Annotated in this window: 45 protein-coding genes, 1 tRNA gene and 1 pseudogene (1 of these 47 only partly in view); 20 read left to right on the plus strand and 27 right to left on the minus strand. The window is 71.2% G+C overall.

The window, feature by feature from the left end; genetic code table 11:
* Positions 1–265: 265 nt before the first annotated feature.
* From ACFWVV_RS01435 to ACFWVV_RS01450, 4 genes are all read right to left on the minus strand, one after another.
* Positions 266–1012: an HNH endonuclease family protein gene (locus ACFWVV_RS01435; protein ID WP_384342817.1), complete on the minus strand. Its 747-nt coding sequence runs from the start codon at positions 1010–1012 to the stop codon at positions 266–268.
* A gap of 557 nt (positions 1013–1569) precedes the next feature.
* Positions 1570–5100 carry a transcription-repair coupling factor gene (gene mfd / locus ACFWVV_RS01440; RefSeq protein WP_384342815.1) on the minus strand — a complete coding sequence of 1177 codons (3531 nt, stop codon included), beginning with the start codon at positions 5098–5100 and terminating at the stop codon, positions 1570–1572.
* A gap of 189 nt (positions 5101–5289) precedes the next feature.
* Positions 5290–7890, minus strand: a complete 2601-nt coding sequence (locus tag ACFWVV_RS01445) for an ABC transporter permease (protein WP_384342813.1) — start codon at positions 7888–7890, stop codon at positions 5290–5292.
* Positions 7887–8705, minus strand: coding sequence for an ABC transporter ATP-binding protein (locus ACFWVV_RS01450; RefSeq protein WP_384342812.1), 819 nt, complete (start codon positions 8703–8705; stop codon positions 7887–7889). The genes ACFWVV_RS01445 and ACFWVV_RS01450 overlap by 4 nt, the downstream gene beginning before the upstream one ends.
* A gap of 284 nt (positions 8706–8989) precedes the next feature.
* Between ACFWVV_RS01450 and ACFWVV_RS01455 the strand changes: the two genes are divergently transcribed.
* Positions 8990–10681, plus strand: coding sequence for an MDR family MFS transporter (locus tag ACFWVV_RS01455; protein ID WP_384342898.1), 1692 nt, complete (start codon positions 8990–8992; stop codon positions 10679–10681).
* 274 nt (positions 10682–10955) lie between these two features.
* On the opposite strand, the gene ACFWVV_RS01460 is transcribed toward ACFWVV_RS01455, so the two are convergent.
* The 3 genes from ACFWVV_RS01460 to ACFWVV_RS01470 form a co-directional block, all read right to left on the minus strand.
* Positions 10956–11843 (minus strand): cellulose-binding protein, encoded by an 888-nt coding sequence (locus ACFWVV_RS01460; RefSeq protein ID WP_384342810.1) that lies wholly within the window; start codon positions 11841–11843, stop codon positions 10956–10958.
* A 191-nt stretch (positions 11844–12034) separates the two neighbouring features.
* Complete coding sequence (locus ACFWVV_RS01465) at positions 12035–15118, minus strand: SUKH-4 family immunity protein (RefSeq protein ID WP_384342809.1); 3084 nt, start codon at positions 15116–15118, stop codon at positions 12035–12037.
* A 7-nt stretch (positions 15119–15125) separates the two neighbouring features.
* Positions 15126–16139, minus strand: coding sequence for an SMI1/KNR4 family protein (locus ACFWVV_RS01470; protein WP_384342808.1), 1014 nt, complete (start codon positions 16137–16139; stop codon positions 15126–15128).
* A gap of 815 nt (positions 16140–16954) precedes the next feature.
* On the opposite strand from ACFWVV_RS01470, the pseudogene ACFWVV_RS01475 reads away from it, so the two are divergent.
* The 9 genes and pseudogenes from ACFWVV_RS01475 to pth all read left to right on the plus strand — a co-directional run.
* A pseudogene (locus ACFWVV_RS01475) lies at positions 16955–17455 on the plus strand (YwqJ-related putative deaminase); the annotation flags it as partial.
* Positions 17456–17465: 10 nt separating this feature from the next.
* Entirely contained in the window at positions 17466–17984 is a 519-nt protein-coding gene (locus ACFWVV_RS01480) for an SUKH-3 domain-containing protein (protein WP_384342806.1), read from the plus strand.
* A 76-nt stretch (positions 17985–18060) separates the two neighbouring features.
* Entirely contained in the window at positions 18061–19386 is a 1326-nt protein-coding gene (locus ACFWVV_RS01485; protein ID WP_384342805.1) for a sensor histidine kinase, read from the plus strand.
* A 114-nt stretch (positions 19387–19500) separates the two neighbouring features.
* A complete protein-coding gene (locus ACFWVV_RS01490; protein ID WP_384342804.1) occupies positions 19501–20361 on the plus strand; it encodes a hypothetical protein in 861 nt (286 codons plus the stop codon).
* A gap of 27 nt (positions 20362–20388) precedes the next feature.
* Positions 20389–20460: transfer RNA gene (locus ACFWVV_RS01495), tRNA-Gln, on the plus strand.
* Between the two features lie 114 nt (positions 20461–20574).
* Positions 20575–22023 carry a bifunctional UDP-N-acetylglucosamine diphosphorylase/glucosamine-1-phosphate N-acetyltransferase GlmU gene (glmU, locus tag ACFWVV_RS01500; protein ID WP_384342803.1) on the plus strand — a complete coding sequence of 483 codons (1449 nt, stop codon included), beginning with the start codon at positions 20575–20577 and terminating at the stop codon, positions 22021–22023.
* Between the two features lie 125 nt (positions 22024–22148).
* Complete coding sequence (locus tag ACFWVV_RS01505; protein WP_384342802.1) at positions 22149–23126, plus strand: ribose-phosphate diphosphokinase; 978 nt, start codon at positions 22149–22151, stop codon at positions 23124–23126.
* A gap of 344 nt (positions 23127–23470) precedes the next feature.
* Positions 23471–24052: a 50S ribosomal protein L25/general stress protein Ctc gene (locus ACFWVV_RS01510; protein WP_384342800.1), complete on the plus strand. Its 582-nt coding sequence runs from the start codon at positions 23471–23473 to the stop codon at positions 24050–24052.
* A gap of 108 nt (positions 24053–24160) precedes the next feature.
* On the plus strand, positions 24161–24772 hold the full coding sequence (pth, locus tag ACFWVV_RS01515; protein WP_384342798.1) for an aminoacyl-tRNA hydrolase: 612 nt from the start codon (positions 24161–24163) through the stop codon (positions 24770–24772).
* Between the two features lie 80 nt (positions 24773–24852).
* Here pth and ppc read toward each other — a convergent pair whose 3' ends face one another.
* Positions 24853–27585: a phosphoenolpyruvate carboxylase gene (gene ppc, locus ACFWVV_RS01520; protein WP_384342797.1), complete on the minus strand. Its 2733-nt coding sequence runs from the start codon at positions 27583–27585 to the stop codon at positions 24853–24855.
* A gap of 213 nt (positions 27586–27798) precedes the next feature.
* On the opposite strand from ppc, the gene ACFWVV_RS01525 reads away from it, so the two are divergent.
* Both ACFWVV_RS01525 and ACFWVV_RS01530 read left to right on the plus strand, forming a co-directional pair.
* Positions 27799–28779 (plus strand): acyl-CoA desaturase, encoded by a 981-nt coding sequence (locus tag ACFWVV_RS01525; protein ID WP_384342795.1) that lies wholly within the window; start codon positions 27799–27801, stop codon positions 28777–28779.
* On the plus strand, positions 28776–29492 hold the full coding sequence (locus ACFWVV_RS01530; RefSeq protein WP_384342794.1) for a TetR family transcriptional regulator: 717 nt from the start codon (positions 28776–28778) through the stop codon (positions 29490–29492). Before ACFWVV_RS01525 ends, ACFWVV_RS01530 begins: the two co-directional genes overlap by 4 nt.
* Positions 29493–29595: 103 nt before the next feature.
* Here ACFWVV_RS01530 and ACFWVV_RS01535 read toward each other — a convergent pair whose 3' ends face one another.
* The gene (locus tag ACFWVV_RS01535; protein ID WP_384342793.1) at positions 29596–29967 is read right to left on the minus strand and encodes a VOC family protein; all 372 of its coding nucleotides are present in this window, start codon (positions 29965–29967) and stop codon (positions 29596–29598) included.
* A complete protein-coding gene (locus ACFWVV_RS01540; protein WP_384342791.1) occupies positions 29964–30770 on the minus strand; it encodes a trans-aconitate 2-methyltransferase in 807 nt (268 codons plus the stop codon). The genes ACFWVV_RS01535 and ACFWVV_RS01540 overlap by 4 nt, the downstream gene beginning before the upstream one ends.
* A gap of 87 nt (positions 30771–30857) precedes the next feature.
* On the opposite strand from ACFWVV_RS01540, the gene ACFWVV_RS01545 reads away from it, so the two are divergent.
* Entirely contained in the window at positions 30858–31361 is a 504-nt protein-coding gene (locus ACFWVV_RS01545; RefSeq protein WP_384342790.1) for a MarR family winged helix-turn-helix transcriptional regulator, read from the plus strand.
* Here the strand turns inward: ACFWVV_RS01545 and ACFWVV_RS01550 are convergent.
* From ACFWVV_RS01550 to ACFWVV_RS01590, 9 genes are all read right to left on the minus strand, one after another.
* Positions 31314–32117 carry a LuxR C-terminal-related transcriptional regulator gene (locus ACFWVV_RS01550; RefSeq protein ID WP_384342788.1) on the minus strand — a complete coding sequence of 268 codons (804 nt, stop codon included), beginning with the start codon at positions 32115–32117 and terminating at the stop codon, positions 31314–31316. The genes ACFWVV_RS01545 and ACFWVV_RS01550 overlap by 48 nt on opposite strands.
* Before the next feature lie 206 nt (positions 32118–32323).
* A complete protein-coding gene (galK, locus tag ACFWVV_RS01555; RefSeq protein WP_384342787.1) occupies positions 32324–33688 on the minus strand; it encodes a galactokinase in 1365 nt (454 codons plus the stop codon).
* 6 nt (positions 33689–33694) lie between these two features.
* Positions 33695–34684, minus strand: a complete 990-nt coding sequence (galE, locus tag ACFWVV_RS01560) for a UDP-glucose 4-epimerase GalE (protein ID WP_384342785.1) — start codon at positions 34682–34684, stop codon at positions 33695–33697.
* Entirely contained in the window at positions 34681–35733 is a 1053-nt protein-coding gene (galT, locus tag ACFWVV_RS01565) for a galactose-1-phosphate uridylyltransferase (RefSeq protein WP_384342784.1), read from the minus strand. The genes galE and galT overlap by 4 nt, the downstream gene beginning before the upstream one ends.
* Positions 35734–35900: 167 nt before the next feature.
* A complete protein-coding gene (locus ACFWVV_RS01570; RefSeq protein WP_384342782.1) occupies positions 35901–36581 on the minus strand; it encodes a LuxR C-terminal-related transcriptional regulator in 681 nt (226 codons plus the stop codon).
* A gap of 230 nt (positions 36582–36811) precedes the next feature.
* Positions 36812–38755 (minus strand): hypothetical protein, encoded by a 1944-nt coding sequence (locus ACFWVV_RS01575; protein ID WP_384342780.1) that lies wholly within the window; start codon positions 38753–38755, stop codon positions 36812–36814.
* 36 nt (positions 38756–38791) lie between these two features.
* Positions 38792–40603 carry a PQQ-binding-like beta-propeller repeat protein gene (locus tag ACFWVV_RS01580; RefSeq protein ID WP_384342778.1) on the minus strand — a complete coding sequence of 604 codons (1812 nt, stop codon included), beginning with the start codon at positions 40601–40603 and terminating at the stop codon, positions 38792–38794.
* A gap of 321 nt (positions 40604–40924) precedes the next feature.
* Positions 40925–42739 carry an ABC-F family ATP-binding cassette domain-containing protein gene (locus tag ACFWVV_RS01585; RefSeq protein ID WP_384342777.1) on the minus strand — a complete coding sequence of 605 codons (1815 nt, stop codon included), beginning with the start codon at positions 42737–42739 and terminating at the stop codon, positions 40925–40927.
* 293 nt (positions 42740–43032) lie between these two features.
* Positions 43033–43611: a TetR/AcrR family transcriptional regulator gene (locus tag ACFWVV_RS01590; RefSeq protein WP_384342774.1), complete on the minus strand. Its 579-nt coding sequence runs from the start codon at positions 43609–43611 to the stop codon at positions 43033–43035.
* Positions 43612–43706: 95 nt separating this feature from the next.
* Between ACFWVV_RS01590 and ACFWVV_RS01595 the strand changes: the two genes are divergently transcribed.
* Entirely contained in the window at positions 43707–44207 is a 501-nt protein-coding gene (locus ACFWVV_RS01595; protein ID WP_384342772.1) for an FBP domain-containing protein, read from the plus strand.
* A gap of 52 nt (positions 44208–44259) precedes the next feature.
* Here the strand turns inward: ACFWVV_RS01595 and ACFWVV_RS01600 are convergent, their stop codons facing one another.
* From ACFWVV_RS01600 to rsmI, 6 genes are all read right to left on the minus strand, one after another.
* Positions 44260–45192, minus strand: a complete 933-nt coding sequence (locus ACFWVV_RS01600) for a 4-(cytidine 5'-diphospho)-2-C-methyl-D-erythritol kinase (RefSeq protein WP_384342770.1) — start codon at positions 45190–45192, stop codon at positions 44260–44262.
* Positions 45189–46214, minus strand: coding sequence for a 16S rRNA (adenine(1518)-N(6)/adenine(1519)-N(6))-dimethyltransferase RsmA (rsmA, locus tag ACFWVV_RS01605; protein WP_384342768.1), 1026 nt, complete (start codon positions 46212–46214; stop codon positions 45189–45191). The genes ACFWVV_RS01600 and rsmA overlap by 4 nt, the downstream gene beginning before the upstream one ends.
* A gap of 137 nt (positions 46215–46351) precedes the next feature.
* Entirely contained in the window at positions 46352–48040 is a 1689-nt protein-coding gene (locus tag ACFWVV_RS01610; RefSeq protein WP_384342766.1) for a ubiquitin-like domain-containing protein, read from the minus strand.
* Between the two features lie 199 nt (positions 48041–48239).
* Positions 48240–49121: a TatD family hydrolase gene (locus ACFWVV_RS01615; protein WP_384342764.1), complete on the minus strand. Its 882-nt coding sequence runs from the start codon at positions 49119–49121 to the stop codon at positions 48240–48242.
* A gap of 111 nt (positions 49122–49232) precedes the next feature.
* Entirely contained in the window at positions 49233–49667 is a 435-nt protein-coding gene (locus ACFWVV_RS01620; RefSeq protein ID WP_384342762.1) for a hypothetical protein, read from the minus strand.
* A 129-nt stretch (positions 49668–49796) separates the two neighbouring features.
* Positions 49797–50726 (minus strand): 16S rRNA (cytidine(1402)-2'-O)-methyltransferase, encoded by a 930-nt coding sequence (gene rsmI / locus ACFWVV_RS01625; RefSeq protein WP_384342760.1) that lies wholly within the window; start codon positions 50724–50726, stop codon positions 49797–49799.
* A gap of 52 nt (positions 50727–50778) precedes the next feature.
* Here rsmI and ACFWVV_RS01630 point away from each other — a divergent pair, with 52 nt between their 5' ends.
* From ACFWVV_RS01630 to ACFWVV_RS01645, 4 genes are all read left to right on the plus strand, one after another.
* Positions 50779–52539, plus strand: a complete 1761-nt coding sequence (locus ACFWVV_RS01630) for a dolichyl-phosphate-mannose--protein mannosyltransferase (protein ID WP_384342758.1) — start codon at positions 50779–50781, stop codon at positions 52537–52539.
* Positions 52540–52739: 200 nt separating this feature from the next.
* Positions 52740–54395, plus strand: a complete 1656-nt coding sequence (locus ACFWVV_RS01635) for a penicillin-binding transpeptidase domain-containing protein (RefSeq protein ID WP_384342756.1) — start codon at positions 52740–52742, stop codon at positions 54393–54395.
* An 87-nt stretch (positions 54396–54482) separates the two neighbouring features.
* A complete protein-coding gene (locus tag ACFWVV_RS01640; RefSeq protein WP_384342754.1) occupies positions 54483–54644 on the plus strand; it encodes a hypothetical protein in 162 nt (53 codons plus the stop codon).
* On the plus strand, positions 54641–55492 hold the full coding sequence (locus ACFWVV_RS01645; RefSeq protein WP_384342752.1) for an EamA family transporter: 852 nt from the start codon (positions 54641–54643) through the stop codon (positions 55490–55492). The genes ACFWVV_RS01640 and ACFWVV_RS01645 overlap by 4 nt, the downstream gene beginning before the upstream one ends.
* A 291-nt stretch (positions 55493–55783) precedes the next feature.
* On the opposite strand, the gene ACFWVV_RS01650 is transcribed toward ACFWVV_RS01645, so the two are convergent.
* Positions 55784–56008 carry a hypothetical protein gene (locus ACFWVV_RS01650; protein ID WP_384342750.1) on the minus strand — a complete coding sequence of 75 codons (225 nt, stop codon included), beginning with the start codon at positions 56006–56008 and terminating at the stop codon, positions 55784–55786.
* Positions 56009–56120: 112 nt separating this feature from the next.
* Between ACFWVV_RS01650 and ACFWVV_RS01655 the strand changes: the two genes are divergently transcribed.
* Together ACFWVV_RS01655 and ACFWVV_RS01660 are read left to right on the plus strand one after the other, a co-directional pair.
* Positions 56121–56960 carry a helix-turn-helix domain-containing protein gene (locus tag ACFWVV_RS01655; protein ID WP_384342748.1) on the plus strand — a complete coding sequence of 280 codons (840 nt, stop codon included), beginning with the start codon at positions 56121–56123 and terminating at the stop codon, positions 56958–56960.
* Positions 56932–57204: a DUF397 domain-containing protein gene (locus ACFWVV_RS01660; RefSeq protein ID WP_384342746.1), complete on the plus strand. Its 273-nt coding sequence runs from the start codon at positions 56932–56934 to the stop codon at positions 57202–57204. Before ACFWVV_RS01655 ends, ACFWVV_RS01660 begins: the two co-directional genes overlap by 29 nt.
* A gap of 53 nt (positions 57205–57257) precedes the next feature.
* Here the strand turns inward: ACFWVV_RS01660 and ACFWVV_RS01665 are convergent, their stop codons facing one another.
* Positions 57258–57671, minus strand: the 3' portion of a protein-coding gene (locus ACFWVV_RS01665; RefSeq protein ID WP_384342744.1) for a PPOX class F420-dependent oxidoreductase. The gene runs 18 nt beyond the window's last position; only the last 414 of its 432 coding nucleotides appear in the window; its start codon lies beyond the right edge, outside the window; the stop codon is at positions 57258–57260.

Genomic DNA, 57671 nt, shown 5'->3' on the forward strand with positions numbered 1-57671 from the left:
GACCGGGCCTCACGGCGCCGGACCGGGCCTCACGGCGCCGGACCGGGCCTCACGGCGCCGGACCGGGCCTCACGGCGCCGGACCGGGCCTCACGGCGCCGGACCGGGCCTCACGGTGCCGGACCGGGCCCTCACGGTGCCGGGCCGGGCCCTTTCCCCGCGGCAACACCCTCGCCCGCTTCGGCGCCGGCCCTCGCGTCACCCGCGGCGCCGCCATCGACGCACGGCGGCACCGCCCCCCGCACGCACCGCGGCAGCACCTCGCGTCACCTCCTGTCGGGCGTGGCCTCGGTCGGGGCGCCGCCGGTGGGCAGCCGCTCCCCCGGACAGCCGCTCAGCACCTTCTTCATGGCCTCCTTCTCGGCGGCCGTCACCCACACCCCGTACTTCGTCTTCACCGCCACCTGCCCGGCGACGTACACACACCGGTAGGCCTTGTTCGCCGGCAGCCAGGTGGCGGTGTCCCCGTCGCCCTTGCGCCGGTTCGCCGAGGCCTCGGCGGCCAGCAGGTTCAGCGGGTCGTTGGCGAAGGCGAGGCGCTTGGCGGGCTTCCACTGCTGGGCGCCCTTCTGCCAGGCGTCGGACAGCGCCACCAAATGGTCGATGTCGACCTTGCTGCGCCCGCGCACGAACTCGATCCGGCCACCGGTGTACGGGTCCTTCTCCAGCACCCCGGAGGAGACCCTGCACCTGCCGTCGCTGAACTTCACACCGCGCAGGTCACGTTTGAGTATGTCGTCGCGGGTCCCGCATCCGTTGGCGTCGGTGTCCGCCCAGGCCTGGCCGAACTCCGTGCGCGCGTAACCGGTTCTGGGCGCCCGGCCCTTGACGGTCAGCGCGTCCACGGCGGCCAGCGCGGACCCGCCCTTCGCGACCGCCCCGCCCTGCCCGCCGGACACACCGCCACCCTGCGGCCCGTCCGCACCGCAGCCGGCGGTTCCCAGCACCAGCACCGCCCCAAGTCCCGCCGCCGACACCGTCTTCCAGGTCTGCCTGACCGTAGGAGATATCAAGGAACGCCGCCCCACCGAGAGTTGAGAACCGGAAACACACCACCCTAGGAACGCCTGCCCAGAACGAACCGCTCGACCCGCGACATTCCACCGAAATGTGGCCCGGTCCACATGACCCCGGCCCCCGCCGCGCGCCGGGGCCCTCCACGGATGACGCCCCGGGCCTCCCCCGGGCCACGGACTACGCCGGGCCACACCCCTCGCCGGGCCACACCCCCGCCCCGGCGCTGCCCCGCCCCCGATCCCCTCCCCTACGCCTCCCGCTCCGGCGCGCGCATCTCGCCGGCCCGGCGTAGCGTCTGGGATGTTCCGTTCTGCTACGGGAGGAGCCCGCCCATGGGGACTTTCACCACGTTTGCCCACCGGGCCCCGCGGAAGGGCGAGGAGTCCCTCGGCGCGGGCCATGCACAGGGCGAAGCGGCGGAGCCGGCGCACTGACCGGCACACCGGCCCCGCCCTGCCACGGAACCACGAGCCCCGCCCGCGAAGCCGCTCAACTCGGCATCGCGGGCGGTGTGTTGGGGCGGCGAACGACTGTCGTCGGCCCACGGCCGATCTCAGCTGAGGATCGTCGTCAGGAACTCGCCCGTCCACGACAGCAGCTCCCGCCCCACCACCGGCTTCCCACCAATCTTGCCCGTGGAAGGGCGCGGCACCAGGATCTGGTGCGCGGTCGGCTTGATGACCGTCCGCGGGTGGAGCCGCTTGAGCCTCAGCTCCTGCGACTCCCGCAGCTCCACCGGGGCGAACCGGATGTTCGGCCCCTGGAGGACGATCTCGCCGACCCCGCACGCCCGCGCCAGCATCCGCAGCCCGGCGACCAGCAGCAGGTTCTCCACCGGCTCCGGCAACTTTCCGTACCGGTCGGTGAGTTCCTCCCGTACGGCGGTGATGTCGGCCTCCGTGTTCGCCGAGGCGATCGCCCGGTAGGCCTGCAGACGCAGCCGCTCGCCCGGCGCGTAGTCATGCGGAACGTGCGCGTCCACCGGAAGCTCGATCTTCACCTCCAGCGGCGCCTCCTCCTGCTCGCCGCCCTCGACGGCCGTCCGGTAGTCGGCCACCGCCTCACCGACCATCCGGATGTAGAGGTCGAAGCCGACGCCCGCGATGTGCCCGGACTGCTCGCCGCCGAGCAGATTTCCGGCGCCCCGGATCTCCAGGTCCTTCATCGCCACGTACATGCCGGCACCCATCTCGGTGTGCTGGGCGATCGTCGCGAGCCGCTCGTGCGCGGTCTCCGTCAGCGGCTTCTCCGGCGGGTACAGGAAGTAGGAGTAGCCGCGCTCGCGGCCACGGCCGACCCGGCCGCGCAGCTGGTGCAGCTGCGACAGGCCGAAGTTGTCGCCGCGCTCCACGATCAGCGTGTTGGCGTTGGAGATGTCGATGCCGGACTCGACGATCGTCGTCGACACCAGCACGTCGAACTTCTTCTCCCAGAAGTCGACGACGACCTGCTCCAGGGCCGTCTCCGACATCTGCCCGTGCGCGGTCGCGATGCGCGCCTCGGGCACGATCTCGCGCAGCTTGGCCGCCGCCCGGTCGATCGACTCGACCCGGTTGTGGATGTAGAAGACCTGGCCCTCGCGGAGCAGCTCCCGGCGGATGGCCGCGCCGATCTGCCTCTCCTCGTACGGGCCGACGAAGGTGAGCACCGGGTGGCGCTCCTCCGGCGGGGTGGTGATGGTCGACATCTCGCGGATGCCGGTGACGGCCATCTCAAGGGTGCGCGGGATCGGCGTCGCGGACATGGTGAGCACGTCCACGTTGGCGCGCAGCTTCTTCAGCTGCTCCTTGTGCTCGACACCGAAGCGCTGCTCCTCGTCCACGATGACCAGGCCCAGGTCCTTGAACTTCGTGTCCTGCGAGAACAGCCGGTGCGTACCGATGACGAGGTCGACGGAGCCGTCCTTCAGCCCCTCCAGGGTGGCCTTGGACTCGGTGTCGCTCTGGAAACGCGACAGCGCCCGTACGTTGACGGGGAACTGCGCGTACCGCTCGGTGAAGGTCCCGAAGTGCTGCTGCACGAGCAGGGTCGTGGGGACCAGGACGGCGACCTGCTTGCCGTCCTGGACCGCCTTGAAAGCCGCCCGCACCGCGATCTCGGTCTTGCCGTAACCGACGTCTCCGCAGATCAGCCGGTCCATCGGAACGGACTTCTCCATGTCCTCCTTCACCTCGGCGATGGTGGACAGCTGGTCGGGCGTCTCCGTGTACGGGAAGGCGTCCTCCAGCTCGCGCTGCCAGGGGGTGTCGGGGCCGAAGGTGTGGCCGGGGGCCGCCATGCGCGCGCTGTACAGCTTGATCAGGTCGGCGGCGATCTCCTTGACGGCCTTCTTGGCGCGCGCCTTCGTCTTGGTCCAGTCGGCGCCGCCGAGCCGGTGCAGGGTCGGGGCCTCGCCGCCCACGTACTTGGTGACCTGTTCCAGCTGGTCGGTGGGGATGTAGAGGCGGTCGCCCGGCTGGCCACGCTTGGCGGGCGCGTACTCGACCAGGAGGTATTCGCGGGTGGCGCCCTGGACGGTGCGCTGCACCATCTCGATGTAGCGGCCCACGCCGTGCTGCTCGTGCACGATGAAGTCGCCGGCCTGGAGGGTGAGCGGGTCGATGGACTTGCGGCGGCGGGCCGGCATCCGGCCGAGTTCCTTGGCGGCGGTGCGCTGGCCGGTCAGGTCGGTCTCGGTGAGGACGGCGAGCTGGAGGGCCTGGTCGACGAAGCCGTGGTCGAGGACGCCGCAGGCGACGTGCACGACGTTCGGCGAGAGGGTGGCCAGGTCGGCGTCGAGGCGGGCCGCGATGCCTTCCCCGGAGAGGACCTCGACGGTGCGGGCGGCGGGCCCGTGGCCCTCGGTGACGAACACGGTCCGCCAGCCGTCGGCCAGCCAGCCCTTGGTGTCGGCGAGCGCCTTCGCGGTGTCGCCCCGGTACATCTCGGGGGCGTGCATGCCCAGCTTGAGGGTGTCCTCCTCCAGGTCGGCGTCGTCGGCGGCGAACGGGGAGACGGACCACCACATCATGCCGAGCTCGCGTGCCCGGTCGCGGACGTCCGCGATGCCCCACAGCGAGGCCGCGCCGACGTCGATCGGGGCGACGCCGCCGCCCGCGGTGGCCGCCCAGGACGCCTGCAGGAACTCACTGCTGGTCGCCACCAGGTCGGCGGCCCTGGTCCGTACCCGCTCCGGGTCGCAGACGACCGCCATCGAGCCCTCGGGCAGGACGTCGAGCAGCAGCTCCATGTCGTCGACGAGGACCGGGGCGAGGGACTCCATGCCCTCCACGGCGATCCCCTCGGCGATCTTGTGGAGGAGTTCGCCCAGCTCGGGGTGGGCCTCGGCGAGGGCGGCGGCCTTCTCGCGGACCTGGTCGGTGAGCAGCAGCTCCCGGCACGGAGGCGCCCAGACACCGTGCTCGGCGACCTCCAGGGAACGCTGGTCGGCAACCTTGAAGTAGCGGATCTCCTCGACGTCGTCGCCCCAGAACTCCACCCGCAGCGGGTGTTCCTCGGTGGGCGGGAACACGTCGAGGATGCCGCCGCGGACCGCGAACTCGCCGCGCTTCTCCACCAGCTCGACCCGGGAGTACGCGGCCGCCGCGAGCGCGTCGGTGAGCTTGCCGAGGTCGGCGCTCTGCCCGGACCTGATGGACACGGGCACCAGGTCGCCCAGGCCCTTGACCTGCGGCTGGAGCACGGACCTCACGGGTGCGACGACCACACTGACCGGCCCGGCGGCCGGGTCGTCGTCGCGGGGGTGGGCGAGCCTGCGCAGGACGGCGAGCCGCCGGCCGACGGTGTCCGAGCGGGGCGAGAGCCGCTCGTGCGGCAGCGTCTCCCAGGCGGGGAACTCCGCCACCGAGTCCTCGGGCAGCAGGGTGCGCAGCGTCGCCGCCAGCTCCTCGGCCTCCCGGCCGGTGGCGGTGACGGCCAGCACCGGACGCCCGGCGTCCCTGGCGAGGGCGGCCAGGGCGAAGGGGCGGGCGGCCGCGGGCCCGACCAGGTCGACGTGCATACGGTTGCCGTCGACCGCGGCCTTCACCGCTTCGGCGAGCGCCGCGTCTCTTACCACTGCATCCAGCAGGCCGTGCAGGCTCATGAAAGGCTTCCGTCCGAACGCGTAAGAACTCTGGTGTGGCCGCGCCGGTGGCACCGGGCGGGGCCGGGGCGGGCAACGCGAGCCGCCCGACACGTGTGACGGGCCGGGGGTCTCCCAGCCTACGACGCCCCACCGACAGCCGCTGGCGGAAGCGGCACGGTGGGGCGGGGCGGGTCGCGCGCCGGGGTGCTACTCCGTGGCGATGGCGTCCAGAACGTTCATCCGGCCTGCCCGGAACGCCGGGACCAGCGCGGCCAGCAGCCCGACCAGGGCGGACGCCGCGAACACGGTCAGGATGGTCGGCCAGGGGATCTCCAGCACCGCTATCCCTTCCAGGGCGAGGAGCTTCTGGGCGGAGGTGCCCCAGGCGAGCCCGAGCCCCAGTCCCAGCAGGGCACCGAACAGGGCGATGACCACCGATTCGAGGCGGATCATGCGCCGCAGCTGGCGGCGGGAGAGCCCGATGGCGCGCATCAGGCCGATCTCCCGGGTCCGCTCGACGACCGAGAGGGCGAGGGTGTTCACGACGCCGAGGACGGCGACGACGATGGCCAGGGCGAGCAGCCCGTAGACGATGTTGAGCAGCTGGTCGATCTGCGCCCTGAGGTCCTCCTTGAAGTCGGTGGCGTTGAGCACCCGGTACTGCGGGTACGGGGCGAGGGCCGCCTTCAGTGAGGCGTACGCCCGGTCCGTCTGCCCGTCGGCCGCCTCCGCGAAGAGCGCCATGTCCTGCGGCATCCGCCCGGCAGGGGTGTGGGCCGCGACGGTGGTGATGTTGAGGTACATCGCCCCCTTGTCGACACTGGCGTCGTCGGAGGTGATCGCGGCGACCTTGAGCCGCACGCTCTTCCCGCCGGGGAAGGCCACCGTCACCGCGTCGCCGACCTTCACCTTGCGCTGCTTCGCGTAGTCCTCGCCGACGGATATCGCCCCCGGCGCGTACGCCGCGGCCAGTTCGCCGGAGACGGTCTCACGCCGCAGGTCCCGCATGTACGAGGGGTCGGTGGCCGACAGCGCCTTGCGCTCCGCCGTGCCGCCGGGCGGGGTGACCGTGGCGTCGACCAGCTTGTAGTGGGTGACGCGGGCGAGCCCCTCGGCCTTGGTGAGGGCCTGCTGGGCCTGCGGCAGGACGGGCTGCCCGTTGTTCGACCGTACGGTGAAGTCGGCGCCCACCGAACGGTCCAGCTCCTCATTGGCCGAAGCGACCATCGAGGAGGCACCGACCGACAGACAGGCCACCAGGGCAAGACCGATCATCAGCGCGGAACCGGTCGCCCCGGTGCGCCGCGGGTTGCGCAGCGCATTGCGCTCCGCCATACGCCCGACGGGCCCGAAGACCCGCAGCACCACGGCACTGATGCCCTTGACGACGAACGACACCAGCAGCGGTCCCACCACCACGAACCCGACCAGGGTGAACAGCACACCGGCCGCGAAGAAGACGGAGCCCTCGCTGGCCGTGTCGGACTGCGCGGCCAGGTAGAGCCCTGCCCCGCCCAGCAGGGACAGCGCCACGCCCAGTCCGGCCCGGATCCGCCCGGACCTGCTGTCCCCGGGGATACCGGAGTCCCGCAGGGCCGCCATCGGGGACACCCGGCCGGCCCGGCGGGCAGGGAGGTAGGCGGCGACGACGGTGACCACGACACCGAGCACCAGCCCGATGACGGGGGTGGTCCACTTGAGGGTCAGATCGGAGGTGGCCAGCTTCATGCCGATGGTGCCCATGAACTTCATCAGTCCGACGGCCAGCCCCACCCCCGCCGCGATGCCCAGGAGCGAGCCGCCCACCCCGAGCAGCAGCGCTTCCAGCAGTACCGACCGGTTGACCTGCCGGCGGCTGGAGCCGAGCGCCCGCATCAGCCCGATCTCCCGGGTGCGCTGGGCGACCAGCATCGAGAAGGTGTTGATGATGAGGAAGATCCCCACCAGGAGAGCGACCCCGGCGAAGCCGAGCATCGCGTACTTCATCACGTCGAGGAACGCGCCGAGGTCGCTCTTGTTCTCCTCGGCGGCCTCCGCCTTGGTCAGGATCTTGTACGCCCCGGTGGCCGGGCCCGTGGTGCTCCCCGCGCCCAGTGCCGTGCCGACCTGCGCCTTCAGCTGCGCGTCGGAGACGCCGGGTGCGGCGTCGACGTTGATCCCGGTGTAGCGGCCGGGGCCGCCGAGCAGTTTGTGCTGCGCGGTGCGTTCGTCGAAGAAGACGACCGTGGCACCGGGGTTGGTGGCCCGGAAGGAGGCGATGCCGCTGATGCGGGCGGTGAAGTCGCCGGTGACCGCGATGGTGCGCAGCTCGTCGCCCAGTTTCAGGCCCCGGTTCTCCGCGGTGTCGGCGTCGACCATGACCTCGGTGGGCCCGCGCGGGGCGTGCCCGGAGGTGATGTCCATGGAGCGGGCGTCACCGGCCGACCAGCTGCCGGCGATGGTCGGGGCTCCGGTGTCGGATCCCATGTTCTTGTTGGCGCTGTTGACGACGGTCACCGACATGCTGCTGACCGTGCCCTCGGCGCCCTTCACCCCCTCGGCTCCGGCGACCGTACGCACGGCGGAGGCGGGCAGGGTGAGCGGACGGCCCGCGTTCCGTGCGGAGTTGTCGCCCTTGTCCGCCCGCGGCGCGACGGACACATCGGCGGCCGTGGTGGTGAACAGCTTGTCGAAGGTGGTGTTCATCGTGTCGGTGAACACCAGCGTGCCGCAGACGAAGCCGACCGAGAGGAGGACGGCGACCGCGGAGAGCGCCATGCGTCCCTTGTGCGCGAAGAAGTTGCGCATCGAGGTCTTCCAGACGGTCATGCCTTCCGCCCCCGCTCGTGCGCCGCGGGCAGGCCACGGCCCGCTTCGGACAGGCCGAGCATCCGGTCCAGGACCAGTTCGGCGGTCGGGTCGCGCATCTCGTCGACGATCCGCCCGTCCGCGAGGTACAGCACCCGGTCCGCGTAGGCGGCGGCGACCGGGTCGTGGGTGACCATCACGATCGTCTGCCCCAGCTCGTCCACCGAGCGGCGCAGGAAGGACAGCACCTCGGCGCCCGCCCGGGAGTCGAGGTTCCCGGTCGGCTCGTCACCGAAGATGATCTCCGGGCGGGCCGCCAGCGCCCGCGCCACCGCCACCCGCTGCTGCTGACCGCCGGACAGCTCGGCCGGCCGGTGCTTCAGCCGGTCGGCGAGGCCGACGGTCTCCACCACCTGCCGCAGCCAGTCGGCGTCGGGGCGGCGCCCCGCTATGTCCATCGGCAGCGTGATGTTCTCGATCGCGTTGAGCGTCGGCAGCAGGTTGAACGCCTGGAAGATGAAACCGACGCGGTCCCTGCGCAGCTGGGTGAGCTGCTTGTCCTTGAGCCCGGTGAGCTCGGTGTCCGCGAGGAAGATCTCCCCGGAGGTCACCGTGTCCAGCCCGGCCAGGCAGTGCATCAGCGTCGACTTGCCCGACCCCGAGGGGCCCATGATCGCGGTGTACTCCCCACGCGCCATGTCGACGTCGACGTGGTCGAGCGCGACGACGCGGGTCTCCCCGGCCCCGTACGCCTTGACCACCTGCCGTGCCCGGGCGGCAACGGCCGTACGCCCGCCCGTGCCCCCGTACGGGGTTACGCCCATTGCCGTTGTCATACCAAGTCCCCTTTTCCGGTCCCGAATTGCCCGTATGACAACGCTAGGGAAAAACCCTCCCCGACACCTCGGCCTGGGGTACGAAGCCGCTCTCCACCCCAGTGGGGGAAACCCTTAGGGCGCCCTCAACCCGTGGGTGGAGCACACCCCCAGGACCCGTCCACCCGCTCTGCACCCTCCCCCGCCCGACCTGCGAATGAGACGCTGTGCCGAACAAGTACGTGCAGAGGGAAGGGACTTCGGTGGACGGCAGCGACGGCGAACACACGGAACCCCGGGGAGACATACCCCCGACACCTCACACACCTCCGACACCTCGGACACCCCCGACACCCGCCACCCCTCCGGCCCCCACCGCCTCCTCCGTACCTCCTGCAACAGGCCGGAGCCGCGGCCCCGTCGTCGCGGCCCTCATGCTCGGCATGGCACTCGTCGCGCTCGACGGCACGATCGTGGCCACCGCCGTGCCCCAGATCGTCGGCGACCTCGGCGGGTTCACCGTCTTCTCCTGGCTCTTCGCCGGCTACCTGCTCGCCGTCACCGTCACCCTCCCCGTGTACGGCAAACTGTCCGACACCTTCGGCCGCAAGCCGGTCCTGATCACCGGCATCGCCCTCTTCCTGCTCGGCTCGGCGCTCTGCGCCCTCGCCTGGAACATGCCCGCCCTGATCGCCTTCCGCATCGTGCAGGGCCTGGGCGGCGGCGCCATCCAGGGCACCGTCCAGACGATCGCCGCCGACCTCTACCCACTGAAGGAGCGCCCCAGGATCCAGGCCAGGCTCTCCACCGTCTGGGCCGTCTGTGCCGTCGCGGGCCCCGCGCTGGGCGGACTGCTGGCCGGATACGCCGACTGGCGGTGGATCTTCCTGATCAACCTGCCCCTCGGGGCGCTCGCGATGTGGCTGATCGCGGCGTACCTGCGCGAACCGGGGCGGGAACAGCACCGGAAGGACAGCCGGGAACGGACCGCGCCTCCCGTGCGTTCACGTATCGACTGGCCCGGCGCACTCGCCGTATTCGCCTGCGGTGGGCTGCTGTTGACGGCGCTGGTGCAGGGCGGAGTCGTCTGGCCGTGGCTCTCCGCCCCGTCGCTGGCACTGTTCTCGGCGAGCGCCGCGCTGGTCGTGATCGTCGTGGTGGTCGAACGGCGCGCGGCCGAACCCATCATCCCCGGGTGGGTGTGGCGGCGCCGCACGATCGCCGCGGTGAACGTCGCCCTGGGCGCGCTCGGCCTGCTGATGGTCGCCCCGACCGTCTTCCTGCCGACGTACGCCCAGTCCGTGCTCGGACTCGATCCGACAGCGGCCGGATTCGTGCTGTCGATCATGACGCTGAGCTGGCCGTTGTCCGCGGCACTGAGCCAGCACGCGTACCGAAGGATCGGGTTCCGCCAGACCGCGGTCATCGGGATCTCGCTCGCCACCCTGACCCTGCTGGCCTTCCCGCTGCTCCCCTTCCCCGGCGAGGCCTGGCAACCCGCCCTGATCATGCTCGCGCTCGGGGCCGCGCTCGGTCTCTTCCAACTGCCGCTGATCGTGGGGGTGCAGTCGACGGTCGGCTGGTCGGAGCGGGGCACCGCGACGGCCTCGATCCTCTTCTACCGGCAGCTGGGGCAGAGCGTGGGGGCGGCGTTGTTCGGTGCGGTGGCGAACGCGACACTGGCCGGGCGCCTCGCGGAGGCACCGGAGGCCATCCGGGGCGGACTGCCGCACGACCTCGACTCGGCCTCGCACGCGCTCGCCGATCCGGACTCGGCGCTCACCGCCACCGCCGCGGACTACCTGCGCCGGGCCGTCGACACCGCCGTCGACCACGTCTACGTGGGGGCGGCGGCGGCCGGAGCGCTGGCCCTGCTGGCCCTGCTGGTCCTGGCACCCCGCCGCTTCCCGGTCCTGCCGGACCCCGAAACCGACCCACCCACTTCTACGGGGCCGACAGCCGACGACCCCTCCCTGCTGAAGCGACGCAGCCCCTGACCCCCGGACCACCACGCGCCGCGCCCCGCGGCCGCACGCCCACGGCCCATGCCTCACCCCACCACGCCGCACGCCGCGCCCACACACCCGGACCCACCGCGCCTCCTGCCACGCGCACCCGGGCCCACCGCGCCTCCTGCCACGCACCCCCTGCGCCCCCGCACAGAGAAGCACGACCCGGCCGACCCCGGACCTGCTCCTCCCCGTTCTCGCGCTCCCCGCCTCGCCTCGGCGACTCCCGCCGCCCAGAAGCCCGCACGACGGCCCGCCGCACTCATCCCTCGGCTGCGGCCCGCCCCGTCAGGGCCGACAAGCTGCTGCGGACATGCGTCATGTGCGCCTGGATCTCCTCGCGGGCCTCCATGTGCTCCCGCAGCACCCGGTCCGTCTCCCGCTCGATCCGCTCCTCCTTCACCCGGGCCTCCGCGACCACCTCGGCACCCTGCGCCTCCGCGTCCTCCTGACGGTGGCGGGCCGCCTCCCCCGCCTCGGCCAGGCCCTTCTTCGCGGCCCCCAGCGCCTCCTCGGCCCGCGCCGTCAGCGCCGCGAACCGTTCGTCCGAGGCCGCCTCACGCTCCGCGATCTCCCGTTCCGCCGCCTCCCACCGCTCCGCCTGCTGCTTCTGAAGGGCGGCCAGGACGGCGTCGGTACGGTGGCGCGTCTCCTTCAGCGCGGCCGCCGCCTCTGCCCGCCACGCCTTGGCGTCCCCGCGCGACGCGGCCCGCGACTCGTCCGCCGTCGCCCGGGCCGCCGCCAGCACCCGGCTCGCCGCCTCCTCCGCCTCCTCACGCAGCGCGTCGGACGCCGCCCGCGCCCCGTCCCGCGCCTCGCGCGCGGCGGCCCCGGCCGCGTCGCGTACCGACGACGCCTCCTGCCCGGCCGACTCCCGCAGCTCCCGCGCCTCTTCCTCGGCGAGCGCCAGGATCGAGCGCGCCCGCTCGCCCAGCGACTCGTACGTCTGCGGCGCAAGCTGCGCCACCTGTTCCCGCAGCGCGTCCGCCTGCACGTCCATCTGCTTGGCGAGAACGGTCAGCCTGGCCGCCCTCTCCCACGCGTCGTCACGGTCCCGGGACAGTCCGGCGATCCGGCGGTCCACCTGTTCGGGGCGGTAGGCGCGGCCCCGCACCGTGGTGAAGCCGTGGGGTGACGTCGATGCGTTCATCCTGTTTTCCCCTTACTCCGGTCTCCGTAAGAACTCCGGCACATCCTGAGCTATCGGACTCCAGTGTCCATAACGCGACACTCCACCGGATACCCGGCCCCGCCGCGGTACGCAGAAGGCCGGGACACCTACCCCGTACGGGGATCGTGTGCCCCGGCCTCCCGCCGGAACCTCATCGGCCCACTACAGCCCTACAGCAGTCCGTCCCACATCTGCTCCAGCAGGACCGACCACCAGCTCTCCGGCGACGCGAGCGCCGCCGGGTCGAGCGCGGCCAGCTGTGCCTGGAAGTCGACCGTCCAGCGGCCCGCCTGCTCCGGGTTCAACCCGAACCTCAGCCGCCACATCCGCCCCAGCAGAGCCAACGACCGCACGAACTCGGGCAGTCCACTGTTCACGAACTGCGGCGGCACCGGCTGCCCGCCGGGACCCGCCTCCACCGGCACGGCCACGATGTTCGCCGTCCCGTACTGCACACAGACCGCCCGCCCGAAGTCCGAACCCATGACCAGGTACGAACCCGCGTCCGAGGCCGGCTGCACCCCGCGCTGCTGCGCGAGCTCCGCCAGCGTCGGCACCGGCTGCCCCGGCACCGCCTGCGCCCAGAAGAACGGACCGAAGTCGACCGGCAGCCCGGCCCACATCAGCGTCACCGCCACCGCTTCGGGAACACCCTGGCGGGACACCGCACCCTGGTCGAAACGGAAGATCGCCTGCGGCCCGAACGCCGAGGCCAGCTCATGCGCGAGACCCTCCGGCGGAACCGGCGGAATCGGCATCAGCTGACTCGGGTGCGGCAGCGGCGCCCGCACCGGAGCCGGCCGCGCGGGCCCGTCCGCCACCTGGTGCAGCTCGCCCTGATGGGTCAGCAGATGCTGCATGCCCTGCTGACGCGAGGCGTGATCGGTGCCGTACGGGGCGACGCTGGTGATCCGCACCTGCGGCCAGGTCTCCCTGATCATGCGCGCGCAGTAACCACCCGGCAGCTCGCAGGACGCCAACTCCGTGTGCAGCTCAAGCACTTGCTGCGGCGGCACCTGCATCGCCCGCAACTCGTGCAGCATCTGCCACTCCGGGTGCGGGGTGCCGGGCGCCGAGCGGCGGATCAGCTGCTGCTCGGACCCGTCCTGCGCCCGGTAGCGCAGCACGGCCTGATAACCAGGCCCGACCGTCGGCAGCCCGGACGGCTGCTGGGGCGGGTAACCGTACGCGGGAGGCTGCTGATGCGGCTGGTGCGGCTGCGGCGGAGGCATGTTCGGCGGCGGCGCCTGCTGCACGTGCGGCGGCATGGCACCGGGAGCCCCGGGAGCACCAGGCATCCCGGGCCGGCCGGGCGGCTGGGGGGCGCCGGGCACACCCTGACCGCCGTGACTCGGCGGCGACAGCATCGTCGCGGCATGGTGCACACCCCCACCCGGAGGCAGCGTCGCACCAGGCACACCGGGCACACCAGGAGCACCAGGAGCACCAGGAGCGCCGGGAGCACGCGGAACGCCAGGCGCCCCGGGTGCCCCAGGCGGGCCGGGCGGCTGCGGAGCACCCGGCACACCCTGACCACCGTGACTCGGCGGCGACAGCATCGTCGCGGCGTGATGCACACCGCCACCAGGCGCGCCAGGTGCACCGGGAGCGCCAGGTGCACCGGGAGCCCCAGGGCGCCCAGGCGGGCCGGGCGGCTGGGGGGCACCCGGCACACCCTGACCACCGTGACTCGGCGGCGACAGCATCGTCGCGGCATGGTGCACACCCCCACCCGGAGGCAGCGTCGCACCAGGAGCACCAGGAGCACCGGGAGCGCCCGGAGCGCCCGGAGCACCCGGAGCACCCGGGGCGCCAGAGGCACCGGGAGCGCCCGGAGCACCCGGGCCGCCGGGGGCTCCCTCGTTCCCGAGATGCGGAACCAGTGCCGTCGGTACGTATCCCCCGACCGGCGCACCGGGGACACCCGGGGCACCCGGACCGGCCGACGGCGTACCCGTACCGTGCCGCGCACCCGGCGTGCCGGGAGCACCGGGCGGCGGCGGGGTCGTCGAGCCGCCGCCCCTGCGGGCGCCGGGCGGCAGGGTCGCCTTGCTGGTCGCCGCATCGGCGATGTCCTCGGCCCCGGCGGGCAGCCCGGACCTGCGCGGGCCACCCGGGCCACCAGGCGCGCCAGGGGCACCGGGAGCACCAGGGACACCCGGCGCACCGGAGCCACCAGCGGGCCGCTGCGCACCGGACGCCCCGGAGACACCAGCGGCACCAGAGGAACCGGCACCCGGCTGCGGCGGCGACTGCGGTGCCGACGGATCCGGCAGCGCGGGTGACACGGCCGTGCTCGGCAGCTGGCTGCCGCCCTGCAGCAGCGAGGTCTTGGCCTCCGGGCCGATTCCCGGCGGCGGAGTGTCGTCGTCGTCCGTCCCCACGAGCGGCGGCGCGAACATGGTGGCGGGCAGCGGAACGCCGCCCGCACCATCGGAGTTGGTGTCCGTGCCGGCCCACGGCGTGGCCCCGGCCGTAGGCGCCCCGGCCGTACCCGCGGACCACGGGCGCCCACCCGTACCGGCACCCGGAACCGCACCGGAACCGGCGTCCGACCCCGAGACGGGCACCCCGTCGGAAGCCGTCGGCTCGTACTCGGCCGACTCGTCCCCACCGGCGGCCGGCCAGGACGTACCCCCATCCGCGGACCGCACCCCGGGCCCGGAACCGGAACCGGAACCGGAAGGAGCACTGGAACCAGAAAGACCACCGGACCCGGAAGGCGCACCGGAACTGGACGGACCACCGGACCCGGAAGGACCACCGGACCCGAAAGGCGCACCGGCCCCGGAGCCCGCACCCGAACCCGCCCCCACACCCGCGGCACTGCCCGCCGCCCCCGCGGCGGACCCGTCCGTGCTCCCCGAGCGCCGGTCCGGAATTCCCATCCTGTCCGCCGCCTCCTGCAACCACTCCGGCGGCGTCAGCAGGAAGGACGTCTGCTGGAGATCGACCCGCTCCGGCACCGGAGCGGGCACGTCCGGCTCACCCGTGGAACTCCCGTACTCCTCCTCGTACCGGCGGATCACCTCGCCGACGGGCATTTCCGGCCACAACGTGGCCTCCCCGCTGTCGCGGGCGATGACCAGACGCTGCCGGCCGCCGTCGGAGACCGGACCGTTCTCCCGGTCCTCCGCCCACACCACGAAACCGAGGTCGAACTCCCGTACCCGCACCTCCCGGTGCTGGTACGCGGGCACGTCCCCGTTGACCCACTCGTCCGCACGTTCCTGCGCCTGCGCGAAAGTCACCATCGGACCATCACCCCTCGTCCGAGACCGCGACAGCGCGCGCGAAGCCGCCGTCCACCATCAGATCCGCCACTGTCTGCAGTTCCGGCGGGCTGCCCGCCAGCCGCTGCAAGAAGTCGTCGAAGTCCTCGCCACAGGGCAGCAGCAGCCGCTCCACCCGCTCCTGCACCGACCACCCGTCCTGGTCACGCGCATCGTCGTACGCGCAGAACCACACCGATCCGGGGTTCTCACCGCGCACCTTCACCGCGAGGATGCCGCCCTGCACGAAAGTGACGCCGAGATAGTCCTTGGTGAGGTGGTCACGCAGACACTTGTTGACGTAAACCAGGTCGTTGACCCCGGCCTCGTCACGCACCGTGAAGAACGGCTGGTCCACCAGCAGCCCCAGCTCCGGGTCGAGCGCCGCCCCGACCGGCGCGCACCCGCCCGCCGCCTTGAGGAACGAACGGTAGGCACCCGGCAGCCGATAGCCCAGGTCCTCCTCCACACCGAGCACCTGGCTCTCCGACACGGCCACGCTCCCCCTCGGCAGCCCGAAGTGGACGGGACGGGTCTCCTGGAGCGGACGCGTCCCGCGCTTGTCCTGGTCCACCGCCGTCGTCGCGAGCCCCGCGTGGTGACGCAGCAGCGCCTTCACCTCCACCGGTACGAGCTGCATGCGGCGGGTGTGGGGGACGTGGTGCCAGGTCCAGCCGTGCGGAGTGGCCACCGGATCGAGGGTCTCCCACAGCTCGTGGCCCTCGGCGTGCAGCGCGGCGTTGGCCGACACGTAGTCGGTCAGCCGCAGCTCGTCCACCCCGAACCCCTCGGGGGGCTCGGCGATCTCGGCGGCAGCGCGCGCGTACGGCGTGAAGACCGGAAAACCGTCCTCGTCCATCCGCACCCCGTGGGGGTGGCGGGCCGTCCGGACCGGGTCCGGGAACTTCACGAGCTGCCCGGCGTAGGCCGCGTTCGGTGGCGCGGCTTGCCCCCGGCCCTGCGGGACGGGAGGTGCCCCCTGCCCGAGCCGACCTGTCGTCATGGCGGATGCCCCCTGCTGCGTCTGGCTGATTCACCACAGCCTATGCGGTGGTGCAACAGGGGGTCCTGCCCCTCGGCGGCCCTCCCGACGCCCCTGCGGCACCCCCGTGACGGGCGGTCCACCGACGGTCCACGGGCGGTCACCCGCACCCGCCCCAGCACCCCACTCACACCCCATCCACACGCGCGGCGCACACCCTCCGCACCCTGTCCGCCGTCCCCCTCCCGAGGGGAACGCGCCCGAACCAGTGCCCCAGCTTCCGCACCACCGGGCACATTTGGCAGGCTGTCCCCGCAACTCGGGGGATTGCAGGGAGGGAACGCACCACCATGCACACTGCACAAGCAGGAAAAACGCCCGCATTGGCGACAATGCGGACAACGGGGACGGCGAACATCACAGGAACGGCGGGACCCACCGGAACAGGCCGAACGACAGCCACCACCACAGCCACGGAAGCACCGGGGAACACCACGGGCGCACCCACCGCCGCAACCGGAACTGGGGCCGGAACCGGAACCGGAATGACACCTCCGGTCCGAACCGGCGCAGCCACCCCGCCCGCACCCCCGGCCACCCCCGGGGGCCCTTCGGCACACCCGGCGGGCACCACCACGGGAACAACGGGAATGGGCACCCCGGGCACCCCGGGAGCAACAGGGACAACAGGGACAGGGGCACGCCCAGGCGCAAGCCCGCGCCCAAGCGCAAACACACGCCCAAGCACAAACACACGCCCAGGCACACCGGGAACAGAACCCGCACGCACCGGAGCCGCGGGCCAACCCCCCGCAGCCCCCCGCCAAGCCGCGCCCACCACCCCCGCCACACCCGGCGACCCCCGCCTCACCTGGAGCAGCACCACCACCGACGCCCCACCACCCACACTCCGCCACCGCCGCGACGGCATACTCCCCACCGTGGCCGCCGCCCTCTCCGTACGCGGCGCCGACACCCTCACCTGCACCGCGGGCCGCGCCGACCAGCCGCCCCCACTGCACCCCCTCGTCCAGGACTTCCTCGACACCCTCACCAGCGGCCAGCGCACCCGCTTCGCCGGCCGCTGCCCCGAAGCCATCCTGCTCTCCCGGCACCTCACCGCCGCCGAACGCGGCCGCTCCAAACGCGCCGCCCGCAAACCACTCACCGCGAGCGAAGCCCGCCGCTCCCTCAAACACTCCAAACTCACCGCCCGCCGCATCCGCGAGGACGGCGACCCCCTGCACGGCAGCTACGCCCCACCCTGCCGCTCCTGCGCACCACTGCTCGCCCACTTCGGCGTACGCCCGGTGGACCCCACCACCGAGAAGGGCTGACCCGCACCCCATGCCCCCCACGCACCACCAGCCCAACACCAGCACCACCCGCTTCCCCGTCGCCGTCGACGCCGCCCTGCGCGACGCCGGCTGGCAACCCGGCCGCTGGGACATAAGGCAGGCAGAACACTGGGCCGACGTCCTCCGCGACCACACCTCCCCGGCCGGCCACCGCCACACCGTCTTCCCGGCCGCCGTCGAAGCCTGGGCCGAATTCGGCGGCCTGCACATCAACCCGCCCGGCCACGGCCGCCAGATCGCCCCCACCCCCGTACTCCTGGACCCCCTGCACGGCCTCCACCTCGCCCGCACCTTCGCCGACCTCGGCCGCGCACTCGACACCGAGGTCTGCCCACTCGGCCAGGAGATCCACACAGGCGGCGAAGCCCACGCCACCCTCGCCGTCGACGCCTCCGGACGCGTCTACAGCCTCGACCACACCGGCGACTGGTTCCTCGGCCACACCCTCGACCAAGCCCTCGCCACCCTCATCACCGGCACCCAGCCCCACCGCCTCAGCACGGCCTGACCACGCCCCCCGCCCCGCAGAACACCTCCCGGAAGTCGCAAGAAAAAGGCCCGGCACCGCCCGTAGGCTGGTTCGTATGACCGTTACGGGGGAAGACCGGATCGACGCGGACCTGACCAGTCCGCGCTTCTGGTGGTGGCAGCGACGACGCAGCGTCGTGCTCGACGCGGGACTCGCGGTGGTCTCCGCCGTCGAGTGCGCCGTGCAAGGAATGAACTTCGCGGACAAGACCGGCGTACCGCCCGCGCTCGGCGTACTCGTCGGCCTGCTCGTGGGCTCGACCCTGCTCGTACGACGCCGGTGGCCCATCGCCGTGGTCCTGGTGTCACTCGCCGTGACACCCGCCGAAATGGGCTTCCTCATGGGACTCGTCGGCCTCTACACCCTCGCCGCCTCCGACGTCCCCCGCCGCATCACCACCGCACTCGCCGGCATGTCCTTCGCCGGCACCCTCATCGTCTCCCTCGTACGCATGCGCTCCCTCGCCGGCGAGAACAACGGCGAATTCGACCCCGGCGCCGGCTACACCGCACTGCTCTCCTTCGTACTCGCCCTCGGCATGACCGCACCCGCCCTCCTCCTCGGCCTCTACATAGGCGCACGCCGCCGCCTGATGGAAAGCCTCCGCGAACGCGCCGACTCCCTCGAACGCGAACTCTCCCTCCTCGCCGACCGCGCCGAGGAACGCGCCGAATGGGCCCGCACCGAAGAACGCACCCGCATCGCCCGCGAAATGCACGACGTCGTCGCCCACCGCGTCAGCCTGATGGTCGTCCACGCCGCCGCCCTCCAGGCAATCGCACTCAAAGACCCCCCGAAAGCCGCCAAGAACGCCGCCCTCGTCGGCGACATGGGCCGCCAGGCCCTCACCGAACTCCGCGAAATGCTCGGCGTCCTGCGCTCACCGACACCCGCCACCACTGCTGCACCCGCCCCCGTCCCGCTGGCAGCCGTGGGCGCGGCAGCGGCGGCAGCCGCCGAATCGGCCGAGAACGGCCCCTGCCTCGACGACCTCGACACCCTCGTCGAACAGTCCCGGACCGCCGGCATGACCGTCGAGCTCTCCGTCGACGGCGACGCGGTCCCCTGCGGCGCCCTCGTCGAACAGACCGCCTACCGCGTCATCCAGGAAGCCCTCACCAACGTCCACAAACACGCCCCCGGCGCCAAGACCTGGGTACGCGTCGCCCACCGCGGCACCGAGATCGCCATGCAGGTCGAGAACGGCCCCTCCGACACCACCGCCACCGAACCCGGCCTCCCCAGCGGCGGAAACGGCCTCATCGGCATGCGCGAACGCGTCCAGACCCTCGGCGGCGTCTTCGTCGCAGGCCCCACCGACCCCGGCGGCTTCCGCGTCTCGGCGGTACTCCCTGTACGAGACAACGAGCCAGCGGCATAGTCCGAAGGCACAGAAAGAGATCAGGCCGCCACCGGAACGGCCACAATCCACTCGGATACATGAATCCGGGCCCTCCACGGCACGCCAGTCCGCTCATCGGACAAAGCTGCCCGCATGACGATCACACCGCACAGCAAGTACGCGGACTTCGAATCCCTCCGCGAGCAGGCCGTCGCACTGCGCCGCGAGGGCCTCAGCCGCCGCCAGATCCGCGACCGCATCCACGTCGACAACAACGACCTCCTCAACCGCCTCCTCGACGGCGAACCCGCCCCGGAGTGGACCAAGCGCCCCAACGCCAAGGACGACCTCCGCGCAAGGGCCCGCGAACTGCGGCTCCAGGGCATGACGTACGACCAGATCCAGGTGGAGCTGGGGTGCTCGAAGGGGTCCATCTCGCTGTGGGTGCGGGACCTACCGAAGCCGGACAGGGGAACCCCGTCTGAGCGGGCGAAGATTGCGGCACAGAAGCGCTGGGAACACGAGGGGCCGCGTCGCGACGCGGCACGCACGCAGACCAAGCAGGATGCAGCACGCCAGATCGGACAGCTCAGCGAACAGGCCCTGCTCGCTACCGGCGTAGCCCTCTACTGGGCCGAGGGCACGAAGGACAAACCCCACACACGACGGGAACTCGTCGAATTCATCAACAGCGACCCCAACGTCATCCGTCTCTTCCTTCGCTGGTTGACCCTCGTCGGCATTGAGCCCGACCGTCTGCGCTGCCGGGTCTCCATCCACGAGACGGCCGACCTCGCAGCCGCTGAGGACTTCTGGGCCGATCTTGTCGGGGTCCCCCGCGAATCATTCGGCACGCCGGTGATCAAGAAACACAACCCCAAGACCGTCAGGAAGAACACCGGGACCAACTACCAGGGTTGCCTTGTCATCCGCGTGACCAAAAGTGCGGAGCTATACCGTCGCATTGAGGGCTGGTGGTGCGGCATAGTGTTGGGGTCGCAGCCCACAGCCTGACGCAATGTCCGGTTTGGCTCACTATGGTCCCCCATGGTGTAATTGGCAGCACTGTGGCTTTTGGTGCCATCTGTCCGGGTTCAAGTCCTGGTGGGGGAGCTAAGCGATTTGTCGGGTCCTGGCTATCAAGCCGGGACCCGCCCTCGTTTCCCCCTCGTAACCCCCCGGTATCCTGCGGAGGTCCACCCCCGAAGTAGCCGAAGGGCACCCACCGTGAGCGCCAATAGCCCGGCAGCCGTCGTCGTCCTCGCAGCGGGTGAGGGCACCCGCATGAAGTCGGCCACCCCGAAGGTCCTGCACGAGATCAGCGGGCGCTCGCTCGTCGGCCACGTCACCGCAGCGGCACGCGAGCTGGATCCGCAGGATCTGGTGGTCGTCGTCGGCCACGCCCGCGAGAAGGTCACCGCCCACCTCGGCGAGATCGATCCCGACGCGCACACCGCCGTACAGGAGCAGCAGCTCGGTACGGGTCATGCCGTACGGATGGGCCTGGAGGCTCTCGGCGGCAGCCCGTCCGGGACGGTCGTGGTGGTCTGTGGGGACACCCCGCTGCTGACCGGCGACACCCTGACCGCCCTCGCGGCCACCCACACCGCCGACGGCAACGCCTGTACGGTGCTGACGGCCGAGGTGCCGGACTCGACCGGGTACGGCCGCATCGTGCGCGACGAGGAGTCGGGTGCGGTCACCGCGATCGTCGAGCACAAGGACGCCAGTGACGCGCAGCGGGCGATCCGTGAGATCAACTCTGGTGTGTTCGCGTTCGACGGTGAGCTGCTGGCGGACGCGCTGGGCAAGGTGCGTACGGACAACAGTCAGGGTGAGGAGTACCTGACCGATGTCCTCGGCATCCTGCGTGAGGCCGGGCACCGGGTGGGGGCTTCGGTGGCGGCCGATCACCGGGAGATTCTGGGGATCAACAACCGGGTGCAGTTGGCGGAGGCGCGGCGGCTGCTGAATGCGCGGTTGCTGGAGCGCGCGATGCTCAGTGGTGTCAGCATCATTGATCCGCAGTCGACGTTCGTGGATGCGACGGTGACGTTCGGTCAGGACGCGGTGGTGCATCCGGGTACTCAGCTTCTGGGCCGTACGCACATCGCGGCGGAGGCGGAGGTGGGTCCGAATACGCGGCTGACGGATACGACGGTCGGTATCGGTGCGCGTGTCGACAATACGGTGGCGGTGTCGGCGGAGATCGGTGCGGCTGCGTCGGTGGGTCCTTTCGCGTATCTGCGTCCGGGGACGAAGCTGGGTGTGAAGTCGAAGATCGGCGCGTATGTCGAGACGAAGAACGCGTCGGTGGGTGAGGGGACGAAGGTTCCGCATCTGTCGTACGTGGGTGATGCGACGATCGGCGACTACTCGAACATCGGTGCGGCGAGCGTGTTCGTGAACTACGACGGCGAGGCCAAGCACCACACGACGATCGGTTCGCACTGCCGGACCGGTTCGGACAACATGTTTGTGGCTCCTGTCACGGTCGGGGACGGTGCGTACACCGCGGCCGGGTCGGTCATCACGAAGGACGTGCCGGCCGGTTCGCTGGCCGTGGCCCGTGGGCAGCAGCGGAATATCGAGGGTTGGGTGGCTCGTAAGCGTCCGGGCAGTGCCGCTGCGCAGGCCGCTCAGTCGGCGTCGTCCGAGGGTTCCGGCGAAAGCTGACCGGAAACAGGTGCCTCGTGCACCACGTACCGTGTTAAGTGCACACCCTTTCGGCGTGAGTGCACACCATTTTCGGCTGGTTCGCAGGCTGCTGGCGGCCAGAAACACTCTGAGGAGACCGTGCTGTGACCGGGATCAAGACGACCGGCGAGAAGAAGATGATGCTCTTCTCGGGACGGGCACACCCCGAGCTGGCCGAGGAGGTCGCGCATCAGCTGGGTATCGGTGTGGTGCCGACGAAGGCCTTCGACTTCGCGAACGGTGAGATCTACGTCCGTTTCCAGGAGTCCGCGCGGGGTGCCGACTGCTTCCTGATGCAGAGCCACACGGCTCCCATCAACAAGTGGATCATGGAACAGCTCATCATGGTCGACGCGCTGAAGCGGGCGTCGGCCCGTTCCATCACGGTGATCGTGCCGTCGTACGGGTACGCCCGTCAGGACAAGAAGCACAAGGGCCGCGAGCCGATCTCGGCCCGTCTGGTCGCGGACCTGCTGTCGACGGCGGGTGCGGACCGCATTCTCACGGTGGACCTGCACACCGACCAGATCCAGGGCTTCTTCGACGGCCCGGTGGACCACCTGACCGCGCTGCCGGTCCTGGCGGACTACGTGGGCGCCAAGGTGGACCGTTCCAAGCTGACGATCGTCTCCCCGGACGCCGGCCGTGTGCGGGTCGCCGACCGCTGGTGCGACCGGCTGGACGCGCCGCTTGCGATCGTGCACAAGCGCCGTGACAAGGACGTCGCCAACCAGGTGACCGTGCACGAGGTCGTCGGTGAGGTCAAGGGCCGCGTCTGCGTGCTGGTCGACGACATGATCGACACGGGTGGCACGATCTGCGCCGCCGCGGACGCGCTCTTCGCGCACGGTGCGGAGGACGTCATCGTGACGGCCACGCACGGCATCCTGTCGGGCCCGGCCGCGGACCGTCTGAAGAACTCCAAGGTGAGCGAGTTCGTCTTCACGAACACGCTTCCGGACCCGTCCGACCTGGAGATGGACAAGATCACGGTGCTGTCGATCGCGCCGTCGATCGCGCGTGCGGTGCGCGAGGTGTTCGAGGACGGTTCGGTCACGAGCCTCTTCGAGGAGCAGTCGTAGCGGGTGCGATGCCGTTGCCGGCCGGACGTCGTGCAGTGACGTTCGTGCAGGTGTGACGAGGAGGGGCCGTCCGGGATCGTGCCGGGCGGCCCTTCGCCGTACGGGGCGGGTGCGGGGACGCCTTCGCCGTACGGGGTGCGTGCGGGCGATGCGCACCCGTTCCTGCCGGCCGGTGATCGATTGGGCTGTCCGGGGCGTGCCGGGTAGAGTGGCCTGGTTGCTCGGCGAGGGAGGCTCGGTCCTCCGTTATCGACGCGCTCTTCGTAGCAGGCTCCTCTCAGCGGGCCGTTCGTGTGGCCGGGTGACGACGTACCCCATTTTTCGCCGCTTACGAGGAGTGCATCATGGCTGAAGTGAAGATCGCCGCAGAGATCCGTACCGAGTTCGGCAAGGGCGCTGCCCGTCAGACCCGTCGTGCCGCCAAGGTTCCGGGCGTCATCTACGGTCACGGTGCCGAGCCGGTGCACGTCTCGCTGCCGGGTCACGAGCTGATGATGGCGCTCAAGACCGCCAACGTCCTGATCGCCCTGGACATCGACGGCCGCAGCGAGCTCGTCATTCCCAAGGCTGTTCAGCGTGACGCCATCAAGCGCACCCTGACCCACGTCGACCTGCTCGCGGTCAAGCGCGGCGAGCGTGTCACGGTCGAGGTCTCGGTCATCTCCGAGGGCGACCTGGCGCCGGGCGGCAACCTCCTGGAGAACGTGCTCAACACGCTTTCCGTCGAGACCGAGGCCACCCACATCCCCGAGTCGGTCACTGTCTCGGTGCAGGGTCTGACCGCCGGTGACGCGATCCACGCCAAGGACATCACGCTGCCCGAGGGCACCTCGCTGGTGACCGACGGCGACGCCATCGTCATCCAGGTCAGCGCCGCGCACGAGGAGCCGGCCGCGGACGCCGACGCCGAGGGTGCCGAGGCCTGAGCCTCGTAGCTTCACAGTTCTGCGGTGCAGCCGCCGTTCCGCGCCCGAGGGGTGCGGGGCGGCGGCTGCCGTGCGTGCGGGCCTTTTCGGTATGAAGGAGAGATGCAGATGACGACCCCGAGTCCGGCTCCGGCGGACCCTTCGGCTCCCTGGCTGGTGGTGGGCCTGGGCAACCCGGGTCCCGAGTACGCGGCGAACCGGCACAACGTGGGCTGGATGGTCGCGGACCTCCTCGCCTCGCGGATCGGCGGGAAGTTCAAGTCGCACAAGGCACGGGCGCAGGTCCTTGAGGGCCGTATCGGTCCTCCGGGCCCGTACAACCGCCGTGTGGTGCTGGCGAAGCCGTTGTCGTACATGAATTTGTCGGGTGGTCCGGTGACGGCGTTGCGCGATTTCTACAAGGTGCCGACGGCGAACATCGTCGCGATCCATGACGAACTGGACATCGACTACGGGGTGCTGCGCCTCAAGCTCGGCGGTGGCGACAACGGGCACAACGGTCTGAAGTCGATGACGAAGTCGATGGGGCCCGATTACCACCGGGTGCGTTTCGGCATCGGCCGTCCGCCGGGGCGGATGCAGGTTGCGGACTTCGTGCTGAAGGACTTCTCGTCGGCGGAGAAGAAGGAGCTGGACTACTTCGTGGACCGGGCGTCGGATGCGGTGGAGGCGCTGGTCATCGAGGGTCTTGAGCGGGCGCAGTCGACGTACAACTCGTAGCGGGTCTCCACGGCTGGTCAGCATGTGTGAGGGCGCCCCCGGAGAAGTCCGGGGGCGCCCTCTCTCGTGTGTGCTGGTGATCAGCCGGTGTTGCGCAGTCCCGCCGCGACTCCGTTGACGGTCAGCAGGAGTGCGCGGGCCAGGAGCGGGTCCGGTTCCTCGTCGGCGGCGGCCGCGTCGCGCTGGCGCTTGAGCAGGGCTACCTGGAGGTAGGAGATCGGGTCCAGGTAGGCGTCGCGGATGGCGAACGTCTGCTGGAGGGCCGGGCTGGTGTCCAGGAGTTCGGTGCCGCCGGTGATGCGGAGCACTTCCTGCACGGTGAGTGCGTGTTCGGCTTCGATGGCGGTGAACACGTGCTTCAGCTCGTCGGGCACCAGTGTGTCGACATAGTGACGTGCGATGCGCAGGTCGGTCTTCGCGAGGGTCATCTCCACGTTGGAGAGGAAGTTGCGGAAGAAGTGCCAGTGCGCGTGCATTTCTTCCAGGACGCTTTCCAGTCCTGCCTCGCGCAGTGCCTTGAGGCCTGAGCCGACGCCGAACCAGCCGGGGACGATCTGCCGGGACTGGGTCCAGCCGAACACCCACGGGATGGCCCGCAGGCCGTCGAGGGAGACGCCGGAGCCGGGTCGGCGGGAGGGCCGCGAGCCGAGGTGCAGGTCGGCGAGCTGGTCGACGGGGGTCGAGGCGAGGAAGTAGTTCGGCAGGTCCGGGTCCTCGACGAGAGCCCGGTAGGCGGTGTGGGCGGCCTCGGAGACGGTGTCCATGGCCGCGTCCCAGCGGGCGAGGGCTTCGTCGGACTGGCGGGGTGCGGTGTGCAGTGCGGAGGCCTGGAGGGTGGCCGCGACGGTCAGTTCCAGGTTCTCGCGGGCCAGTGAGGGGACGAGGTACTTGTCGGAGATGACCTCGCCCTGTTCGGTGACCTTGATCTCGCCTTCGAGGGTGCCCCAGGGCTGGGCGAGGATCGCGTCGTGCGAGGGGCCGCCGCCGCGGCCGACGGTGCCGCCGCGGCCGTGGAAGAGGCGCAGCCGTACTCCGTAGCGGTGGGCGACGTCGCGCAGTCGGCGCTGGGCGCGGTGGATCTCCCACTGGGAGGTGGTGATGCCACCGAACTTGGAGGAGTCGGAGTAGCCGAGCATGACTTCCTGCACGTCGCCGCGCAGGGAGACAAGCCGTCGGTAGGAGGGGTCGGCGAGCATCTCGTCGAGGATGATGTCGGCGGCGCGCAGTTCGTCGGTGGTTTCCAGGAGCGGCACGATGCCGATCCTGGCCCAGCCGGCGTGCAGGTCGAGGAGTCCGGCCTCGCGGGCGAGTACGGCGGCGGCGAAGACGTCGTCGGCGCCCTGGCACATGGAGATGATGTAGGACTCGATGACCTCGGGGCCGAAGCGTTCGAGGGCGTCCTTGACGGTGAGGAACACGCCGAGGGTCTTCTCGCCGGCGGCGTCGAGGGGTGCGGGGACGGGGGCGAGGGGGCGCCGGGAGCGGAGTTCCTTGGCGAGGAGCTTCTGGCGGTATTCGCGCGGCATGTCGGCGTAGCGCCAGGATTCCTCGCCGAGGCGGTCGAAGAGCTGGCCGAGGGCGTGGTGGTGGGCGTCGGCGTGTTCGCGGACGTCCATGGTGGCCAGCTGGAGGCCGAAGGCGGCCAGGGTGCGGATGGTGCGGTCCATGCGGCCGTCTGCGAACAGTTCGCCGCGGTGTTCGCGCAGCGAGGTCTGGATGAGGGTGAGGTCCTCGATGAGTTCGCTGGTGCCGAGGTAGTCGCAGCCGGGGCGGTGGGCGGTGCCGGCGGCGAGGCGTTCGCGGGTGTTGACGAGCTTCTGCCGGATGCAGGTGGCCTTGAGGCGGTAGGGCTCTTCGGCGTTGAGGCGCTTGTAGCGGGGGCTGATCTCGGGCAGTCGTCCGAGGTCGGCCTGGAGGGAGGTGAGGAGTTCGTCGGTGGCGCCGGTGTAGCGGATGGAGTGGGAGAGCTGGGCGCGCAGCTGGTCGACGAGTTCGAGGGCGTCGGTGATGCCGTGTTCGTGCTGGAGGATCAGTACGTCGCGGGTGACGGCGGGGGTGACGTTGGGGTTGCCGTCGCGGTCGCCGCCGATCCAGGTGCCGAAGGTGAGGGGGCGGGTGCCGGGCGGGAGCTGGACGCCGACCCTTTCCAGTTCGGCGGCCAGGTCTTCCAGGACGTCGCCGACGGCGCCCGCGTGCAGTTCGTCGAGGTAGTAGATGGCGTTGCGGGCTTCGTCGGCGGGCTCGGGGCGGACGACGCGCAGTTCGTCGGTCTGCCAGATGAGGTCGATGTTCTCGGCGAGCCGGCGGTCGTGGCGGCGCCGGTCGGAGGCGATGACCGGGGTTTCCAGGAGTTCGGCGATGCGCCGCAGCTTGTTGAGGACGGAGCGGCGGGCTGCTTCGGTGGGGTGTGCGGTGAAGACGGGGCGCACGTTGAGGTTGTTGACGGTCTGCTGGAGGTGCTCGGGGTCGGCGTCCTTGAGCAGGTCGGCGGTGCGGGCCAGCAGTCCGCCCTCGACGGCGCGCAGCTCGCGCAGCTCGCGGCCGCGGTGCACCTGTTCGGTGACGTTGGCGAGGTGGAAGTAGGTGGAGAAGGCGCGTACGAGGCGGGCGGCGGTCTGGAGGTCCATGTCGCCGAGGAGGTCTGCTGCGGCTTCGCCGTCGGTGCGGGTGAGGGCCCGGACCCGTTCGACGAGCTCCAGGAGCTCGGGGCCCTCCTGCCGTACGAGCGTCTCGCCGAGGAGGTCGCCGAGGCGGCGGATGTCGGCACGCAGCTCGGGGCTGGTGTTGGGGGTGCTCTGGTCGGCACTGCTCACAGGTGCGGCTCCTTGCAGTGGGATACGCGTCAGGCAGGAACTCGGACCGCGCTGTCCGACGCGGTCCAGGATAGGTGTCCTCGGTAGGGGTCCCCATATTCGGGTACCCGATGACCTCGTACCGCGGGCCTCACCGCTGCCATACTTACGAGGCCGTAGGTTACGGAACCGTAGCCAAGTATCTGTCGTCTCCTCACCCCACAGGGGATCTCCATGACCACCAGCCCCGATCTTCGCAACGATTCCGCCCCGGCTTCCGGCGGGGATGTCCCGATGGCGACCCGCGGCGGCGAGTCGAAGCGTTCCATTGAGCAGATCGCCCTGCTCGTGTTCATCACCGTGCCTTTCGTCGCCCTGCTGGCGGCGGTTCCGCTGGCCTGGGGCTGGGGGGTGAGCTGGCTCGATCTGGGTCTGCTGGTGTTCATGTACTACTGGGGCTGCCACGGCATCACGATCGGGTTCCACCGCTATTTCACGCACGGCAGTTTCAAGGCAAAGCGTCCGTTGCGGATCGTGCTCGCGGTGATGGGCTCGATGGCGGTCGAGGGTCCGCTGGTGCGCTGGGTGGCCGATCACCGCAAGCATCACAAGTTCTCGGACGCGGAGGGCGACCCGCATTCGCCGTGGCGGTTCGGCGAGGATCTGCCGTCGCTGATGAAGGGCCTGTGGTGGGCGCACATCGGCTGGATGTTCGACGAGGAGCAGACGTCGCAGGAGAAGTACGCTCCGGATCTGATCAAGGATCCGGCGATCCGGCGGATTTCCCGCGACTTCATCTACTGGACGATCCTGTCGCTGGCCATTCCTCCGGTTGTCGGCGGTCTGGTCACGATGTCCTGGTGGGGTGCGTTCACGGCGTTCTTCTGGGGTTCCCTGGTCCGGGTGGCGCTGCTGCACCATGTGACGTGGTCGATCAACTCGATCTGTCACGCGGTCGGCAAGCGCCCCTTCAAGTCGCGGGACCGTTCGGGCAACGTGTGGTGGCTCGCGGTCCTCTCCTGTGGTGAGTCGTGGCACAACCTGCACCACGCGGATCCCACCAGTGCGCGGCACGGGGTGATGAGGGGGCAGGTCGACTCGTCGGCCCGGCTCATCCGCTGGTTCGAGAAGGCGGGCTGGGCGTACGACGTCCGCTGGCCGACCGCGTCGCGCCTGGCGTCCCGGCGCACGACAGAGCGAACAGAAACGGCATGATGGAGCCCGTGGCGACCGACGGCAGCAACAGCAGCAAGGGCAGTTCCGGAGCGGCGGGTCCGGGCGGGGAGAAGCCCCGTACCCCGGCCCGGCGGACCCGTCGGGTCCGGATGACGGGTGCGGAACGCCGTGAGCAGTTGCTGGACATCGGCCGCACGCTCTTCGCGGCGAAGGGTTTCGAGGGCACGTCGGTGGAGGAGATCGCGGCGAAGGCCGGGGTGTCGAAGCCTGTCGTGTACGAGCACTTCGGTGGGAAGGAGGGGCTGTACGCGGTGGTGGTCGACCGGGAGATGCGGGCGCTGCTGCACATGGTGCAGAGTGCGCTGACCGCCGGTCATCCGCGGGAGCTCCTGGAGCAGGCGGCCTTCGCGCTGCTGGACTACATCGAGACGTACACGGACGGTTTCCGCATTCTGGTGCGGGATTCGCCGGTCGCCCAGTCGACGGGTACCTTCGCGTCGCTGATCTCGGACATCGCCACCCAGGTGGAGGACATTCTCGGGCTGGAGTTCAAGGCCCGGGGTTTTGATCCGAAGCTGGCGCCGCTGTATGCGCAGGCGCTGGTCGGGATGGTGGCGTTGACGGGGCAGTGGTGGCTGGACGTGCGCAAGCCCAAGAAGGCGGAGGTCGCCGCGCATCTGGTGAATCTCTGCTGGCACGGTCTGGAGAACCTGGAGGCGAAGCCGCGCCTGATAGGGCACCGCAAGAGCTGAGTACGGGAAGCCGCGCCTGGTGGGGCACCGCGGGAGCTGAGTACGGGAAGCCGGCCCTGGTGGGGCACCGCGGGAGCTGAGCGCGGGTCGGGGTCGGGCCGGGTCAGGCCCCGGACGGTTCCCGTTCCATGAATTCGAGCCTGTTGCCCACCGGGTCGGTGGAGTAGAACCTCTTGTGGCCCGGGAGGTGGCCGTCCCACACCACGTCCGCCCCGTGCGAGGCCAGTCGGCGGGCGTAGGCCTCGATGGCGGTGACCCTGATGCCCGGGTGGGCCTTCCTCGCCGGGTGGAAGTCCTCCTCGATGCCGAGGTGCAGCTGGACGCCGCCGGTTTCGAACCAGCAGCCGCCGCGTGCGGCGAGCACCGGCGGCTTGGGGGTTTCGCGCATGCCCAGCACGTCGGTGTAGTACGTGCGCAGGGCGGTTTCGCTGCCGGGCGGGGCGGCGAGCTGTACGTGGTCCAGTGCGTCGATCACTGGGTCACCGCCACGGCGAAGATCCGGCGGAACGGGAAGACGGTGCCTGCGGCGGTCGCCGGGTAGGCCGTGCGGAGGAGTGCGGCGTATTCGGCGGTGAAGGCCGCGGTGGCTTCCTCGTCGTCGGCGAGTGCGGTGAGCACGGGCCGCAGTGTGGTGCCCTTGGCCCAGTCCAGTACGGCGTCCTCGCCGGTCAGGACGTGTTGGTACGTGGTTTCCCAGACGTCGGCGGTGCAGCCGAGCGCGGTGAGCCGGGCGAGATAGCCGGCGGGGGTTTCGACGGCGGCCGGGCGGTCGCCTGCGTCGGTGCGCGCCAGCCGGGTGCGCCAGCGCGCGGAGTCGCGGAGCGTGGCGAGCAGGGTGTGGCTGGGGGCGTCGAAGTTGCCGGGGACCTGGAAGGCGAGGGTGCCGCCGGGGGTGAGGGCGTGGAGCCAGCCCGCGAGGAGGTCCGGGTGGCCGGGGACCCATTGGAGGAGGGCGTTGGAGACGATCAGGTCGTACGAGGCGGCCGGTGGCGCCCAGGTAGCCGCGTCGGCGTGGGCGAAGGTGAGGCGGGGGGTGGTGTACTGCTGTGCCCGCGCGAGCATCTCGGGTGAGTTGTCGAGGCCGGTGACCTGTGCGTGGGGCCAGCGTTCGGTGAGCAGTGTCGTGACGTTGCCGGCGCCGCAGCCCAGGTCTGCGATGCGGGTGGGTGGGGTGGTGGGGTTGATGCGGGCGAGGAGGTCGAGGAAGGGGCGGGTGCGGTGGCCTTCGTGGCGGAGGTAGCGGGAGGGGTCCCAGACGGGGGTGGGTGGTGTCGTCATGGGGCAAGGGTCCCCGGGAAAGTATCTTGATGTCAAGAGACTTGACCTGAAGAGACTTCATGTCGACAGACCCCCTACACTGATCGCATGGAGGACGAGGTCGACCGTCTGGTCGCAGCATGGCGCCGCGAGCGCCCCGACCTCGACGTGGAGCCGCTTGAGGTGCTCAGTCGGGTGTCCCGTCTGGCGCGCCATCTCGACCGGGCCCGCCGACTCGCGTTCTCCGAACACAGCCTCGAGCCGTGGGAATTCGACGTACTGACCTCGCTGCGGCGGGCCGGTGCCCCGTACCAGCTCTCCCCCGGGCAGTTGCTGACGCAGACCCTGGTCACCTCGGGCACCATGACCAACCGGATCGACAGGCTCGCCAAGAAGGGCCTGGTCGAGCGGCTGCCCGATCCCAGCGACCGCCGGGGCGTCCTCGTGCGGCTCACCGACGAGGGGCGCGACCGCGCCGATCAGGCACTGGCGGGGCTGCTGGAGCAGGAGCGGTCCATCCTGGCCGAGCTCAGCCGCGGGCAGCGCGGCGAACTGGCGGGGCTGCTACGCCAGCTGACCGCCCCGTTCGACAACCTCCCCGGGTCGCCCTAGCTCGGCGGGGCCGACGCCGGCCCGCCGCGCCAGGGCGACGGCGGCGAGCGTGGAGTGCACGCCCAGCTTCCCCAGCACGTTCTGCATGTGGGTGCGGACGGTGTGCGGGGACAGGAAGAGCCGCTCGGCGACCGCCTTGCGGCCGAGTCCCGCCACCATGCAGCGCAGTACCTCCCGCTCGCGCGGGGTCAGTGACTCCACCAGCAGTTCGCTCTCGGTGCGGTGCTTGCGGGCCGCGGTCAGTTCGCGCAGCACTCCGGTGAGGAGGGCGGGCGGCAGATGCGTCTCCTCTCGGAGCACACCCCGGATGACGGCGAGCAGCCGTTGCAGCGAGCAGTCCTTGGCGACCCAGCCGCAGGCGCCGGCCTGCAGGGCGAGGGCGGCCCTGCGCGGGTCGTCCTTCTCCGCGAGGACCACGGTGCGGACGGCGGGGTGAGAGCTGCGGACGCCTGCGACCAGCGAGATGCCGTCGACCAGCCCGTCCTGCTCGACACCGCTGTCCGGGACGGCGACCGCCACGGCCGCCGGCTGGTGCGGCGACCCGCCGCCCGGCGCGAGCGCCGTGCCCAGGTCGGCGTCGATGAGCATCACGTCGAACGTGCGGCCCTCCGCCGCTCCCCGCTCCAGACAGCGCAGCGCGGCGGGCCCGCTGCCCGCTGCCGCCACGTCGACGTCCGGTTCCGCCGCGAGGGCGGCGGCGAGCGACTCGGCAAAGATTCGGTGGTCGTCGACCACCAGGACCCGGATACGAACCACAGCCTCTGACACCCCCATGGGCTCGGGAGGCGGATCCGCGCGGACACGACTCCCGGGCCGGGTGCTCGGATCAGCAGACGGCCGCCGCCGTGTGCTGATCACTACCCCGCCCCGGGCGTCGTATCCGGCTGTCTCGCCCCCTGATCAGCACCGGCCCCCACCGGTCCTCACGCCTCAGAGTACGGGCGGGGGCGGTGACGGGAAGGCTATTTGCAGAACTGTTCGGGGTCGGGGGCCGGCGTGTGGTCCCCGTGTCCGGTTGTGACAGAAGGAGAGAGGGAATGGGCAGTTCCTGATCCCAACCGCCTTTTCCCTCCTGCCAGTTGGCGCGCTCCGGCCGAGGGGGTCGCGGGGAACAGCCGTGGGCTGCGATGGCCCGCCGCCTCGAACGCGGTCTCGACGCGGCGGCTGAAGTCCGCCACCGCGGCAGCTTCCGCGAGCACGATCGCCGAGCCGCCGAAGCCGCCGCCGGTCATCCGTGCGCCGTGCACGCCCGGCGCGTGTGCCGCCGTCTCGACGACCAGGTCCAGCTCGGGGCAGGAGATCCGCAGGTCGTCCCGGAGCGAGGCGTGGCCCTCGAGGAGCAGGGGGCCGATCGCGCGGGGGTCGCCCGCGTCGAGATGGGCCGCCACCTGCGCCACCCGGTGGTTGTCGGAGACGACGTGGCGGACGTAGCGGCGGACGCGCTCGTCGGGCAGCTTCGCGAGTGCGTCGTCCAGCTGTGCGTGGCTGATGTCGCGGAGGTGGCCGACGCCCAGCAGCCGGGCTCCCTCCTCGCAGCCGCTGCGGCGCTCGGCGTACGCGCCGTCGCCCAGTGCGTGTTTGACCCGGGTGTCCACGACCAGCAGGGCCAGGCCGTGGGCGGGCAGGTCGAAGGGGATCTGCCGCCTGGTGAGGTCCCGGGTGTCGAGATGCAGGGCGTGTCCGGCCTCGCAGCAGGCGGAGGCCGTCTGGTCCATGATTCCGCAGGGCACGCCGACGAAGGCGTTCTCCGCGTACTGGCAGAGCTGGGCCAGCTCGGGCCGGGTGAGCGGGATGCGGTGCAGGTCGGTGAGGGCGAGGGCGAGGGCGACCTCCAGGGCCGCCGACGAGGAGAGGCCGGCTCCGGTGGGGACGGTGGAGCGCAGGTGCACGTCGGCGCCGCCCGCCATTTCCGCCCCGTAGCCCTTCTCCCGCAGCGCCCAGACGACTCCGGCGAGGTAGGACCACCAGCCTCCGGCGGGGTCCAGCGGGGTGAGGGAGTCGACGCGCAGCTCCGTGACACCACCGCTGCCGTCTCCCCCTGCGCCGCTGCCGCTCTCGGCCGACTCGTTGATGTCGTCGCTCGCAGCCGACTTGTTGTCGTCGATCGCGGCCGCCTCGTTGTCGCCCGAGTGCAGGCGCAGGAGGCCGTCGGTGCGGCGCGCGACTGCGACACGGGCAGTGTGCGGGAGGGCGAGCGGCATCACGAAGCCGTCGTTGAAGTCGGTGTACTCCCCGATCAGGTTGACCCGGCCGGGCGCGGCCCAGACCCCCTCCGGCTCGTAGCCGTACAACCGCTCGAATTCGTCCGTCAGTTGGGCCTCGTGCATGCCGCTCTACTCCCCCCTGCCGCTGCCGTCGCTGCCGCGGCCGCCGTCGATGTGCTGGGTGAATCGCCAGGCGTCGCCGATGATTTCGGCCAGGTCGGTGCGCTTCGGCGACCAGCCGAGTGCGGCCTTGGCCCGGTCGGCGGAGGCGACCAGGGTCGCCGGGTCGCCCGGGCGGCGGGCGGCCGCCGTCTCCGGGACCGGGTGCCCGGTGACCTTGCGGACGGTGTCGATGACCTCGCGGACGGAGAATCCGTTGCCGTTGCCGAGGTTGCAGATCAGGTGTTCGCCCGGCCCGGCGGCAGCGGCGGCGAGCAGGTGGGCCTCGGCGAGGTCCGCGACGTGGATGTAGTCGCGGACGCAGGTGCCGTCCGGGGTGGGGTAGTCGTCGCCGAAGACCGAGATCGTCTCGCGGCGGCCCCGGGCGACCTGGAGTACCAGCGGGATCAGGTGCGACTCCGGGTCGTGCCGCTCGCCGAGGCTGCCGTACGCCCCCGCCACGTTGAAGTAGCGCAGTGAGACCGCCGCCAGGCCGTGGGCGGCGCACTCGCCGCTGATCATGTGGTCGACGGCCAGCTTGGTGGCGCCGTACGGGTTGGTGGGCGCGGTCGGCAGGTCCTCGGTGATCGGGGAGCGCTCGGGTTCGCCGTACGTGGCCGCCGTCGAGGAGAACACCAGGGTGCGCACCCCGGCGTCGCGCATCGCGGCGATCAGGGCCATGGTGCCGCCGACGTTGTTCCGCCAGTACTTCTCCGGGTCGGTGACGGACTCGCCGACCTGCGAGAACGCGGCGAAGTGCAGGACTCCGTCGTAGGAGGCGTCCAGGTGGCGGCCCGCGTCCTGGATGCGCCCCTCGATGAAGGCGGCGCCCGCCGGGACGCCCTCGCGGAATCCGGTCGAGAGGTCGTCGAGCACGGTCACCTCGTGACCGGCTTCGAGGAGGTGCGCCGTGACGACGCTGCCGACGTAGCCCGCGCCGCCGGTGACCAGATACTTCATTTCTCGCTCGCAACCTCTCGCAGTCGTGTCGCCGCGGCCTCCGGCGACACGTCGTTGATGAACGCGCCCATGCCGGACTCGGAGCCCGCGAGGGCCTTCAGTTTGCCCGGTGTGCGGCGAATGGTGAAAAGCTCCAGATGCAGCGCGAACTCCTCGCGGCCCGCGTACCGGAAGGGCGCCTGGTGCCAGCCGGAGATGTACGGGGTGGGCGGCATGCCGGGCCCGAAGAGCCGGTCGAAACGGCGCAGCAGCTCCAGGTACAGGCAGGGGAATTCGGCGCGCGCCCCGTCGCCGAGGGCGCGCAGGTCGGGGACCCGCCGGGTGGGGTAGAGGTGCACCTCGTAGGGCCAGTGCGCGGCGTAGGGGACGAAAGCGACCCAGTGTTCCCCCTCGAGGACGACGCGCGAGCCGTCGGTGCGTTCCCGGGCGACGACCTCGTCGAAGAGGTTCGAGGCGCCGCCGGTGCGGGCGGCGTGGGTCTGGAGCGAGCGGAGCATCAGGGCGGTGCGGGGGGTGGTGAAGGAGTAGCCGTAGATCTGGCCGTGCGGGTGGCCGAGGGTGACGCCGATCTCGGCGCCGCGGTTCTCGAAGCAGTACACCTGTTCCACGGAGGGGAGTTGAGCCAGTTCGGCGGTGCGGTCCGTCCACGCTTCGAGTACCAGTCCGGCGTGCTCCTCGTCGAGGTCGGCGAAGGAGGAGTGGTGGTCGTCGGTGAAGCAGACCACTTCGCAGCGGCCGAATTCCCCGGCGAGGGAGGGGAAGCGGTTCTCGAAGACCGCCACGTCGTAGCCGTCCGCCGGGATCTCGCTGTGGTGGCCTTCGCGGGAGGGGCAGAGCGGGCAGGCGTCGGCGGGCGGCAGGTAGGTCCGGTCCTGGCGGTGCGAGGCGATGGCGACGTGGTCGTCGAGCAGGACGTCGTGCCGGATCTCCGAGGTGGTGACCACCGGGGCGAGCGGGCGCGGGTCGTGCGCGTCACGGGCGCGGCCGTCGGTCAGGTCGTAGTAGAGGAGTTCACGGCCGTCGGCGAGCCGGGTCGATGTCTTCTTCACTTGCACCTCACGCACCCACAGCCGCCAACAGAATCGAACACAACAAATCACAGGCCAACAGCGTCGTCAATGTCATCGGCCTGATTTCGGGCGAAGTGTGCGACGGCGTGGCTGAGTTGCCGCGTGGCGCACTCACGTCGACACGCGCGCCGTGCGGGCGCGCGGGGTTACTGCTCCTGCGGAGCGACGGTCGCCCGGTCGAGGAGACCGGTGCGGGCGGCGAGGGCGGCCGCCTCCAGCCGGGAGCCCACACCCAGCTTCATCAGCACCCGCTGGACATGGGTGCGCGCGGTACTGGGAGCGATGCCCATGCCGGCCGCGATGAGCCGGGTGTCCTCGCCGTCGGCGACCCGTACCAGCACCTCGACCTCGCGCGGGGTGAGCATGTGCAGCAGCCGCTGGCCCTCGTCGTCGGGCTGGGCGGCCGGGTTGAGGAGCTCGGCGAACGCGCCCTGGAGGAGCCCGGGGGCCACCGCGGCCTCGCCGGTGCGCGCCTTCACCATGGCGCGCTCGACACCCTCTATGCGTTCATCGTGCCGTACGTATCCGGCGGCGCCCGCGGCGAAGGCGGCGGCGATGCCGCGCGGGCTGGGGACGGGCCCCAGGACCACGACGGCCACCTGGGGACGCTCGCGCTTGATCCGTACGATCGGGTCGAAGGTGCCAGGCAGGGCAGGGGTCGCCGTACCGAAGAGACAGACCTCCGGGGCGCGGCTGACCACGAGTTCGGCCGCCCCGGCGGTGGGGGCGGCGGCGGCCAGCACCCGGTGCCCGCGGAGTTTGAGCGCCGAGGCGAGTGCCTCGGCGAGCAGGCGGTGGTCGTCGACCACCATGAGCCGCACGCCCATCGGAAAACCCCCACATTCCCCCAGGACCAGGCCCCCCGGCCTCCTGCCCCGGCAAGCTACACGCTTGTTCGACGTTGCGCGCCCCTTACCCGTAAGAAGCCGCCCGGATTGCCGAAATACTGCCCATTAGGGACTAGTTGCAGCCCTCGGCGAGGTAGGGAGAACAAGAGGGCGGCCCCGGTGGAGCGTGCTGCTCCACCGGGGCCGCCCCGGGCACGGGTCCGGCTCTGTCAGCCGGTGCCGAAGACCACTGCCAGGTACTTCTTCGTGGAGTTGTCCTCGCTCAGCAGCTCGTGCGAGAGGAAGAGCCGGCCGTTCGCGTACCTGAGGTTCTTCAGGTTGAAGGAGAACTCGCGCTCGGCGTCCATGACGGAGCGGTCGGCCGGGTTGTCCAGCAGGACGGTCTGCTTGAGTGAGCCGCCGTCGATGCTGACGACCTGTCCGCCCTTGTCGTACGGCGGGGTCTTGTAGACGATCAGGTTTCCGCCGTCCATCTGGAGCGGGTACATCGAGTAGCGCTCGCCCGCGTCCATGCGGTCCGCGGTGGGCTTGCCGGTGGTGAGGTCGAAGGCGACGATCTCGTTGGTGCGGCCGGTGTCGGCCTTGCCCTGGTGCTCCAGGGTCGGCAGGTAGACCTTGTTGTTGCCGACGGCGACCTGGGAGCAGTTCTCGATGTCGTCGAAGTCGCAGTCGGGGTCGTACTTCTCTCCGTCGACCGGGATGCGGGCGAGCTGCTTGCCCTGTGCGTCCACCGAGAAGATGTCGGACATCCCGGAGGTGCCCTCGGCCGAGTCGTTGACGTCGGCGGCGACGACCAGCGGCTTCACCGACAGGACGTTGGCCTTGTCGGCGCCGGCGGGCATCGTGAAGGTGCTCAGGTCCTTGCCGCTGGCCGGGTTCAGCGTCTGGACGAGGATCTTCGGGGAGTCGTAGTCACCGCAGTAGCGCAGTGCGACGAGGCCGTGGGGGCCGCCCGCGTACCCCTTGTCCTTGCAGTTGTCACCGGTGGGTTTGGGGCTCCACAGTTCCTTGCCGGTGAGGTCGAACGCGCCCCCGCCGTAGAGGGTGGCGGCGGCGACGGTGTTGCCGCTGATGGTGACGTTCTCCATGGAGGCGGGGCGGTCGCCGTTCATGAACTGCTTCTGCCAGAGCAGCTTGCCGCCGACCAGGTCGATCAGTCCGACCTGGGTGCACTGGGCCGTCTTCTTGCCCGCTTCCTTGGGGCCCTCGAAGAGGATGGCGCCCTTGGTGTTGTCGGCGGTGTTCCAGCGGGAGCTGCCGCAGACCGCGCCGGGGAGGGGGATCTTCCAGAGCTGGGTGCCCTTGTCGATGTCGTACCCGATGACGCTGTTGATGTGCGGCTTGGCGTAGACCTTGTCGGTGATCCAGGAGCCCTTGAAGGAGGTGAGCTCCTTCACCACCGGGATCGGGATCTGGAACTTCACCTTGGAGGCGGGGCTGCCCGGGACCTTCTCCTTGCCGGGGCCGTCCGGCGCTTTGGGTGCGGCCGGGTCCGCCTTGTCGTCGCCCTTGCCGCCATCGGTGCCGCCCGAGCTGCCGCCCGCGGTGTCCTTCGGGTCGTCACCGCTGGTCGCCTTGTAGACGACACCGCCGCCGACGATCAGGACGAGGGCGACGACCGCCGCGATGATGATCTTGAGCTGGGTGGTCAGCCCGCCGCCACCGCTCCGGCCGGGCGGCGGGGTGGGGGCCTGGGGCGGGTACATGCCGTACGTCGCGGTGGGCTGCTGGGCGCTGTGGGGCTGGCCGGGGTAGCCGTACGCGGGGGGCTGCTGGGCGCTGTCGGGCTGGCCGGGCTGCCCGTACGGCTGCTGGCCGGGCGGGGGCTGCTGGCCCGGGTAGCCGTAGCCGGCCGGGGGCGGCGGGGTGGCCGGGGCCTGGGGTGCCTGCGGGGGCTGACCGGGTGCCTGCGGGTAGCCGTAGCCCGGCTGCTGGCCCGGGGGCGGCGGGGTGGGCGCGCCGAAGCCGCCGGGGGGCGGGGGCGTCGGGGCGCCGAAACCGCCGGCCGGGGGCTGCGACTGCGGGGCCTGCGGGGTCTGCGGGGCCTGGGCCGGGGTGGGGCCGGGCTCCGGGTTCTTGGCGAAGGGGGAGGAGGGCGGAGTGCCGTCCCCGTCCTTCGGGGGTTCGTTGGGCGGGCTGGGCGGCTGGGTCATGGGGTTTTACCTCTGAGGGGGGAGACGGAGCGTGGATTAGTTGCCGAAGGCGAGGAGGGTCTTGGGCTGTTCGTCGTCCTTGCCGGAGATCCGGTCCGGCGCCAGGAACAGCCGCCCGTCCTCGTACGAGATCCGCTTCGAGAAGAAGGACCTCTCCAGGCTCGCCACCGCCTCCGGGTTCTTCAGCACAGGTGCCGGAGAGCCGCCCGCCGCGGGGATCTTCACGATCTCGCCGCCCTTGTCGTACGTCGGTTCGGCGTAGGCGAAAACGCTGCCGTCCTCGGTCTTGACCGGCAGCAGGGTGCGGTCCTGGAGCGAGGAGACCCACTTGCGCTTGCCGGTGGTGACGTCGTACGCCCGTACCTCGTTGGAGCGGCCGGTGCCGACGCCACCGGACTTGGCCTCGGACGCCACGTACAGCGTGGTCGCGTCGGCGGTGACGCCCGTGCAGCCCTGGAGGGCGCGGTCCATGATGGCCCAGCCGCACTGCGGGGACGGCAGTTCGCCGGTCATCTGGGCAGCGGGGGCGCCGTTGGACTTGAAGAAGGAGACGTTGCCCGCCTTCTTGTCCTTGTTCTCCATGTAGAGAACCAGCGGTTCGACGGAGAAGACGCGCTTCACGGCCCAGCCCTTGGGGACCTTCCAGGCCCACTTGCCCTTGCCGGTCGCCGGGTCGGCCTCGCGGACCTGCTCGGTGCCGTCGTCGCCGCTGCCGCAGCCGTCGATCGCGATGAGCTTGCTGCCGTTGGACGCGAACGCGTCCGCACCGCACGCACCGAACTTCAGGTCGCCGAACAGCTTCGAGCCGTCGCTGATGCGGAAGGCGCTGACAACGCCCATCCGGGAGACCGTGATTGTGTCACCCATGGCCACGAACTCCGGGCTGCTGAGGATGTCGAAGAGGTTCTCCTTCGGGATCTCCTTGCGCCAGCCCGTCTTCCCCGCCTTCAGGTCGACCTGCTGCATCTGGTTGCACTTGGCCTTCTCGGTGTTGTTGTCCTCCACACCGATGACGACCTTGTCGCCCGTGCCCTTCTGCTGAGGGGCACCGCACACCTTGTTCGGGAACTGGAGCTCCCACCGCTTCTTCCCGTCCGCCACGCCGTACGCCGTCATCGTCCGGTAGTACGTCTGGATGACGGTGTCGCCAACGAACCAGGACGGCATGACCTCGCCACCGTTCTTCGGCAGGTCGACCTTGTTGACGTTGGCCCACAGGACCTTGGCCTCGCCGGGCTTGCGGCCCGCGTTGAGGTCCGTGCCCGCGTCGCGGCCCGGGGTGTCGCCGGGGCCCTTGCCGTCGCCCGCGTCGGGGGTGGCGCTGCCGCTCGGCTGAGCGGATCCGCTCGGCTTGGCGACCGGGGCGGGCTCGTCGTCGCCGGACACCAGGTAGATGCCGCCGCCGATGACGATCAGCGCGGCGACAGCCGCACCGATGATGAGCATCAGCTTCTGCTTCTGCGGCCCGCCCCCGCCGGGTCCGGCCGGCATCGGGGCGCCGGGGTAGGTCGGCTGGCCGGCCGGGCCCTGCTGCGGGTAGCCGTAGCCGGGCGGCGGCGGGGTGCCGGGCTGGCCCGGGTAGCCGTAACCGGGCTGCGGCTGGCCGGGCTGGGGCTGGCCGGGCGGCGGGGTCGGCTGCGCGTACGGGTTGTCGGCGGCGGGCGGCGGCCCCTGCGGGTAGCCGTAGCCCGGCTGTCCCGGCGGCGGGGTGCCCGGCATCTGCGGCGGGGCCGGCGGCTGCTGCGGAACCCCGGGAGGCGGGCCCTGCGGAACCCCGCCCTGCGGATTCTGCGGGTCCTGCGGGGCGCCGAAGCCCCCCTGCGGCGGCTGGTTGGGCGGCTGAGACATCAGCACTTACCTCTTCACACGGGTGGTCCGCTGCCCGGTCGGTCTCCCCCGCGATTCCGGGCGGCCATGCCCCCGGACGGGCGGCAATGCCCCCGGAAAGGAGCGAATCGGGCTTGGATCCCGCAGATCTACGTCAGTCGAGCGGGGCTTCTTTCTATCACTGGAGTCACCTCGGACAAGGGGCCGGTCCCCCCCTGTTCCCAAGGGAGGACCGGCCTGTGATGCGCTCGTTATGAGCCCTCTACGCGTTCTCTACGTCCGCCCGGAGGTACGGAACGTCCGCGCGGAGGTACGGACGCGCTGCACGGCACGACCGACGGCTCACGCCTCTTCGGCCAGCTCCAGCCAGCGCATCTCCAACTCGTCGCGCTCGACCACGAGTCGGCGCAGCTGGGTGTCGAGCTCGGCGACCTTGCCGAAGTCGGTGGCGTCCTCGGTGATCTGCGCGTGCAGCTGCGTCTCCCGCTCGGAGAGCTTGGTGAGCTGCCGCTCGATCTTCTGGAGCTCCTTCTTCGCGGCCCGTACGTCACCGGAGGACTTCTCGGGCTTTACGGACTTCACGGCCACGGCGCTCACCGGGGCCGCCGCGACGGCCGCCGCGATGACCTGCTGGCGGCGCTCCAGGTACTCGTCGAGGCCGCGCGGCAGGTTGCGCAGCGTGGCGTCGCCGAGCAGTGCGAACACCTTGTCCGTCGTCCGCTCGATGAAGAACCGGTCGTGCGAGATGACGACCATCGAGCCCGGCCATCCGTCGAGCAGGTCCTCCAGCTGGGTGAGGGTCTCGATGTCGAGGTCGTTGGTCGGTTCGTCGAGGAAGAGGACGTTCGGCTCGTCCATCAGCAGCCGCAGGATCTGCAGCCTGCGCCGCTCACCGCCGGAGAGGTCGCCGACCGGGGTCCACTGCTTCTCCTTGGTGAATCCGAACTGCTCGCACAGCTGGCCCGCCGTCATCTCCCGGCCCTTGCCGAGGTCGACCCGGTCGCGGACCTTCTGCACGGCCTCCAGCACCCGCAGCTTCGGGTCGAGTTCGGCGACCTCCTGGGAGAGGTACGCGAGCCTGACGGTCTTGCCCACGACGATCTTCCCGGCGGCCGGCTGCGTCTCGCCCTGCGTACGGGCGGCTTCCGCGAGGGCCTTGAGGAGCGAGGTCTTGCCCGCGCCGTTCACCCCGACCAGGCCGACGCGGTCGCCGGGGCCGAGCTGCCAGGTGAGGTGCTTGAGCAGCACCTTGGGGCCGGCCTGGACGGTCACGTCCTCCAGGTCGAACACGGTCTTGCCGAGGCGGGCGTTCGCGAACTTCATCAGCTCGCTGGTGTCGCGCGGCGGGGGTACGTCGGCGATCAGTTCGTTGGCCGCCTCGATGCGGTAGCGCGGCTTGGAGGTACGGGCCGGAGCTCCGCGGCGCAGCCAGGCCAGCTCCTTGCGCATCAGGTTCTGCCGCTTGGTCTCCTCGGTGGCGGCGATGCGCTCGCGCTCGGCGCGCGCGAAGACGTAGTCGCTGTAGCCGCCCTCGTACTCGTGGACGGCGCCCCGCTGCACGTCCCACATCCGGGTGCACACCTGGTCGAGGAACCACCGGTCGTGGGTCACGCACACGAGCGCGGAACGGCGGGTCCGCAGGTGTCCCGCGAGCCAGCTGATGCCCTCCACGTCGAGGTGGTTGGTGGGCTCGTCGAGGACGATCAGGTCCTGGTCGGCGATGAGCAGCTTGGCGAGCGCGATACGGCGCCGCTCGCCGCCGGACAGCGGTCCGATGACGGTGTCGAGGCCCTGCCCGAATCCAGGCAGGTCGAGCCCGCCGAACAGGCCCGTCAGCACGTCGCGGATCTTGGCGCTGCCCGCCCACTCGTGGTCGGCCATGTCGCCGATGACCTCGTGGCGGACGGTGGCGGCGGGGTCGAGCGAGTCGTGCTGGGTGAGGACGCCGAGGCGCAGACCGCCGACGTGTGTGACACGTCCGCCGTCGGCGTCCTCCAGCTGGGCGAGCATCCGGATGAGGGTGGTCTTGCCGTCGCCGTTACGGCCCACGACCCCGATCCGGTCCCCCTCCGAGACGCCGAGTGAGACGCCGTCGAGCAGGGCACGTGTGCCGTACACCTTGCTGACTGCCTCGACATTGACCAGGTTGACGGCCATGAGTGGGTGCTCCAGGGGGCGGGGACGGATAGACCTCCCAGCGTAGTCGGCGCACAGCGGCGACCACGACGGCGGGCGGGCGGCGGGCACGACGGCTCCCGGGCGGTGGCCGTCGTGCCCGGGCGGTGGCCCGCTCGCGCGGGTCCTCCGCGCGAGCCCGTCGTGCCCTCAGGGGCGTGACGGGGGCGGGCGTACGCCGACGACGGGCGCGCAGGCCGGCCGACGGGCGCCCGCCGCGACACCGGCAGCCGCGCCGCCGTACCTCTCGACGCCCCGCCCCCCTGCACCCGCCGTCAGTCCCCCGGCCACCCCTCCAGTGCCACGTGCAGCGCCGCCACGACACGTGCCCAGGACGCGTCCACATCCCGGGCCGCCGCGAAGCCGCCCGCCGCCTCCAGCTGGGCGAAGCCGTGGAAGGTGGCGCGCAGGAGACGTACCGCGTCCGTCGCCGAGGGTTCGGTGAGTCCGTAACCGCGCAGCACCGCGTACGTCGTCGCCGCACAACGGGCGGGCCCCGTCGCCCCCAGCTCCGCGGCCCGTTCCGGCGACAGTGGCAGCTGGGTGGCCGCGTACCGCCCCGGCCGTTCGCGGGCGAAGGCGCGGTAGGCGTCCGCGTAGGCGGCCAGCGCGTCACGGCCGGCCCGGCCCCCGACCGCTTCCCCGACCCGGTCCGCGAATTCGTCCGCGGCGAGCAGGGCGACCCGTATCCGCAGGTCCTCCGCGCTCCGTACGTGCGAATAGAGACTCGCGTCCTTCACGCCGAGGCCGCGTGCCACCGCCGACACCGTCAGCCGCTCGAACCCCACCTCGTCGGCGAGTTCCGCCGCCGCCCGCACCACTCGCTCAGCGGTCAGCCCGACCTTCGCTGCCACGCTCCGCCACCGTCCCTTCCCCGGCAGAACCGGCCTCGCCCCTAACCTGATTATTCATTTGCCTAGGCTACCTAGGCAGCCGTAGCGTCGCAGCCATGAAGGAAGCCACCGAAAACGACATCAGGTCGTCGTTCATCAACTGTTCGAAGGGCGAGGCCAAGCGGCTGCCCATGCCGCGCGACCTGGCGGAGCGCCCGTGGGCGGACCTGGACTTCATGGGGTGGCGCGACCTGTCGGCGCCCGACCGCAGCTATCTGGTGACCGAGGACCCGGCGGACGGCAAGCTGTTCGGCGTGACGTTCCGGTTCCCGTCCCGGCAGCGCGGGTTCCTGCACCGCAGCATGTGCGCGATCTGTCTGACCACGCACCCCGGCAACGGCGTGTCGCTGATGGCCGCCCCCAAGGCGGGCGTGGCCGGTCGGCAGGGCAACTCGGTGGGCATCTACATGTGCACCGACATGGCCTGCTCGCTGTACGTACGCGGCAAGAAGAAGCCGGAGCCGGGCGGCCGGTTCGAGGAGTCGCTCACCCTGGAGCAGCAGATCGAGCGGACCCGCTCCCACCTCTTCGCCTTCCTGGCGAGAGTGACGGACTAGCGGCCGCCGGCCGACGGTCCGACCCGTGGTGGGCAGACCGCCGGCCCATGGCTCACCGGCCGCCGGGGATCCGGTCCAGGACGGTCGCGCCGGGGGCGGGAGAGACCGCCGGACGTGCCGCCACGCAAGTGCCCGAGGCGAGCAGCGCGTCCGCGACCCGCTGCGCCGCCCGCGCGTCCGGCACCAGGAACGCGGTCGTCGGCCCCGACCCGGAGACCAGCGCCGCGACCGCGCCCGCCTCGGTGCCCGCCGCGAGAGTGGCGGCGAGGGAAGGGCGCAGGGAGAGCGCGGCGCGCTGGAGGTCGTTGCTCAGTGCCGCGGCCAGGGCCGCGGTGTCGCCCGAGCGCAGTGCGGTGAGGAGCGCCTCGCAAGCGGTCGGCTCCGGGACGCGGGTCCCGGCGGTCAGCCGGTCGAACTCCCCGTACACGGCGGGCGTCGACAGCCCGCCGTCCGCGACCGCGAACACCCAGTGGAACTCCCCGCCGACCTCCAGCGCGGTCAGCTGCTCGCCCCGCCCCACCCCGAGCGCCGCCCCGCCCACCAGGCTGAACGGCACGTCGCTCCCCAGCTGCGCGCAGATGTCGAGGAGCCGGGCGTGCGGTGTTCCGGTGCCCCACAGCGCGTCGCAGGCCAGCAGGGCGCCGGCCGCGTCCGCGCTGCCACCCGCCATGCCGCCGGCGACGGGGATGTCCTTGGCGATGTGCAGGTGCACGTCGGATTTCAGGCCGTGGAGTGCGGCGAGGGCGGTCGCCGCCTTCGCCGCCAGGTTCGTGGCGTCCAGCGGCACGTGCTCGGCGCCGGGGCCCGTGCAGGTGATGCGGAGCGCGTCGGCGGGGGTGGCGGTGACCTCGTCGTACAGGCCGACGGCGAGGAAGACGTTGGCCAGCGGGTGGAACCCGTCGGGGCGCGGCGCCCCGACGGCCAGCTGCACATTGACCTTGGCGGGGACCCGGACGGTCACCGACGGTGCCACGGCGCCGCTCATGCCTTGCCCTCCCCGGTCTCGACCGCCGCTGCCTTGCCCTCTGCTGCCCCGGACTCCCCGCCCTCGACCGCCGCTGCCCGAGCGTGCGCCGCTCCGGGCTCCGCGGTCTCGACCGCCGCTGCCCGAGCGTTCGCCGCTCCGGCCGCCGCCGACTTGGCTTCCGCGATCCGCGCGAACTCCTCCACCGTCAGCGCCTCGCCCCGGGCCTGCGGCGAGATGCCCGCCGCGACCAGGGCCGCTTCGGCCGCAGGCGCCGAGCCCGCCCAGCCGGTGAGGGCCGCGCGCAGAGTCTTGCGCCGCTGTGCGAAGGCCGCGTCCACCACCGCGAAGACCTCCTGCCGGGTGGCGGTCGTCCGCACCGGCTCGGTGCGCCGCACCAGGGAGACCAGCCCCGAGTCGACATTGGGGGCCGGCCAGAAGACGTTGCGGCCGATCGACCCGGCGCGCTTGACGTCCGCGTACCAGTTGGCCTTGACCGAGGGGACTCCGTACACCTTGTTGCCGGGCTTGGCGGCGAGCCGGTCGGCGACCTCGGCCTGGACCATGACGAGGGTGCGCTCGATGGTCGGGAAGTGCTCCAGCATGTGCAGGAGTACGGGGACGGCGACGTTGTACGGCAGGTTGGCGACGAGCGCGGTCGGCTCGGCCGGGAGCTCCTTGACCAGCATGGCGTCCGAGTGCACGAGTGCGAACCGGTCGGCCTTCGCGGGCATCCGCGCCTCGATGGTGGCGGGCAGCGCGGCGGCGAGCACGTCGTCGATCTCGACGGCGACGAGCCGGTCCGCCGTGTCGAGCAGCGCCAGGGTCAGCGACCCGAGCCCGGGGCCGATCTCCACGACGACGTCGTCCGCCCGCACCCCTGCCGTGCGCACGATGCGCCGGACGGTGTTGGCGTCGATGACGAAGTTCTGGCCGCGCTGCTTGGTGGGGCGTACGCCCAGGGCGGCGGCCAGCTCACGGATGTCGGCGGGGCCGAGGAGGGAGTGCTGCTCGTGTCCGGCGGAAGGTTCAGGGGTGCTCACCGCTCAAGCGTAAGGGGCGGGCCGGCCCTCCCTCCGCCGCCCGCCCCTCGCTCAGCAGAGAGCCGACGCCGCCCGTGTCGTCGGTGAGCAGTTCGGTGGGCCGGGGCCCGCCGCCCGGGGTGGCGGGCCCCCGTCGTCTACAGCCTCTTCCCGCAGTGCGGCCAGGGGCTCGCCCCCCGCTGCACGTAGAGCTTCTTCGCGCGGTAGGTCTGCTCCGCGGCCGGGGCCTCGTGCGCCGCGCCCGAGCCGCCCAGCGACTGCCAGGTCTGCCGGTCGAACTGGTAGAGGCCGCCGTACGTACCGGACGGGTCGGTCGCCCCCGGCCGGCCACCGGACTCGCACTGTGCGAGCGCACCCCAGTTGAGGCCGTCGGCGCCGGCGACCGAGGAGGGGGTCCTCGGCTTCGGCTTCGTACCGACCTTGACCACCCGGTCGACGGGCTGCCGCGCGATCTCCTCGGAGAGCTTCCTGGGCCGCTGCTTCACACCGTTGACGGTGCGCAGCGCGTACGTGACCCGGCGCGCGCCCTTCGCCCCCGACTGGACGATCTCCTCGGTCCCCTTGAGGAGCGTCGGGTCGTTCTTCCTGACCACCTCGAAGTCGATCGGTTCCTCGCGCACCACCCGGGAACCGGTGATCCGCATGACCGTCACCGTCTGCCCGTCGCGCGGGAAGCTGTCCAGCGGTACGGAGGTGGTGTCCTGGTTGGCCAGCGAGATGCCGGCCTCCTCGATCGCTTCCTGGACGGTCGCCGCGTTGGTGCGGATGGTGCGCTCGCGGCCGTCGGCCATCACCGTCAGGGTGCGCTCGGTACGCACGTCGAGCGACAGGCCCTTGCGGGAGATCGGCGAGGACCGGGACGCCGAGAGGTACGCGCCCTCGGCCCGCACCCCGAGCTGGCGCAGCGCGCCGTCGACGGTCCGGGCGGTGGTCCACACCCGGCGGCGTTCGCCGTCGATGTTGAGGGTGACGGGGCGGCCGTAGCGGACCACGACCTCGTCGCCGCTGGCGAGGGTCTGGCCGGGGCCGGGGGCCACCAGGTCGTGCTCACCGACGGCCACGCCCTCCCGCTCCAGGAGTTCGGTGACGTCGTCGGCGAAGGTGTGCAGGGTGCGCGGGGCACCGTCGACGCTCAGCTGGATCGACTTGTCGTTGGCGACGAACGCCGACGTACCGCCCGCGAGGAACGCCACCACCAGCGCCTGGGGCACCAGCTTCCGCAGGGTGTCCGGTCTGTCGCTCCCGCCGCCTGCGCTGCCGGGTCCCGTGGACGCCCCTTTGCGGCGGCGCGCCGCGCGCCGCCCGTCGGCCCGCCCGACCCCGACGAGCGCGGGACCGGCCTCAGGTCCGGAGGCGTGTTCAGGGGTGGGCCCGGAGGTGAACTCGGGGGCGGAGAAGCCCGGGACGGGAAGGTCGGGGGCGGAGAAGTCGGGTTCGGGGAGGCCGGGGGCGGAGAGGCCGGGGGCGGAGAAGTCCGGTTCGGTGGCCGGGGCCGGAATCCCGCCCGGGTGGTCCTGCGTCAGGAGCCCGGCGGAGTGGTGCGGGGCCGGGTCCGGGTCCGGGTGCCCGTACACCGCTTCGTACGCCGCGTAGGCGTCCTGCACCTCGTAGCTGTCGTGCGCGCCGTGCGGCGCGTAGGCCTCGCCGCCCTCGTACGTATGGCCGCTCCCGTACGCCGCGTGCGCCGCGTGCGCCTCATGCGTCTCGTACGGGGCGTAAGGCGCGTACGTCGCCCCGTACTCCGGCGCCTCGTACGGCGTTCCTCCGTACGGCGGCCCTCCGTACGGCTCCCCGTAGGACAGCGCACCACTTTGCGTATTGCTCACGTCGCTCCCGGTCCGCCCGACCGGCAGCCCGGAGGTGCCCGGGCTGCCTTTGCTGCGGGCCGGGAGACTAGCGGAGCGATCGTCACTCTCCAAAGCGGCACCACTACGCAGAGTTGACCGCCGAACCTCCGTACGAGAGTGACGCGCGCCGGAACGGGGGCGTCGCGGGCCGGTGACCCGCCGCGCACCCCCGGTCGGGTCAATAGTCGAACGCACGCGCCGTGTTCGCCGCGAGGGCGGTCGCCATGGCGTCCTCGTCGATGCCCTTCACCGCGGCCATCGCCCGGACAGTGACCGGAATGAGGTACGGGGCGTTGGGCCGTCCGCGGTAGGGGGCGGGGGTCAGGAACGGGGCGTCCGTCTCGACCAGCACCAGGTCCAGCGGTGCGACGGCGAGGGCGTCGCGCAGCGGCTGGGCGTTCTTGAAGGTGACGGTGCCGGCGAAGGACATGAAGTAGCCCTTGTCCGCGCAGATGCGGGCCATTTCCGCGTCGCCGGAGTAGCAGTGGAAGACCGTCCGCTCCGGGGCGCCCTCCTCCTCCAGCACCCGCAGCACGTCGGCGTGCGCGTCGCGGTCGTGGATGACCAGGGCCTTGCCGTGCCGTTTGGCGATCTCGATGTGGGCGCGGAACGAACGCTCCTGGGCGGCCATGCCGTCCGGCCCCGTACGGAAGTAGTCGAGTCCCGTCTCACCGACACCGCGCACGTGGTCGAGGCCTGCGAGCCGGTCGATCTCGCAGAGCGCGTCGTCGAGTGCGGCGTCGCCGCCACCGGGACGGGCGCCCTGCCGCGACCAGCCGTCGGGGTCGCCGAGGACGATCCGGGGGGCCTCGTTGGGGTGCAGGGCGACGGCCGCGTGGATGTTCTCGTGCTGCGCGGCCGTCTCGGCGGCCCACTGGGAGCCCTTCACGTCGCAGCCCACCTGGACGAGGGTCGTCACCCCGACGGAGGCGGCCGTGGCGAGGGCCTCCTCGACGGTGGTGCCCTGCATGTCCAGGTGGGTGTGCGAGTCCGCGACCGCGACGCGCAGCGGCGGAGGCGGGGGCGGCGCGGTCTCTTTGTCGCTATTGCGGTCGGTCATGCCGACGATCCTACGAAAGTGCCGCACGCGGGATCAGGGGCGGACCGGCCGCACGCGCGTCCGCGCGGACCAGGCGGACCGGGCTTCCGGGCGGGCCTGCGGCGCTACCCCCTACTTACGGAAGGGATGCAGCAGATCCGAGAGGTGCCAGTGGTGGCCTTGCGCCTGCTGGGGTGTGGCTGCCTCCGTCGCTCCGGCTCCGAGCGGACCGGCCACCGGTGTCACGGCAGAGGCCGGGGGCGCCGTGCGGTTCTGGAGTTCCTGGATGGACGACACCTGGCCGGAGCGCATGATCCGTACGACGTTGCCGCCGCAGTTGAGGCAGGAGGGATGGGACAGCGGGGAGGGCACACGTTCACCGTTCGCCCGGTAGACGACGAAGGGCCGGCCGAAGCCGTCCGTGTGGTGCTCTATCTCGTACGCCTGCTCCCAGCCGTGGCCGCACTTCATGCACGCGAAGGCGTACGCCTCCTGGACGGCACCGGGGGCCGTTGCCGTGCCCTGTGCGGTGATGCTGCCGGCCGCGCTTTCGGCGATCTCGCTCATGCCAGCTCCTTTCCACTCATCTCCAGTGGACGCCCATTCGGAGCAAAGCGCGACAGACCTGTCAAAACGTAAGGAGCATTTGACGAGGGCCTGGGAAATCAGGCCCTCCCCAGGCCTCCGCTTTGCTTTTCAAGAGACTCCTTTACCCGTAGCAGTCCCGGTCCTGGCCGCGTTCTTTGCCGCCACCACCGCATCGAACACCTCCCGCTTGGGCAGGGACGCCTCGGCCGCGACGGCGGCGATGGCCTCCTTGCGCCGCTCCCCCGCCTCCTCGCGCACCTGCACCCTGCGCACCAGCTCCTCGGCGTCCAGCCCGGCGGGCCCGGCCTCGGGCGCCCCCTCCACGACGACGGTGATCTCCCCGCGCACGCCCTCGGCCGCCCACACCGCGAGCGCCCCGAGCGGGCCGCGCTTCACTTCCTCGTACGTCTTGGTCAGCTCGCGGCAAACAGCGGCCCGCCGGTCCTCGCCGAACACCTCGGCCATCGCGGCGAGGGTGTCGTCCAGCCGGTGCGGCGCCTCGAAGTACACGAGCGTCCGCCGCTCACCGGCGACCTCCCGCAGCTTGCCGAGCCGTTCGCCCGCCTTGCGCGGCAGGAAGCCCTCGAAGCAGAAACGGTCCACCGGCAGCCCGGACAGTGCGAGCGCCGTCAGCACCGCGGAGGGCCCCGGCACCGCGGTGACCTTGATCTCCTTCTCCACGGCGGCTGCGACCAGCCGGTACCCGGGGTCCGACACCGACGGCATCCCGGCGTCCGTCACGAGCAGCACCCGCGCACCGCCCTCCAGCGCCTCGACCAGCTCGGGGGTGCGGGTACTCTCGTTGCCCTCGAAGTACGAGACGACGCGCCCCGTCGTGTACACGCCGAGCGCCTGGGTCAGCCGCCGCAGCCGCCGGGTGTCCTCGGCGGCGATCACGTCGGCGGTCTCCAGCTCCTTGGCCAGCCGCGGCGGCGCGTCCGCGACGTCGCCGATGGGCGTCCCGGCGAGAACGAGGGTCCCCGGGCCGGTGCGGGCGGGGGTGGGCGCGGGTGCAGTCGATCCAGTCACACCGCCCATCCTCCCAGGGCGGACGGGCGACGCGCACAGCCTCGATACCTAGGATGACCCGGTGACGAGTACCGCGCCCCACACCCAGCACGGGCAGGCCCCCCGGGAGGACCCGCCCACCTGGCAGCGACGGCTGCGCCGCTTCGGCTACGTGCCGCGTTCCGGGGCCGGCCTGCGGGACCGCCTCGTACCGCCGTCTCCACGCCCCCCGGGACCGCAGTTGTGGATGCTGCTGCGGATCCCCCCGGCGGTGGCCGACCGCCTGGTCCGGCTCGCCCCGTGGGGCGGCCCGCTGCTGGTGGCCCTGGTCGCCGCCCTGCCGCGGTTCTGGAACCTGGGCAGCCCCAGGTCGGTGATATTCGACGAGACGTACTACGCGAAGGACGCGTGGGCGCTGGTCAACCAGGGCTATGAAGGCAGCTGGCCAAAGGATGTCGACAAGTCGGTACTCGCCAATCCGGATGCGGTCCCCATCCCCACCGACCCGGGGTACGTCGTCCACCCTCCGGCCGGGAAGTGGCTGATCGGCTGGGGTGAGCAGCTCTTCGGTTTCACCCCGTTCGGCTGGCGGGTGGCGGTCGCCGTGCTCGGCGTCCTGTCGGTGCTGATGCTGTGCCGGATCGGCCGCCGACTGTTCCGGTCGACCTTCCTGGGCTGCCTGGCGGGCCTGCTCCTGGCGGTCGACGGCCTGCACTTCGTCATGAGCCGCACGGCGCTGCTCGACCAGGTGCTGATGTTCTTCGTGCTGGCCGCCTTCGGATGTCTCCTTGTCGACCGTGACTGGTCACGGCGCAGACTCGCGGACGCGCTGCCCGTCGACGCCGACGGCATCCTCCGCCCGGACGCGGGCGTCGCCGAAACGCTCCGCCTGGGCCTGCGCCCCTGGCGCCTGCTGGCCGGCCTCTGCCTCGGTCTGGCCTTCGCCACCAAGTGGAGCGGCCTCTACACCCTGGTCGTCTTCTGCCTGCTGACCGTCGTCTGGGACGTCGCCGCCCGCCGCACGGCCGGCGCGAAGCACCCGTACAAGGCGGTCCTGAAGCGGGACGTGCTGCCTGCCTTCGTCTCCACGGTCCCGGTGGCGCTGCTCACCTACGTCGCCTCCTGGACGGGCTGGCTGCTCACCGACAAGGGCTACTTCCGCGACTGGGCCAAGGGCCGCGCCGGTCTGTCCCCGGACCACATCGGCCCGCTGTCCCTCCCCCAGTTCGACATGACGTGGGTGCCGGAATGGCTGCGCAGCCTGTGGCACTACGAGAGCGAGGTCTACTCGTTCCACATCCAGCTGACCTCGGGCCACACCTACGAGTCGAACCCCTGGTCGTGGATCGTGCTCGGCCGCCCCGTCTCGTACTTCTACGAGTCCCCGCGGCCCGGCATCGACGGCTGTCCGCTGACGGAGACGGAGAAGTGCGCCCGCGAGGTGCTCGCGCTGGGCACCCCGATGCTGTGGTGGGCGGCGGCGTTCGCGCTCCTGTACGTCCTGTGGCGCTGGTTCTTCCGCCGCGACTGGCGGGCGGGGGCGGTCCTCGCGGGTGTGGTGGCCGGCTGGCTGCCGTGGTTCCTGTACCAGGAACGCACCATCTTCTTCTTCTACGCGGTCGTCTTCGTCCCGTTCCTCTGCCTCGCGGTGGTGATGATGATCGGCGCGATGCTCGGCCCGCCGGGCTCGGACGAACGCCGCCGGGCGGTCGGCGCGATCGGCGCCGGCGTCCTGGTCCTCCTGATCATCTGGAACTTCATCTACTTCTGGCCCATCTACACGGGCACGACGATGCCGATCGACGCGTGGCGGCACCGGATGTGGATGGACACGTGGATCTAGCGCCGTCCCGGGGACTGCCCGGAAGCAGCCCCGGCGCCCCGCGGGCGGCCCGGAGGGCCCCGGAACGGCCCTCGGCGGCGGCCCCCTGGTACGTACCAGTCGCATAACGCCCGTCGCTCCTGTCACCCCCGCCCCGTAGAGTCACTCCCCGATAACTCCCCGGTACGGATGCCGGGGAGCTCCTGGGGAGGGGACTGCGAATGCGCAGTGGGGTCAAGATCGCAGTGGTCGGCGGCGCGTTCGTCGTCGTCGCCGGTGGCGTCGGGTGGGGCGGGTACAACCTGTACACCGGGATGACCGGCGGCACGGGTGCCGGCGGGAAGGGTCCCGGCGGGGGCACCCAGCAGGCCGCCCCCCTACGGACCGGACCGCCGTCGGCCGAAGAGATCAAGCAGACGTCCACGGACTTCTTCGCCGCCTGGTCGAAGGCAGACCCCACCGCTGCCGCCCAGCTCACCAACAACGCCGGCACCGCCACCGGTGTCCTCTCCTCGTACTTCGAGGAGGCCCACGTCTCGGACCTGAAGATCGTCCCGGGTACCGCGACCGGCGCCAGGGTCCCCTTCACCGTCACCGGCAAGGTCGCCTCCGACGGGCAGCAGAAGCCGGTCAGTTACGCCACCTCGCTCACCGTCGTACGCGGCAAGAGCACCGGGCGTGCCCTCGTCGACTGGCAGCCCGCGCTCGTGCACCCCGAGCTGAAGAAGGGCGAGACGCTCCGGACGGGCACCGCGAGCGCCCCGCCCATCAAGGCCGTCGACCGCAACGGCAAGGAGCTGACGAAGGAGAAGTACCCCTCGCTCGGCCCCGTCCTCGACCAGCTCCGCAAGAAGTACGGCGAGAAGGCGAACGGCAAACCGGGCGTCGAGCTCTTCATCGAACCGGCCGAGGGTACGAACGCCCCCGCCCGCACCCTCCTCACCCTCTCCAAGGGCGTCCCCGGCGAACTGAGGACGACCATCGACGCGGGCGTCCAGGCGGCGGCGGAGAAGGCGGTCGCCAAGTACAAGGGCGGGTCGGTGGTGGCGCTCAACCGTTCCACGGGGGCGATACGGGCGATTGCCAGCGACCCGGTACGGGAGTTCAACCCGGCAATCAGCGGTGGTACCCCACCCGGCTCCACGATGAAGATCGTCACCGCGTCGATGCTGCTGGAGCAGGGCCTGGTGTCCCCGTCCCGGCCGACGGACTGCCCGAAGACCGCCCAGTGGCAGGGCCCCACCTTCAAGAACCTGAACGACTTCGAACTGGGCAACGTGCCCTTCTCGAAGAGCTTCGCCGCCTCCTGCAACACCGCCTTCATCAAGCTCATCGACGACTCGACCAAAATGCAGCCCGGCGGCCTCGCCAAGATCTCCCGCGAGGTCTTCGGCATGGGCCTGAACTGGCAGACCGGCATCCTGACCCGCGACGGCAGCGTCCCGGACGTGTCCGGTGGCACCGAGGCCGCCCAGTACATCGGCCAGGGCCAGATCAAGATGAACCCCTTGAACATGGCCTCGGTCATCTCCACCGCCACCACCGGCACGTTCCGCCAGCCCTACCTGGTGGCCAAGGACCTGGACGACCGCGAGTTCGCCACGACATCGCGTTCGCTGTCGCCCGCCACCGTCGAAAGCATGAAGTCGCTGCTGCGGCTCACCGCGACGTCCGGCACGGCGGCGAACGCGATGCGGTCGGTCAACGGCGTCAAGGGCGGCAAGACCGGCTCCGCCGAGATCGACAATCAGGCCACCTCCAACAGCTGGTTCACCGGTTACGCCGGCGACCTCGCCGCAGCGGCCGCCGTCCCCGCCGCCGGACACGGCGGAGACGCCGCCGGCCCGGTCGTGGCCGAGGTGCTCAACGCCCGCTGACACCACCGCCGGACACCGGCCGGCACCCGCCGCCTGCCTGGCGAAGAATCTCGCATGGCCCGTACAGCTACCAGTAGCGTGCGGGCCATGCGCACACCCGAACCCACCGCCACCCAACCGCTGTTCCCCGGCCCGGAGTGCCCGCACAGCCCAGACAGCACGGGCGTCACAATCGGCACAGACGCCACAGGCAGCACAGACCTCATGGTCGACACGAAGGTCACCGCCGGCACGGGCCTCACCGCATGACGCCCCTCGTCATAGCCGCCGTCCTCCTCGCCGCCGTCACGCACGCCAGCTGGAACGCGATGGCCCACCACATCAAGGACCAGCTGGTCTCCTTCACCCTCATATCGGCCGGCGGACTGATCATCGGCCTGGCGGGCGCGCTCTTCGTTCCGCTCCCGGCCGCCGGGGCATGGCCGTATCTGATCCTCTCGGCCGTCCTGCACGTCGCGTACATGCTGCTGCTCATGCGGTCGTTCACCCTCGGCGACTTCGGCCAGATGTACCCGATCGCCCGGGGCAGCGCACCGTTGCTGGTGACGGCCCTGGCGGCGGTCTTCGCCGACGAGGTCCCCGGTGGCTGGCAGCTGGCGGGGGTCGCCGTCGCCTGCACCGGTCTGGTCGGGGTCGCCCTCTGGGGCATCCGCGGTTCCGGCAGGAAACCCCAGTGGGCGGCCATCGGCGCGGCGCTCGCCACCGGGCTCGCCATCGCCCTGTACACGACGGTCGACGGCCTGGGCGTCCGCGCGTCGGGCACCTCGCTCGGCTACATCGCCTGGCTGATGATCCTCGAAGGCCTCGCCATCCCGGCGTATGCCCTGTACAAGCGCCGCACCCCGCTCATCGGCCAGCTGCGCCCGCACGCGGTGCGCGGCTTCTGCGGCGCGGGCCTCGCGGTCGTCGCGTACGGCCTGGTGCTGTGGGCCCAGACCCGGGCGCCCCTGGCACCGGTCGCCGCGCTGCGCGAGTCGAGCATCATCGTGGGCGCGGCGATCGGCTCCCTCGTACTCAAGGAACGTTTCGGCGGCCCGAGGATCGCGGCGGCGGGCCTGATGGTGGTGGGCATCGGGCTGATGCTGCGCACCAGTTGAAGCCCGCACGGTGTCAGGTCCGCGGCGCGCCCGCCCCCTATGCCTTCGGCCTGCACCTCACGCATTCACACAGCGGGTAGCGGCCGCCCGCTTCGAGCGGTGCGGCCTTCCGGTCGGGTGTGTAGGTCGTACGAGGACCCCAGGTGCGGCCACTGTCCCGCGAGACGCGGAGGGTGAGGACGGGGCCGAGGGGCGGCTGCTCGGACCGGGGCCGAGGCGTGGGGCGGGGCGTGGGATGGGCCTTGGGGTGAGGCTCGGGGCGGGGCTCGCGATGAGGCTCGGGGCGGGGCTTCACCAGGTGCCTCCGTACTGCCGTCGCCGGGCGTCGAGCCATGCGACGACCTCGGCCCGCTCCGCCTCGGTCGCCGTACGCAGGTTCCGGGCGTCGATGCTCGCCACGAACCGCGTGAAGCGGACGCGCCGCCAGGTGCCCTCGATGCCGATCACTTTGCCGGGGCCGTAGACGTCGGTCTCGGTATGGGCCACGAACTCGCCCTCGCTGAATGGCACTTCCATGCTCATCCGCCTCTCGCTCTCTGCGGGGAACACCTCACACAGTGGAGTCGCCGTCGCTACCCTCGGTAGGGGTTCGCGTGTGGCAACGGCGAAAGCACAGAGGGGTGTGGCGATGGCCATCGAGGACAACCCGGTCTCCCGGAAGAAGTACGGCGAGGAACTGAAGCGCCGCCGCGAGGAGATGGGCCTCACTCAGGAGGAACTGAGCGAGATCACGATCATCTCCCGTACGCACATCGCGCACATGGAGGCAGGCCGCCGCCGGCCCAACAGGGAAGACGCGCGCCGCCTCGACAAGGCGTTGGGCGGCGGGAACTTCTTCGAGGAGTTCCTGCCGGCGCTGGACGGCAGGGCCGTGGCGGAACACTTCAAGGAGGCCCTGGAGTTCGAGGGCCAGGCGACCGTCATCCGCGAATACGCGCCGAAGCTGGTGCCGGGGCTGCTCCAGACGGAGGAGTACGCGCGGGAGGTGCTCAACTCGGGTGCGGCGCCGAAGAGCGACACGGAGGGTGCTGACCTACTTGCCACACGTCTCAGCCGCGCTCGCATTCTCGACGATTTCGACTCCCCGTTGTACTGGGCGATGCTCGACGAGGCGGTTCTACGGCGTCCGATCGGCGGGCCAACGGTGATGTGTCGCCAGCTGCGTCACATTGCGGACCTGGGTGACAGCCGACGCATCCGCGTTCATGTGCTCCCCTTCGCAGTGGGTGCCCATTCGCTGCTGGAAGGCTTCGTCTCGCTCATGTGGTTCGACGACCTTCCACCCATCGCCTACACGGAGAGCCTCAGGTCCGGCCGGGTATGGGAACTTCCCTCCGTCGTACGGCAATGCCAGGTGTCCTACGATCATGCTTTGGGCGATGCCCTGTCGCATCGGAAGTCCCTGGCGCTGCTCAGGTCTGTCGCGGAGGATTACGAACATGAAGCGCTCCAAGCAGACCATCCCTGACGCCTCGCACCTGACCGGCTGGCGCAAGTCCTCGTACAGCGGCGGGAGCAGCGGCGAGTGCCTCGAAGTCAACGACGCCTGGCGCAAGTCCTCGTACAGCGGCGGCAACAGCGGCGACTGCCTCGAAGTTAGTGACTCCGCCAGCCCCGCCCACGTCCCCGTTCGCGACAGCAAGAACCCCGCCGGCCCGGCCATCCTCTTTCCGGCCGTCGCGTGGAGCCGATTTGTCGACTCGCTCAAGTAGTCGTCCGCGGGCGGCAGCGCAGGACGCATCCCGTACTGCCGCCCGCTCCGCCCTCACTTGGCCGCGCTGCCCACCACTCGCGTCGGCGTGATGCGTACGGTCAGCCGCACGTCCTTCGCCGGCAGGTTCAGGTACTCCTCGCCCGCCCCGGGCCCCTCGTACTTCTCGGCGAGTGCGACGGCGACCTTGCGGCCCTCGTCCTCGGTGATGGTGGCCCGGCCACGGACCTCCAGGTAGTTGTCGGAGTCGGCCACATCGTAGATGCACAGGCTGACCCGGGGGTCGCGGCGCATGTTCTTCTCCTTGGCGCGGCCCGCCTGGGTGGAGATGAGCAGCTCGTCACCTTCACGGGCGACCCAGACCACGGAGGTCTGCGGGCTGCCGTCCGCGTTGAGGGTGGCGAGGACGGCACAGCTGCGGCCGTCGAGGAGCTTGCGCGCGGTTGCACTCAGCGAAGTGGTCGAGGT

Source organism: Streptomyces sp. NPDC058663, assembly GCF_042716745.1.
In the GTDB taxonomy this organism is placed as follows: domain Bacteria; phylum Actinomycetota; class Actinomycetes; order Streptomycetales; family Streptomycetaceae; genus Streptomyces.

Bases quoted from the DNA above. Each gene is read 5' to 3' on its own strand.
- mfd (WP_384342815.1), bottom strand. From the start codon at position 5,100: ATGAGCCTGCACGGCCTGCTGGATGCAGTGGTAAGAGACGCGGCGCTC.
- ACFWVV_RS01450 (WP_384342812.1), bottom strand. From the start codon at position 8,705: ATGACAACGGCAATGGGCGTAACCCCGTACGGGGGCACGGGCGGGCGT.
- ACFWVV_RS01570 (WP_384342782.1), bottom strand. From the start codon at position 36,581: ATGGGCGTGCGGCTCATGGTGGTCGACGACCACCGCCTGCTCGCCGAG.
- ACFWVV_RS01540 (WP_384342791.1), bottom strand. From the start codon at position 30,770: ATGACGACACCACCCACCCCCGTCTGGGACCCCTCCCGCTACCTCCGC.
- galE (WP_384342785.1), bottom strand. From the start codon at position 34,684: ATGAAGTATCTGGTCACCGGCGGCGCGGGCTACGTCGGCAGCGTCGTC.
- ACFWVV_RS01545 (WP_384342790.1), top strand. From the start codon at position 30,858: ATGGAGGACGAGGTCGACCGTCTGGTCGCAGCATGGCGCCGCGAGCGC.
- ACFWVV_RS01650 (WP_384342750.1), bottom strand. From the start codon at position 56,008: ATGGAAGTGCCATTCAGCGAGGGCGAGTTCGTGGCCCATACCGAGACC.
- ACFWVV_RS01575 (WP_384342780.1), bottom strand. From the start codon at position 38,755: ATGACCCAGCCGCCCAGCCCGCCCAACGAACCCCCGAAGGACGGGGAC.
- ACFWVV_RS01480 (WP_384342806.1), top strand. From the start codon at position 17,466: ATGCCCCCCACGCACCACCAGCCCAACACCAGCACCACCCGCTTCCCC.
- ACFWVV_RS01445 (WP_384342813.1), bottom strand. From the start codon at position 7,890: ATGACCGTCTGGAAGACCTCGATGCGCAACTTCTTCGCGCACAAGGGA.
- ACFWVV_RS01620 (WP_384342762.1), bottom strand. From the start codon at position 49,667: ATGAGCGAGATCGCCGAAAGCGCGGCCGGCAGCATCACCGCACAGGGC.
- ACFWVV_RS01490 (WP_384342804.1), top strand. From the start codon at position 19,501: ATGACGATCACACCGCACAGCAAGTACGCGGACTTCGAATCCCTCCGC.
- ACFWVV_RS01485 (WP_384342805.1), top strand. From the start codon at position 18,061: ATGACCGTTACGGGGGAAGACCGGATCGACGCGGACCTGACCAGTCCG.
- ACFWVV_RS01470 (WP_384342808.1), bottom strand. From the start codon at position 16,139: ATGACGACAGGTCGGCTCGGGCAGGGGGCACCTCCCGTCCCGCAGGGC.
- ACFWVV_RS01595 (WP_384342772.1), top strand. From the start codon at position 43,707: ATGAAGGAAGCCACCGAAAACGACATCAGGTCGTCGTTCATCAACTGT.
- ACFWVV_RS01655 (WP_384342748.1), top strand. From the start codon at position 56,121: ATGGCCATCGAGGACAACCCGGTCTCCCGGAAGAAGTACGGCGAGGAA.
- galK (WP_384342787.1), bottom strand. From the start codon at position 33,688: ATGCACGAGGCCCAACTGACGGACGAATTCGAGCGGTTGTACGGCTAC.
- ACFWVV_RS01510 (WP_384342800.1), top strand. From the start codon at position 23,471: ATGGCTGAAGTGAAGATCGCCGCAGAGATCCGTACCGAGTTCGGCAAG.
- ACFWVV_RS01460 (WP_384342810.1), bottom strand. From the start codon at position 11,843: ATGAACGCATCGACGTCACCCCACGGCTTCACCACGGTGCGGGGCCGC.
- pth (WP_384342798.1), top strand. From the start codon at position 24,161: ATGACGACCCCGAGTCCGGCTCCGGCGGACCCTTCGGCTCCCTGGCTG.
- ACFWVV_RS01600 (WP_384342770.1), bottom strand. From the start codon at position 45,192: ATGAGCGGCGCCGTGGCACCGTCGGTGACCGTCCGGGTCCCCGCCAAG.
- ACFWVV_RS01615 (WP_384342764.1), bottom strand. From the start codon at position 49,121: ATGACCGACCGCAATAGCGACAAAGAGACCGCGCCGCCCCCGCCTCCG.
- ACFWVV_RS01580 (WP_384342778.1), bottom strand. From the start codon at position 40,603: ATGTCTCAGCCGCCCAACCAGCCGCCGCAGGGGGGCTTCGGCGCCCCG.
- ACFWVV_RS01465 (WP_384342809.1), bottom strand. From the start codon at position 15,118: ATGGTGACTTTCGCGCAGGCGCAGGAACGTGCGGACGAGTGGGTCAAC.
- ACFWVV_RS01635 (WP_384342756.1), top strand. From the start codon at position 52,740: ATGCGCAGTGGGGTCAAGATCGCAGTGGTCGGCGGCGCGTTCGTCGTC.
- ACFWVV_RS01660 (WP_384342746.1), top strand. From the start codon at position 56,932: ATGAAGCGCTCCAAGCAGACCATCCCTGACGCCTCGCACCTGACCGGC.
- ACFWVV_RS01645 (WP_384342752.1), top strand. From the start codon at position 54,641: ATGACGCCCCTCGTCATAGCCGCCGTCCTCCTCGCCGCCGTCACGCAC.
- ACFWVV_RS01640 (WP_384342754.1), top strand. From the start codon at position 54,483: ATGCGCACACCCGAACCCACCGCCACCCAACCGCTGTTCCCCGGCCCG.
- rsmI (WP_384342760.1), bottom strand. From the start codon at position 50,726: ATGGGCGGTGTGACTGGATCGACTGCACCCGCGCCCACCCCCGCCCGC.
- ACFWVV_RS01530 (WP_384342794.1), top strand. From the start codon at position 28,776: ATGATGGAGCCCGTGGCGACCGACGGCAGCAACAGCAGCAAGGGCAGT.
- ACFWVV_RS01585 (WP_384342777.1), bottom strand. From the start codon at position 42,739: ATGGCCGTCAACCTGGTCAATGTCGAGGCAGTCAGCAAGGTGTACGGC.
- ACFWVV_RS01525 (WP_384342795.1), top strand. From the start codon at position 27,799: ATGACCACCAGCCCCGATCTTCGCAACGATTCCGCCCCGGCTTCCGGC.